The sequence below is a fragment of the Acidobacteriota bacterium genome (genome assembly GCA_018001935.1).
GTDB lineage: Bacteria > Acidobacteriota > JAAYUB01 > JAAYUB01 > JAAYUB01 > JAGNHB01.
Map to the genome: position 1 here is coordinate 1 of JAGNHB010000020.1, position 57,671 is coordinate 57,671.

General features: G+C 67.4%; 44 protein-coding genes and 1 tRNA gene (1 of these 45 running past the window's edge). 25 read left to right on the forward strand and 20 right to left on the reverse strand.

Annotated elements, in window-relative coordinates; all coding sequences use genetic code 11:
• Positions 1-185: 185 nt before the first annotated feature.
• A complete protein-coding gene (locus tag KA419_09705) occupies positions 186-722 on the forward strand; it encodes a hypothetical protein (GenBank protein ID MBP7866213.1) in 537 nt (178 codons plus the stop codon).
• A gap of 221 nt (positions 723-943) precedes the next feature.
• Positions 944-4,573, forward strand: coding sequence for a hypothetical protein (locus KA419_09710; GenBank protein MBP7866214.1), 3,630 nt, complete (start codon positions 944-946; stop codon positions 4,571-4,573).
• A 230-nt stretch (positions 4,574-4,803) separates the two neighbouring features.
• Here KA419_09710 and xseB read toward each other — a convergent pair whose 3' ends face one another.
• The 5 genes from xseB to KA419_09735 all read right to left on the reverse strand — a co-directional run bounded on the left by xseB (position 4,804) and on the right by KA419_09735 (position 8,810).
• Positions 4,804-5,106 (reverse strand): exodeoxyribonuclease VII small subunit, encoded by a 303-nt coding sequence (xseB, locus tag KA419_09715; protein ID MBP7866215.1) that lies wholly within the window; start codon positions 5,104-5,106, stop codon positions 4,804-4,806.
• Complete coding sequence (locus tag KA419_09720) at positions 5,103-5,387, reverse strand: hypothetical protein (protein MBP7866216.1); 285 nt, start codon at positions 5,385-5,387, stop codon at positions 5,103-5,105. Before KA419_09720 ends, xseB begins: the two co-directional genes overlap by 4 nt.
• Positions 5,388-5,623: 236 nt before the next feature.
• On the reverse strand, positions 5,624-6,994 hold the full coding sequence (locus KA419_09725) for an exodeoxyribonuclease VII large subunit (protein ID MBP7866217.1): 1,371 nt from the start codon (positions 6,992-6,994) through the stop codon (positions 5,624-5,626).
• Between the two features lie 15 nt (positions 6,995-7,009).
• A complete protein-coding gene (locus KA419_09730; protein ID MBP7866218.1) occupies positions 7,010-7,993 on the reverse strand; it encodes a VWA domain-containing protein in 984 nt (327 codons plus the stop codon).
• Positions 7,983-8,810 (reverse strand): hypothetical protein, encoded by an 828-nt coding sequence (locus KA419_09735; GenBank protein ID MBP7866219.1) that lies wholly within the window; start codon positions 8,808-8,810, stop codon positions 7,983-7,985. The genes KA419_09730 and KA419_09735 overlap by 11 nt, the downstream gene beginning before the upstream one ends.
• A 239-nt stretch (positions 8,811-9,049) precedes the next feature.
• Here KA419_09735 and KA419_09740 point away from each other — a divergent pair, with 239 nt between their 5' ends.
• The 4 genes from KA419_09740 (at position 9,050) to KA419_09755 (ending at position 12,066) form a co-directional block, all read left to right on the forward strand.
• The gene (locus KA419_09740; protein ID MBP7866220.1) at positions 9,050-10,345 is read left to right on the forward strand and encodes a hypothetical protein; all 1,296 of its coding nucleotides are present in this window, start codon (positions 9,050-9,052) and stop codon (positions 10,343-10,345) included.
• A 96-nt stretch (positions 10,346-10,441) separates the two neighbouring features.
• Positions 10,442-10,518: transfer RNA gene (locus KA419_09745), tRNA-Pro, on the forward strand.
• 18 nt (positions 10,519-10,536) lie between these two features.
• A complete protein-coding gene (gene surE, locus KA419_09750; GenBank protein ID MBP7866221.1) occupies positions 10,537-11,295 on the forward strand; it encodes a 5'/3'-nucleotidase SurE in 759 nt (252 codons plus the stop codon).
• 117 nt (positions 11,296-11,412) lie between these two features.
• Positions 11,413-12,066, forward strand: a complete 654-nt coding sequence (locus KA419_09755) for a DedA family protein (GenBank protein MBP7866222.1) — start codon at positions 11,413-11,415, stop codon at positions 12,064-12,066.
• A 33-nt stretch (positions 12,067-12,099) separates the two neighbouring features.
• Here KA419_09755 and KA419_09760 read toward each other — a convergent pair whose 3' ends face one another.
• Entirely contained in the window at positions 12,100-13,011 is a 912-nt protein-coding gene (locus KA419_09760) for a cation diffusion facilitator family transporter (protein ID MBP7866223.1), read from the reverse strand.
• A gap of 165 nt (positions 13,012-13,176) precedes the next feature.
• On the opposite strand from KA419_09760, the gene KA419_09765 reads away from it, so the two are divergent.
• Together KA419_09765 and KA419_09770 are read left to right on the forward strand one after the other, a co-directional pair.
• The gene (locus tag KA419_09765) at positions 13,177-13,851 is read left to right on the forward strand and encodes a hypothetical protein (protein MBP7866224.1); all 675 of its coding nucleotides are present in this window, start codon (positions 13,177-13,179) and stop codon (positions 13,849-13,851) included.
• A gap of 118 nt (positions 13,852-13,969) precedes the next feature.
• Positions 13,970-14,650, forward strand: coding sequence for a hypothetical protein (locus tag KA419_09770; protein ID MBP7866225.1), 681 nt, complete (start codon positions 13,970-13,972; stop codon positions 14,648-14,650).
• Between the two features lie 784 nt (positions 14,651-15,434).
• Here the strand turns inward: KA419_09770 and KA419_09775 are convergent.
• The 5 genes from KA419_09775 to KA419_09795 all read right to left on the reverse strand — a co-directional run bounded on the left by KA419_09775 (position 15,435) and on the right by KA419_09795 (position 25,095).
• Entirely contained in the window at positions 15,435-16,682 is a 1,248-nt protein-coding gene (locus KA419_09775) for a glycosyltransferase family 4 protein (protein ID MBP7866226.1), read from the reverse strand.
• A gap of 5 nt (positions 16,683-16,687) precedes the next feature.
• Positions 16,688-17,653, reverse strand: a complete 966-nt coding sequence (locus KA419_09780; GenBank protein MBP7866227.1) for a glycosyltransferase family 2 protein — start codon at positions 17,651-17,653, stop codon at positions 16,688-16,690.
• Positions 17,654-17,719: 66 nt separating this feature from the next.
• Positions 17,720-19,096: a type I glutamate--ammonia ligase gene (glnA, locus tag KA419_09785; GenBank protein MBP7866228.1), complete on the reverse strand. Its 1,377-nt coding sequence runs from the start codon at positions 19,094-19,096 to the stop codon at positions 17,720-17,722.
• A gap of 122 nt (positions 19,097-19,218) precedes the next feature.
• Positions 19,219-22,053 carry an OmpA family protein gene (locus tag KA419_09790; protein MBP7866229.1) on the reverse strand — a complete coding sequence of 945 codons (2,835 nt, stop codon included), beginning with the start codon at positions 22,051-22,053 and terminating at the stop codon, positions 19,219-19,221.
• Positions 22,054-23,025: 972 nt separating this feature from the next.
• Complete coding sequence (locus KA419_09795; GenBank protein ID MBP7866230.1) at positions 23,026-25,095, reverse strand: VCBS repeat-containing protein; 2,070 nt, start codon at positions 25,093-25,095, stop codon at positions 23,026-23,028.
• Positions 25,096-25,570: 475 nt separating this feature from the next.
• On the opposite strand from KA419_09795, the gene KA419_09800 reads away from it, so the two are divergent.
• On the forward strand, positions 25,571-26,608 hold the full coding sequence (locus KA419_09800) for a hypothetical protein (protein MBP7866231.1): 1,038 nt from the start codon (positions 25,571-25,573) through the stop codon (positions 26,606-26,608).
• Between the two features lie 236 nt (positions 26,609-26,844).
• Here KA419_09800 and KA419_09805 read toward each other — a convergent pair whose 3' ends face one another.
• From KA419_09805 to rpmE, 5 genes are all read right to left on the reverse strand, one after another.
• Positions 26,845-27,804 carry a RimK family alpha-L-glutamate ligase gene (locus KA419_09805; GenBank protein ID MBP7866232.1) on the reverse strand — a complete coding sequence of 320 codons (960 nt, stop codon included), beginning with the start codon at positions 27,802-27,804 and terminating at the stop codon, positions 26,845-26,847.
• 13 nt (positions 27,805-27,817) lie between these two features.
• Complete coding sequence (gene prfA, locus KA419_09810) at positions 27,818-28,891, reverse strand: peptide chain release factor 1 (protein MBP7866233.1); 1,074 nt, start codon at positions 28,889-28,891, stop codon at positions 27,818-27,820.
• 6 nt (positions 28,892-28,897) lie between these two features.
• The gene (locus tag KA419_09815) at positions 28,898-29,164 is read right to left on the reverse strand and encodes a cupin domain-containing protein (protein ID MBP7866234.1); all 267 of its coding nucleotides are present in this window, start codon (positions 29,162-29,164) and stop codon (positions 28,898-28,900) included.
• A gap of 117 nt (positions 29,165-29,281) precedes the next feature.
• A complete protein-coding gene (locus KA419_09820) occupies positions 29,282-30,355 on the reverse strand; it encodes a DUF1385 domain-containing protein (protein MBP7866235.1) in 1,074 nt (357 codons plus the stop codon).
• A 104-nt stretch (positions 30,356-30,459) separates the two neighbouring features.
• A complete protein-coding gene (gene rpmE / locus KA419_09825; GenBank protein ID MBP7866236.1) occupies positions 30,460-30,681 on the reverse strand; it encodes a 50S ribosomal protein L31 in 222 nt (73 codons plus the stop codon).
• A 177-nt stretch (positions 30,682-30,858) separates the two neighbouring features.
• Between rpmE and KA419_09830 the strand changes: the two genes are divergently transcribed.
• The 4 genes from KA419_09830 (at position 30,859) to KA419_09845 (ending at position 34,132) form a co-directional block, all read left to right on the forward strand.
• Positions 30,859-31,197: an integration host factor subunit beta gene (locus KA419_09830; GenBank protein MBP7866237.1), complete on the forward strand. Its 339-nt coding sequence runs from the start codon at positions 30,859-30,861 to the stop codon at positions 31,195-31,197.
• Positions 31,198-31,203: 6 nt separating this feature from the next.
• Entirely contained in the window at positions 31,204-31,689 is a 486-nt protein-coding gene (locus KA419_09835) for an HIT domain-containing protein (GenBank protein ID MBP7866238.1), read from the forward strand.
• Between the two features lie 399 nt (positions 31,690-32,088).
• The gene (locus KA419_09840) at positions 32,089-33,012 is read left to right on the forward strand and encodes a tetratricopeptide repeat protein (protein MBP7866239.1); all 924 of its coding nucleotides are present in this window, start codon (positions 32,089-32,091) and stop codon (positions 33,010-33,012) included.
• Positions 33,013-33,154: 142 nt separating this feature from the next.
• Positions 33,155-34,132 carry a tetratricopeptide repeat protein gene (locus tag KA419_09845; GenBank protein MBP7866240.1) on the forward strand — a complete coding sequence of 326 codons (978 nt, stop codon included), beginning with the start codon at positions 33,155-33,157 and terminating at the stop codon, positions 34,130-34,132.
• Positions 34,133-34,705: 573 nt separating this feature from the next.
• Here KA419_09845 and recN read toward each other — a convergent pair.
• Entirely contained in the window at positions 34,706-36,376 is a 1,671-nt protein-coding gene (gene recN, locus KA419_09850) for a DNA repair protein RecN (protein MBP7866241.1), read from the reverse strand.
• A gap of 613 nt (positions 36,377-36,989) precedes the next feature.
• Here recN and KA419_09855 point away from each other — a divergent pair.
• From KA419_09855 to KA419_09905, 11 genes are all read left to right on the forward strand, one after another.
• Positions 36,990-40,073, forward strand: a complete 3,084-nt coding sequence (locus KA419_09855) for a hypothetical protein (protein MBP7866242.1) — start codon at positions 36,990-36,992, stop codon at positions 40,071-40,073.
• Positions 40,074-40,192: 119 nt separating this feature from the next.
• The gene (locus KA419_09860; protein ID MBP7866243.1) at positions 40,193-40,834 is read left to right on the forward strand and encodes a response regulator transcription factor; all 642 of its coding nucleotides are present in this window, start codon (positions 40,193-40,195) and stop codon (positions 40,832-40,834) included.
• A 200-nt stretch (positions 40,835-41,034) separates the two neighbouring features.
• Positions 41,035-42,231 (forward strand): hypothetical protein, encoded by a 1,197-nt coding sequence (locus KA419_09865; GenBank protein MBP7866244.1) that lies wholly within the window; start codon positions 41,035-41,037, stop codon positions 42,229-42,231.
• Between the two features lie 264 nt (positions 42,232-42,495).
• Entirely contained in the window at positions 42,496-44,745 is a 2,250-nt protein-coding gene (locus KA419_09870) for a formylglycine-generating enzyme family protein (GenBank protein ID MBP7866245.1), read from the forward strand.
• A gap of 112 nt (positions 44,746-44,857) precedes the next feature.
• Entirely contained in the window at positions 44,858-45,574 is a 717-nt protein-coding gene (locus KA419_09875) for a MotA/TolQ/ExbB proton channel family protein (GenBank protein MBP7866246.1), read from the forward strand.
• Positions 45,575-45,592: 18 nt separating this feature from the next.
• Positions 45,593-46,018 carry a biopolymer transporter ExbD gene (locus KA419_09880; GenBank protein MBP7866247.1) on the forward strand — a complete coding sequence of 142 codons (426 nt, stop codon included), beginning with the start codon at positions 45,593-45,595 and terminating at the stop codon, positions 46,016-46,018.
• Positions 46,015-47,067, forward strand: a complete 1,053-nt coding sequence (locus tag KA419_09885) for a TonB C-terminal domain-containing protein (GenBank protein ID MBP7866248.1) — start codon at positions 46,015-46,017, stop codon at positions 47,065-47,067. The genes KA419_09880 and KA419_09885 overlap by 4 nt, the downstream gene beginning before the upstream one ends.
• A gap of 94 nt (positions 47,068-47,161) precedes the next feature.
• Positions 47,162-48,496 (forward strand): PD40 domain-containing protein, encoded by a 1,335-nt coding sequence (locus KA419_09890; GenBank protein ID MBP7866249.1) that lies wholly within the window; start codon positions 47,162-47,164, stop codon positions 48,494-48,496.
• 67 nt (positions 48,497-48,563) lie between these two features.
• Positions 48,564-49,373: a peptidoglycan-associated lipoprotein Pal gene (pal, locus tag KA419_09895; GenBank protein ID MBP7866250.1), complete on the forward strand. Its 810-nt coding sequence runs from the start codon at positions 48,564-48,566 to the stop codon at positions 49,371-49,373.
• Positions 49,374-49,382: 9 nt separating this feature from the next.
• The gene (ybgF, locus tag KA419_09900) at positions 49,383-50,234 is read left to right on the forward strand and encodes a tol-pal system protein YbgF (protein ID MBP7866251.1); all 852 of its coding nucleotides are present in this window, start codon (positions 49,383-49,385) and stop codon (positions 50,232-50,234) included.
• A gap of 13 nt (positions 50,235-50,247) precedes the next feature.
• Positions 50,248-50,697 (forward strand): single-stranded DNA-binding protein, encoded by a 450-nt coding sequence (locus tag KA419_09905; protein MBP7866252.1) that lies wholly within the window; start codon positions 50,248-50,250, stop codon positions 50,695-50,697.
• A 36-nt stretch (positions 50,698-50,733) separates the two neighbouring features.
• On the opposite strand, the gene KA419_09910 is transcribed toward KA419_09905, so the two are convergent.
• Positions 50,734-51,732, reverse strand: a complete 999-nt coding sequence (locus KA419_09910) for a sensor domain-containing diguanylate cyclase (GenBank protein MBP7866253.1) — start codon at positions 51,730-51,732, stop codon at positions 50,734-50,736.
• Positions 51,733-52,227: 495 nt separating this feature from the next.
• Between KA419_09910 and KA419_09915 the strand changes: the two genes are divergently transcribed.
• Complete coding sequence (locus KA419_09915; GenBank protein MBP7866254.1) at positions 52,228-55,434, forward strand: C10 family peptidase; 3,207 nt, start codon at positions 52,228-52,230, stop codon at positions 55,432-55,434.
• 132 nt (positions 55,435-55,566) lie between these two features.
• On the opposite strand, the gene KA419_09920 is transcribed toward KA419_09915, so the two are convergent.
• Both KA419_09920 and KA419_09925 read right to left on the reverse strand, forming a co-directional pair.
• Complete coding sequence (locus KA419_09920) at positions 55,567-56,775, reverse strand: glycosyltransferase family 2 protein (GenBank protein MBP7866255.1); 1,209 nt, start codon at positions 56,773-56,775, stop codon at positions 55,567-55,569.
• Between the two features lie 38 nt (positions 56,776-56,813).
• Positions 56,814-57,671: the 3' portion of a hypothetical protein gene (locus KA419_09925; GenBank protein ID MBP7866256.1), read on the reverse strand. Its footprint extends 33 nt past the window's final position; only the last 858 of its 891 coding nucleotides appear in the window; its start codon lies beyond the right edge, outside the window — the gene reads right to left on this strand; its stop codon occupies positions 56,814-56,816.

A 57,671-nucleotide genomic window follows, 5' to 3' on the forward strand; every position in this document is an offset into this window, starting at 1 on the left:
TTCATAATAGGTATTTTCATACGCTGAAATCGATTGAGGAGACCGTCGAGGATCTGTTCGAATCCTGGCGAGATGGTAGTGCTAATCTCAGGAGATTATGCGCAATTATATAAGTCGCCGAGTATAAATACAATCTGTTGGGATTTGGGAAAAGCAGTAATTCAACTAAACAAACGACAGGAGGAATGAATTCCACTGGTGGGAGTTATTCAGGGGGCACGGGAGGCTGGACTGGGGGAAGGCTTTCTGGCACCTCTGTTACAACAGGCAATGGCAATATAGTAAACGGAGGAGGAATAGCAACAAGCAATAACTCAAGCACAGTACCCGCAGGTACAACACCGCCTCCAGTGGTAGTCCCAAAACCTCCCAAACAATACCTTGATGTTTCCGGTTATGCCCGCAAGGAATTCAGAAAAGGATATAAGTACATTCTCGCTCCTGACTTCTTGGATAAACGTATAGCATCAAAGATTGAAATGATGATTAAGTATGAAATTGCTGATCTTCAGAATAACCGTTATGGTTATCGCACAAAAAAAGAAAAGCGAAAAGCCATGGAAAGAAGGGCCGAAGACGTATCTTGTGCGATGGGGCAGTTGTATTCTCAACTGGTCTCGGCTCTAAGCAAGCATGCGGTCCTGATCCGGGACCTTTCCCTGCTCCCGGCCGGGGCGACGGGCGGGGTCGGCTCCACCGGCGTCTATGCCGGCGGGCGGTGAGGGGCATCATGGACACGAAACATCAAACCCGAAGGATGATCCGTAACTCTGGTGAGAACCACCCCTCCCGGCGGGATCCGCTCCGGTGGTCGGCGTGCGTCCTGGCACTCTGTGCCCTGCTGGCCCTTGCCGCTGCTCCGTTGCCGGCCCAGGGCGACGCTCGTCGGGGGCGTTGGAAATCTCCTGTCACCCAGAGGGAACAGGACCTGCGCGGAACAGCTTTGTTTTCCAGCGACGGGTCCAGCCTTGCGCCATTTTCCTGTCATTACGGCACCCCCTCCCCCACGGTGGACGCCGCCGAAGGCAATCCGGCACCTTCCCTCCGGTTCACCACCACCACGTTCTACAACTACAGCTTCGCGCCTTACACCCTCCCTCACCTGAACACCGGGGAACGGTTTCGGGGCAGAATGGACTTCAAGTTCTACGGTTCCACGGGATGCGTCTTCCTCTGCCCCGGCACCTCGATCAGCGCTTCCTGCAACTACAGCCCGGTCACGGGCCCGGCTGGTGGGAAGTACCCTTTCGCGACCCCCTATTACGATGTCGCATCCGGAATCCTCAGCTGCGCTTACAAGGACGCGTCCCTGACGCTCCAGTCTCTCCAGGCGACGCTCAGTCTCACGCCCGGGACCTGGCATGCGTCGGAGTACCGACAGATTCCAAACCCTTCGGGCGGCTACGATTTCGAGGTGTGGATCGACGGCTCCCCGGTCCTCTCCGGCCGGTCTTACGAATCGGTCCTCACCGATGAACCCTTGGGTGTGGGCATCGGGGCGGCCTGTTCCGGTTCAGCCTCCAATGTCTTCTACGATAACCTTCTTGTCACCCTGGACAATCCGCCGTCCATTCAAACCCATCCGCAGAGTCAACCCATCGGAACCGGCCAGACGGCATCCCTCTCCGTCAGTGCATCCGGAACTGCCCCCCTTCATTACGCATGGTATCAGGGAGCGAGCGGGGACACCTCGACGCCGGCTCCCGGTGGCGGCGATGCGAGTTCCTACACGACGCCCGTGTTGACTTCCAGCCAGTCTTACTGGGTCCGCGTGAGCAATGAAGACGGGGTGGCCGATTCCAACACCGCGGTGGTGACGGTCAACCAACCTCCGGTGATTCCGCCCGGCCAACCCGAGGACAAGGTGGCGGCGGTGGGGCAGACGGCTACCCTATGCGTGACGGCGTCCGGCGAAGGGCCGCTGCACTACCAGTGGTACCAGGGGGCGTCCGGCAGCACCACCACGCCGGTGGGGACGGACGCGGCCTGCTTCACCACCCCCCCGCTGGGGCCGGGGACGGTGAACTACTGGGTCCGGGTGAGCAACGCCTTCGGGCACGCCGACAGCCGGACGGCGCGGGTGTCGGCGGGGGCGGCCTCCATGACCTGCACCTACGACGCCCTCAACCGCCTGACGGGGGTCACCTACAGCGACGGCACCGTCGTCACCTACGCCTACGACGCGGCCGGGAACATGACCCGGGCGAAGATCGACCCCGCGCCCCGGCCGAAGATCACCGGGCCCGCGGACGTGTGCGCCGGCGGCTCGGTGACCCTGGACGCCGGGGCGGGCTTTGCCTCGTACCTCTGGTCCACGGGCGCCGCCACGCAGTCCGTCACGGTCAGCCCGGCGGCGACCGCTTACTACACGGTGAGCGTGACGGACGGCACCGGACGGGCGGGGACCTCCCCGGCCCACACCGTGACCGTCAACCCGCTCCCGACCCCGGCTGTCACCGGCCCGGCCGCGGTGTGCGCCGGCGGGTCCGCGACCCTGGACGCCGGGGCGGGGTATGCGTCTTACGCCTGGTCCACGGGGGCGACCACGCAGACCGTCCAGGTGAGTCCGGCGACCACCACGGACTACACCGTGACGGTGACCAGCGACAAGGGGTGCACGGGGACCTCCCCCCTTCACACCGTGACGGTGAACCCGCTCCCCGCCCTGCTCATCTCGGGCCCGACGGCGGTGTGCGCCGGCGCCTCGGCCACCCTGGACGCGGGCGAGGGCTACGCCGCCTACGCCTGGTCCACGGGGGCCGCAACCCGCACGATTTCCGTGAGCCCGGCCGCCCCGGCCGGCTACACGGTGACGGTGACCACCGCCGCCGGGTGCACCGGGACCTCCCCGATCCACGTGGTGACGGTGAACCCGCTGCCCGCCCCGGTGATCACGGGCCCGGCCGCCACTTGCGCGGGCGCCCCGGTGACCCTCGATGCCGGCGCGGGCTACGCGTCCTACGCCTGGTCGACGGGCGCGACCACGCGGACCGTAACGGTTTCACCCTCCGCGACCACCGGCTACACCGTCACCGTGACCAACGGGTCCGGGTGCGTCGGGGCCTCCCCCGTCCACACCGTGACGGTGAACCCGGCGCCCGCCCCGGTGATCAGCGGCCCGACCTCGGTCTGCGCCGGGAGTTCCGTCACCCTGGACACCGGGGCGGGCTTCGCGTCCTATGCCTGGTCCACGGGGGCGACCACGCAGACCATCACCGTGAGCCCGACGACGCTGACGAGTTACACGGTCACCGTGACCAACGCCGACGGCTGCCCCGGCACCTCGCCGGAGCACCCCGTCACGGTGGACGCCCTGACCGCCCTGAGCGTCGAACCGCGCTGCCAGACCCTCGACACCGGCCAGACCGTCACCTTCACGGCGGGCGCCGCGGGGGCCGGGTTGCATTACCAGTGGTACCAGGGGGAGACCGGGGACACCGCCACGCCCGTGGGGACCGATTCCCCCGCCTGGACCACCCCGGCGCTGAGCCAGTCCACGCCGTACTGGCTGCGCGTCAGCGGCTCCTGCGGGACGGCGGATTCCCACACCTGCTGGGCGACGATCCGGCAGTCCGCCTCCACCGCCCCCTTCGACTTCAACGGGGACGGCAACAGCGACATCCTCTGGCAAGCCGACGCCGACGGCACCGTCTCCGCCTGGTACCTCGACGCCGCGGGGCTCGCGGGTACCGGCACCTTGGGCGCCATCGCCGACCCGAGCTGGCAGGTGGCCGGTGTGAGCGACTTCAACGGCGACGGCGTTTCCGACGTGCTCTGGCGGAAGACCGACACCGGCGACCTGGCCGTCTGGCTGGTGGACGGGACCGGCGGCGGCGTCCTGCGCGGCTACTCCCTGGGCAACGTGGACCCCTCCTGGAAGATCGTGGGGGTGGGCGACGCCGACCTGGACGGCCGGGCCGACATCTTCTGGCGCAACGACGCCTCGGGGATCATGTCGGTGTGGTTCACCTGCGAGGGCGCCTCCCGGGTGCCGGGCTTCGTCGGCGGCATCGGCAACCTCGACTGGCGCGTCCTGGGCGTGGACGACTTCAACGGCGACGGCAAGGCCGACATCTTCTGGCGGCACCTGCTCACCGGCGACATGTCGGTCTGGTTCGTGACGGAGACCGGTTACGCCGGGAACATGTCCCCCGGCTCCGTGGACCCGTCGTGGAAGATCGTCGGCTTCGGCGATGCCGACCTGGACGGCCGCGCGGACATCTTCTGGCGCCACAACGCCTCGGGGACGATGTCCCTGTGGTTCATCGACGAGACGGGCCTGAAGGGGACCGCCTTCGTCGGCGGCATCAGCGACCTGGACTGGGTGGTGAAGGGGATCGGCGACTTCGGCGGCGACGGCAAGGCCGACATCCTCTGGCGCTACATGCTGACCGGGGACCTCTCGGTGTGGTTCGTCACCGAGGCCGGCTACGTCGGCAACATGTCCCCCGGCGCCGTGGGCCTGGGCTGGAAGACCCTCAACCTCGTCAACTTCAACCGCGAGGGCGACGGCGCCCCCTCGAAGCCGGCGGAGGTTGAGCCGCAACCGGAACCGGAGGCGCCGATCCGGTAGAGTGCCGTCTCCATCAGCGACCGCGGGGAACGCGCAGACGCGGGGCGAAAGATCCCCCTCCCGCCGGCGGGGCTGACCCCGCTTCAGGGCCCTCGTGAAAAGCCAGGCGCCCGGGGGAGGGGAGGAAGCGGCGCTGGTCTCGGGTGGGTGGGGGGGGGAGTCTCCCCGCTTCCCGTCGCGTTCTTTCCCGAGAGTTGCCCTCGCCCCTCCGGGCAACCCGGGAAGTCGGGCTAGAACGGGACGTCGTCGTCGGCCACCAGCAGGTCGGGGGAGGGGGTGATCACGGGGGGGACGCCGCTTGCCGGGAAAGGCTCCCGGCGGACCGTGCCGTCCTTGCCTTTGAGCAGGATCTCCACCTTCTGCTCCGCCTCTTCGAGTTTTTTCCGGCAGAAGGCGGCCTCGGCCATCCCCTCCTCGAAGACCTTCAGGGATTCCTCCAGCGGCAGGTCCCCCGCCTCGAGCTGCCTGACCCGGGTTTCCAGGCTCGCCAGGGCGCTCTCGAAGTCCTTGGGCTGTTCTTTTTCTTTTTTCATGCTCTCTCTCCGAACGCAGCATTCATGTTATCCTCGGCATCCTTCCCCGCCGCCCCTGCGACCGTCGATATCGGTATCGGCATCGGCATCGGTATCGGTATCGGTATCGCAATCGCTATCGGTGTCGCAATCGCAATCGGAATCGGTATCGGTATCGCAATCGGTATCGCCGTCGCTGTCCGCGTCATCCTCGCCGCCGGTATGGCCCTGGCACTCAGGAACGCCATTGCCGTCGGTATCCCCATCCCCATCGCCATCTCCCTCGGCATCGCCCTCGCCATCGGGATCACCCCCCGGGCGGAAGGTTGCCCCGGGGCCTGCGTGGCCGGGGGGGCGGGAACGAACCTACAAGGCGTTGACGGGTTCGAAAGCGAAAGGGGGGGCGATGGCGGGGGCGGGGGCGATGGGGGTAGCAGCGATTGCGATTGCGATGGCGATTGCGATATCGATGGCGACAGCGATACCGATGGCGATAGCGATTGCGATACCGATACCGATACCGATACCGATAGGTTCGTCAAAAGCCCTCCGAGGGGGTTGATTCATTCACAACGCAGCCGAGACGGCCTTCCCCCAGGAGGACGCCGACCCGGGCGCCGGCGGGCGCCTGCCGCCACGACCGCACCGATTTCCCCTCCGCGTCGAGGCAGATGGCGTAGCCCCGGCCCAGGACGGCGCGGGGGTCCATCGCCGCGCTTCTCGCCACGGCCGCGCCCAGGGCGGCGGCGCGCTCGTCCAGGCGGCGGCGGACGGCGCTCCCCAGGCGTTCGCGGAGGTTTTCCAGCCGGAGGCGGTCCGCTTCCAGGCGACGGACGGGGTTGAGGGCGCCCAGACGGTGGGCGGCTTCCAGGACCCGCCGCCCGTGGGCGTCAACCCGGCGACGGACGTGCAGGGGAAGCCGGCCCGCCAGGTCGTCCACCCACTGGGAAAGGGCCTGCAGCCGGTGGGGGAACCCGACGAAGCCGGGGCTGCGGGCGAGCATCTCGAAGCCGTGCCGCTGCCGGGCCAGGCCTTGCCGAAGCGCGGCGGCCAGGGCCTGGCGGAAGCCCTCCACCCGGTGGCGCAGCTCCTCCGCGGCGCCGGCCACCATCTCCGCGGCGGCGGACGGGGTGGGCGCGCGAAGGTCCGCCACGAAATCGCAGATGGTGAAGTCGATCTCGTGCCCCACCGCGGAGATGACCGGGATGGCGCTGGCGAAGACGGCCCGGGCCACGGTCTCCTCGTTGAAGGGCCAGAGGTCCTCCAGGCTGCCCCCGCCGCGCCCGACGATGAGCACGTCCACGCCGCCGGCGCGGTTGAAGTGGGCGATCCCCTCGGCGATGTCCCCGGCGGCGCCCTCCCCCTGGACCTTGGCGGGCCAGACGACCACGTCGACGGTGCTGTTGCGCCGATGGAGGATCTGGAGGATGTCCCGGACGGCCGCGCCGGTGGGGGAGGTCACCACCCCCACGCGGGCGGGGAGCAGGGGGAGGGGCTTCTTGCGGGCCGGATCGAAAAGGCCCTCACGCTGGAGTTTCTCCTTCAGTCGTTCGAAGGCCGCCATCAGCCGGCCAAGGCCCGACTCGACCATCTCCTCCACGATGAGCTGGTACTCGCCCCGGGGTTCGTAGACGGAGACCCGGCCGCCGGCCACCACCTCCATCCCGTCGCGGGGGCGCATGGGGAGGTTCCGCTGGCTGCCCCGGAAGCAGACGGCTCGGACCTGCGAGCGGGCGTCCTTGAGGGTGAAGTAGAAGTGCCCGGACGACGGCGCCGTGAAATTGGAGATCTCCCCCCGGATGCGGACCCGGTGGAAGCCGTCCTCCAGGACGGCGCGGATCCGCCCGGTCAGTTCCGAGACCGACAGGACGCCTTCGACGTCATCGAGGAGGGGAAGGGGGGGCGGCACCAGGTTCTCCACCGTTCACTTGGGCGCCCGGTAGCCCTCGCGGCAGACCGCCTTGAGCTTGTCGGGCTTCCCGTCGTTGTCGATGTCGGCCGCCACCTCCACCCGGATCTTGTGAAATTTCCCGTCGGCCTTCACCCCGGTCGGCTGGAAGGCGAGGGTGTACTGGTGGCGGATCAGCAGGTTGATGATCCGGAAGATGGAGGGGTACTCCGTGACGAACTTGGGCATGAAGGCCTCCCCGCCGGTCTTCCGGGCGAAGGACTTCAGCCGGAGGTCCGCCATGTTCAGTTCCGCCCGGAACTCGTCGGAGTAGCGCATGTCGTTGACCGCCCGGGTCAGCTGGCCCATGGAGAGGGCGTAGATCACGGTGTCGGCGGCGGCGGCCCGCTCGAGCGCCTGGTTGTAGGTGGCGCGGCTGAAGGTGTCGAGACCGGTGGAGAGGAGGACCACGGCCTTCTTCCCCTGGACCTCCTTCATGCGGTCCAGGACGAAGATCACGGCGTCGGAGAGGCAGCTGTCGCGAAACCCCTTGAAGAAAATGCGGCTTCGGGCTTCCTTGACCACCTCGTTCTTGTCCTGGGTGAAGTCGACGGCGATGCGGGGCCGGTTGTCGAAGGTGACGAGGGCGCAGAAGTCGTCGGGGCGGAGGAAGCGCGCGAAATCGTCCACCGCGTCCCAGAAATCGGTTTCCAGGCTGGTGATGATGCGGCTGGATTCCATCAGGAGGACCACGCTCACCGCCGACTTGTCCGGGAAGAAGTTGGTGATCTCCTGCTCGACCCCCTCGTCGAAGAGCTTGAAATGCTCCCGGGAAAGCCCGGTGATGAGGTTCCCCTTCGGGTCGGTGACCACCACGTTCACCGACACCGCGGGGATCTCCACCGTGACCGTGGTGCCGGGGGCCGCCCTGGGGGTCTCCCCCTTGGCCGGCTTCTGCGGGGGGGCGAAGCTGCACAGGGCAGCGAGGGCAAGCGCCAGGGCCCCGATCCTACTGCGCATTGAAGTCCTCCAGGTCTTTCATGGAATGGGCGTCGCTCCCCCGGGTTTCCTCGAGGCCGCGCGCCAGGGCGATCTCGCGGATGCGATCCACCATCCGCCGCTCGGAGTCGAGGTCCGGGAAGTGGGGGGACGTGAACCGGTAGCGGTACTCGGTCTCGACCCCGGTGAGGCCGGCAGGGACGAGGCGGTCCAGGATCGTCTCGAGGGCGAGGCCGTGCTGGAGCATGTAGTATCCCGGGTGGGCCAGGACGGCCTTCCCGCCCGCGTCGATGACCCAGCGGATCACCGCCTCCACGGGGAACTTCGGCACCTGGACACTCGCGTGCACGGTGTCGCGGAACCAGGCGGAGGCCGCCTTGTAGTCGGCGAAGCGCTTGCGGGCCAGCAGGAGGCGGAGGATGTGAGGCTTCATGTAGGTCCGTCGCTGGGGGGTGAAGATGTCGTCCTCACGGAGGAAGGGGGGGCCGAGCGCCGCGTTCACCTGGAGGAGCTGTTCGCGGATCCGGGCTTCGCGTCTCACCCGGATCTCCTCCAGGCGCTGGTTCATGGCGGGGTCCGCCGGGTCCAGGCCGTACCCCAGGAGGTGAACCTCGACGTCGTCGAAGAGGCTGTCCAGTTCGATCCCGGGGACGAGTTCGATCCCCCGGGACGCGGCCTCCGCCACCAGGTCGCAACCGTAGACGGAGTAGACGCCCAGCGTGTCGTGGTCGGTGATGGAGATCCGCTCCAGGCCGAGGCGTTCGGCGGCCTCGAGGATCTCGCCGGGGTTGAGGTACCCGTCGGAGACGACGGTGTGGATGTGCAGGTCGCAGCGCATGAATATTCCCTCCGGAAGCGGGACGGCTCAGGGCTCTTCGTCGGCGCAAAATCCCTCAAACAACCGGATTATAGCCCAGGTCGGACGCGGGCGAAAGGGGAAAACCGGCCGGGGCGGGTGAACGAAACAGAAATTAATTCATCTAAAGTAAAAGGGGCGTACAATGAGAGTATGAACCCCGAGACCCGGCACGCGCCACGTGAGCCGGGACCGCCACACTACCCCGGGAGGTCAAAATCATGTATCCAGGCAAACGTTTTCTGATGTTCGTTCTCTTCTCGGCGGGGCTCCTCGCGGCATGCGGCCTGGCGGCCGCACGGCCCGAGCCCCCGACCGACAAGTCCAAAACGGTCGACCCGAAGACCCGGGAGGCCCAGAAACAGCAGTCGTCCTCGAAGCCGTCGCCGGACCAGCCGCAATCGGCCGGCAGCAAACCGTCGCCGGACTCCAGGTCCCAAGGGTATCAGCCTCCGCCGGACGGCAAATCCCGCGGCCAGCAGCCGCCGTCGTCCCGCTACCAACCCCAGGGCAACCCGCCGCCCCCGCCCCCGTCTTCCCCGCCCCGCACCTACACGCCGCCGCCGGACAGCAAATCCCGGGGCCAGCAGCCGCCGTCGTCCCGTTACCAGCCCCAGGGCAACCCGCCGCCCCCGCCTCCGCCGCCGCCGACCCGCACCTACCCGCCGTCCAAGGGTTCGAAGTCGGGGAGCGTCGAACCGCCACCGGAAAGCAAGTCCCGGGGAAACAAAAAGTCGCCTGATGACCGGACCGAGGGCCGCCGGCAACCGCCGCCTCCGCCTCCGCCGCCGGACACCCCTTACCACGGGTCGAAACCGCCCAGGCCGCCGGCCCCGCCGCAGGCCCACCAGCCGCCCACGGCCCCTCACCCGCCCGCCCCGCCCCAGGCCCACCAGCCTCCTCCGGCCCCTCGCCCGCCGGCTCCGCCGCGGCGGCCCGACTACGTCCACCAGGAAGAGTACGTCAAGCAGTACCGCCATCACCTCGACCAGCAACGGTCCTTCGAACAGCAGTACCGCCAGCAGCTCCAGAAGGAGAAGCGGATGTCCCACTACCGCTACCAGCAACGCTACGAGCAACAGCTCCAGTGGCTGGTGAACCTGGCCACCCAGGGGAAGCCCCGGCACTGGGAGAAAGACCCCTTCTACCGGACGCCCTATGACCGCCGATACCGCCGGGGCGGTCAGTACTACGAGACGAACCAGTACGGGGTCGGGTACCTTCAGGACGCCGTCCGCCGCGGCTACGAGGAAGGGTACCGGGCCGGCAGGGCCGACCGCGAGGACCGCTGGCGCTTCGACCTCGAGGGCTGTTTCGCCTACCGGGACGCCAACTACGGCTACCAGGGTTACTACATCAGCCGGGACGACTACAACTACTACTTCCGCGAGGGGTTCCGCCGGGGGTACGAGGACGGCTACTACAAGCGGTACAAGCACGGTCGCTATTCCAACGGCAAGTACGTCGTCCTGGCGAGCGTCCTGGGCCAGATCGTCACGTGGGAACTGTTGCACTGAGCGCCGAAAAAACGCTTGACGCGGGGGGGGGGTTGTGGTTAAATCGCCCGTCTTGCGAGTCGTTTTTTGAATAACGTTTTTTGAAGCTTCTTCGGTCGGGACGTAGCGCAGCCTGGTAGCGCACACGCTTGGGGTGCGTGTGGTCGGTGGTTCAAATCCACTCGTCCCGACCATTTTTTTTGTCAAACGCCATGCCCCTCATCCTGCTCACCAACGACGACGGTTACCGCGCCCCGGGAATCAAGGCCCTCCGCGGCGCCCTGCGCCCCCTCGGGCGCGTGGTGGTGGTGGCGCCTTCCGAGGAGAAGAGCGCCGTGAGCCACGGGTTGACCCTTCACTCCCCCCTGCGGATCGACAAGATCGAGGAGGGGGTCTGGGCCGTGGGCGGCACACCGGCAGACTGCGTTCTCGTCGCGATGAACAAGATCTTGAGCGACCGGCCCGACATGGTGATTTCCGGCATCAATGCCGGGGCCAACCTGGGGGATGACGTCTCGTACTCGGGGACGGTGGCGGCCGCCCGGGAAGGTTCCATGTACGGCATCCGGTCCGCGGCCTTCTCCCTGGCGTTCGCGACCCCCATGGATTTCGACGGCTGCGCCCGTTGGGCCGAACGCATCTGCGCCGCCTACCTGGCGTCCAACCTCAACGAGGGGGTCTTCCTCAACGTCAACTTCCCCTCCCGCCCGCCGAAGGGCGTGAAGGTGACCCGCCAGAGCGGGAAGTTCGCCCGCAGTTCCATCTACGAGAACGACGACCCGCGGGGGAAGAAATACTACTGGATCGGCGAGGACGAGAGTTCCTGGGACAGCTCCGACGACACGGATTTCTGGGCGGTCTCCAACGGCTACGTCTCCCTGACCCCCCTTCACCGCGACCAGACCGCCCACCGACGCATCGCCGCGGCGCGCGAGGTCTTCGGCGGGCTGGAAGCGCCCGCGGCGCCCTGACCCCGGGCCGGCCGGGCATCACCGCCAATCCCACGCACCACGCGAGCGGGGTTTCGGATGCCGCCGGGGGTGACCGGTCGGGGCCCCGCCGACATTCTGTGCTGAAAGGACCGCCCCATGGGATGGATATCCGACCTCATCGACTTCGTGCTGCACATCGACGTACACCTGAAGGCCATCATCACCGCCTACGGCACGTGGACCTACCTCATCCTGTTCCTGATCGTCTTCTGCGAGACCGGGTTGGTGGTGACCCCCTTCCTCCCCGGCGACTCGCTCCTCTTCGCCGCCGGGGCCTTCGCCTCCACCGGGGTGATCGACATCTGGCTCCTGTTCGGGATCCTCAGCGCCGCGGCCATCCTGGGGGACACCGTGAACTTCCACATCGGCAAGTACCTGGGCCCCAAGGTCCTGCACAAGCCGAACGCGAAGATCCTGAAGAAGGAGTACCTGGACCGGACCCACGCCTTCTTCGAGCGCTACGGCGGCCTCACCATCATCTACGCCCGCTTCGTCCCCATCGTCCGCACCTTCGCCCCCTTCCTGGCCGGGGTGGGCGCCATGACCTACTCCCGCTTCATCCTCTACAACGTGGTCGGCGGCATCGTCTGGGTGGCGGCCTTTACGGCGGCGGGGTTCTTCTTCGGCAACATCCCCATCGTCCAGAAGAACTTCACCCTCGTCATCCTGGTCATCATCGTCCTGTCGGTTCTGCCCATCGTCGTCGAGGCGGTTCGTCACCGCCGCTCCCGCCAGGCGGAAGGGGAGTGAGTTCCGGGAGAGGCTGCCGGGGCCCTCGAAAACTCACCGCGCCGAGGGGATCACCGTGACGTGGCTTCCCCTGATCTTGCCTTCCAGGTTGGCCCGGATGCGGTCGATCACCGCCTGGACTTCGGACAGGGTTTTCGTCCCGTCGAAACCCAGGTGGATCTCGATGTAGACGGAGGGCCCGGCGCGCCGGGAGCGGATGCGCTCGAAGGAGCAGTATTCCTCGAAGAAATCGACCAGCTCCTTCAGGATGACGATTTGCATGGACTCCTCGATGGTCTTGTCGAGGAGGTCGTCGACGGCCTGGCTCAGGACCCCGATGACCGTGTAGGAAAGGAAGACGGCGATGACCAGGGAGGCGGCGGCGTCGACGTGGTCGACCCAGGGTTGCCCCTCGAAAAGGAGCGTGACGAGCAGGGCGACGAAGGCGGACGCGTCGGAGAGGGTCTTGACGCGGAAGAGGCGCCACTGGGACTCCATGACGGGGGAATACTCCGTCCGGGCCAGGCGGTAGTTTTTCAGCCAGAGCCACCCGTTGACGCCCATGCCGGCGGCCATGAAGACGACCCCCATCCAGACGCCGAGGGGCTCGAGGGGGGCCGGCTTGAGGATCCGCATCACGGCGTTGAAGATGACCAGGCCCACCGACAGCACCATGATCAGGGCCACCACCATGCAGGCCAGGCTCTCCAGTTTTCCGGGCCCGTAATCGTAGTGCGGGTGACGGCCCCGGCCGATCTTCCGGATGACGATCCAGGAAAGGAAAGTGGCCGTCAGCTCGTTCATGCACTTGATCACGTCCGACCAGAGGGTCAGGGAACCGGAGATGATGGCCGCGGCCAGGTCGGGGAGCATGAGGACCAGGTCGATGATGAAGTTGAGGAAGACCGAGTTCTCCCGCTCCCGGTGGGAACCGTGCGGGCTCGCGAGGGGAGGGTGGGTGTCCAAGTTTCCTCCTGGTAAGGTGAGCGGTCGTCAATGGGCTCGATTATAACACGACGGGGTGCGCAGCGCACCCGGGGATTCTCGTGGCCGTCCCCGCAGGTTTACGCTTGACAAAAGTGGCGTCTCCGGGAGAAAATTTCCTTTTGCCATGATGCACAGGAGGGGAAAATGAAAAAAGCGCTGTTTCTTGTGGGTGTCGGACTGATGGCCCTCGGCCTGGCGATGGGGGCCGGGACAAAGAAGACCGCCGGCAAGAAGAAGGCCACTCCGACGAAAACGGCGGCGTCCGCTGCGGGCGCCGAGCAGCAGAAAACCAACGAACCCGAGTTGAAGAAAAATTCCGACGGGGAATACGTCTTCGAGAGCGTGCAGACCGGCGAAGCCCCCCCCGCGGCCGGCGCGGTGGACCCGAAAGCTCCGGAGGGCCCGAAGGACCTGAAGGAGAACGGGAAAGGAGCGGGTACGGATGCGGAATCGACGACGGAGAGCGGGGACGGTGAGCCGGCGGAAAAGGGGGAGGCCGGCTCGGGGAGTCCAAAGAAGGGGGAGGAGCCGAAACCCGTCGCGGTCCTGTCCCTTTCCGGTTCGGACCTTCAGAGTGGGATCGGGCCCGGGGCGAGTTCGTCGGGGCGGCGGGCCGGAGGGGGGAAATTCCCCGGTAACGGAGGCGATGTGCCCAGTGTCGAATTCCTGAAGGCTGTGACGTCGGGTGAGATTGACATTCCCGCTGAATGCCGGGAAAAGCTTCGTCAACTCGAACGTCTCCGGTTGTCGCCGAACGAGCAGCAGACCATGAGGATGAAAATCATGGCCGAGGCCGAGAACATCATGAATGCTCGCTGAGGGCGAAGGGCGATTCCGGGCGCCGGCCCGGGGAGATCCCTGCCGATCGCGGGTTTCCGCGGTCCCGGGAGAGAAAGAGGAGGGTGTTGTCCCCATGGCGAGGGAAAGGAAGAACCGTATGCTGAACCCAAACGGGGCTGCTTCGAGCCCGAGAGAAACCCAACCGGAACGTGATCCGGTCGAAAGGCCGGCGCACCCGAACGGGAACAGCGCACGGCCGCCGGCCGACACGCCGGTCCCGCTGCCCCGCCGGCCCCCTTCCCGGGAGGCGGCCAGGGGCGGCCGGGAATTTGACTTTGCCCAGGCGGGGTCGACGGTCGACCTGGACGGGCTGCCGTCCTACGTCGCCCTGGCCTGCCGAAGCGGCCAGCACGCCCAGGCCCGGTCGGTCCTGAGGGAACTGCTCGACACCACGCTCCTGGAGCGGGAGGAGAGGAGCTTCATCGTCAACCACCTCGCCCGGGTGGAAGCGTCCGCGGGAAACGTGTCCGAGTCGCTGCGGCTCTACCGGGCCGTCGCGGAGGACAGCACGCTCCCCGACGATCTCCGGGACTGCGCCGCGGCGGGGGTCCGGGAAGCGCACCAGGTCCTCTTCGAGGAAGGGGAGATGGCCTACTGGCGCATGAACTACGCCAAGGCGCGGAAGTGCTTCGAGCAGCTCCTCCGGGAGCCGGGAATCGGCCGGGCGTCCCAGGAAGCGCTCCGCTTCAACCTCGAGCTGCTCGACCGGGTGGAGGGGGACTACCGGATCATCCTGGAAGACCTCCGGATGCTCGAACCGGAGACCCCGGGAGAGTGAGGCCCGGCCGCGGGCGACGACCCCGTGCGTTTCAATGTGGCAGGCCCCGTCCGCGCCGTCTTCCGCGCCGGCTCAGCCTGTCCTTTTGGTCCTTTAGGCGCTTTAGCGGCTGCGTTCTCACCAACATGTTGTCGTTTCCGGTTGCCTTCCGAGGCCACTGTTGCCGGGCGAAGTCCCGGGAATAGCGTAGGTCCTTCAGGTCCCTCTGTCCCTTCGCGCCTGTGTTTCATTGAAGGCGGATGGGTCGCGTTGGGGACGCGCCGCTCCGGCAGCCTTCGCGGCGCGGTCAAAGCGGCGCTCCGGCAGTCTTCGCGCCGCACTCCACTCCGGAAGGGAGAAGATCGAGGGTTGCGGACCGCCGTCGCCAAGGGGGCCGGCGATCCCGGTGCGGACCGTTTGATGACTCGTGCGCCCCGGAGGCGGCGCCGGAAAAGCGCGGGACGCCGGGAGACGGTCTCGCCCTGTTTGCCGCTTGGCCTTCCGGCGCGCTGGCCGCCGAAGCGGTGCAAGAGGGCGGCGGCAAGAAGGCTTCGATGCGGTTGCGGCTTCGACTTCGGTGCCGATGGGATGGCGGTTGGGAGAGCGAAGGCGACTGCGATTGCGATTGCGACTGCGATTGCGACTGCGATACCGATACCGATACCGATAGCGATAGCGATACCGATTCCGATACCGATAGCGATACCGATAGCGATACCGATTCCGATAGCGATTCCGATAGCGACCCCGAAGGGAAGATCTCCGGACCTTCAGCCTAACAGCCTTCAGCCTAACAGCCTACAGCCTACGGCCTACGGCCTACAGCCTTCCGATACACCGCCTCCGTCTCGCGGGCGACCCTCTCCAGCGTGTAGCGGCTTTCCACCCGGAGCCGGGCCTCCCGTCCCATGGCCTCCGCCTCGGCGGGGGAGGCCGCCAGGCGGAGCATGGCCCCGGCCAGGGCGTCCACGGACCCCACCGGCACCTTGAGACCGCTCCGGCCGTCCTCCATCATCTCGGTCATCCCGCCGGAGTCGCTGACGATGACGGCCCGCCCGCACGCCATGGCTTCCAGGCAGGAGTAGGGGAAGTTCTCGAAGCGTTCCGAGGGGAAGACGCAGACCCGGCTCCGCCGGTAGTGGTGCGGCAGTTCCCGCCGATCCACGCGCCCGAGGAAAACGACCCGGTCCGCGAGCCCCTCGAGGAGGCCCTGATGTTCGGCGAACTCCATGAAGTGGAGGGCCTTGCCGCCGAGCGGGAAGGTGGGGGTGTCGTGCCCGGCCAGCACGAGGCGGGTGCCGGGGACGTCCCGGGCGACCTTCCGGAAGGCTTCCAGCAGCAGGTGAACCCCCTTTCGCTTCTCCAGGCGGCCGGTGTAGAAGAAGTCGTACTCCGCCCGCTGGCCCTCGGGGGCGGGCGAGAATTCCGCCGTGTCGATGGGGTTCGCCACCACCTCGGGCCGTCGGCCGCGCAGCCATTTCTCGGCGTGCTCGGCCATCCGTCGGCTCGGGGTGGTGAGGACCGTGGCGTGGCGGGCCTCGGATCGCTCCAGGCGGTCGCACCACCGGACCTCGCGGGTCACGGGCAGGGCGTTGAGATGGGTGTTGAGGAGCACCGGCGTGTGGATCTTCACCACCAGCGGGGCCAGGCGCCGCCGGGCGATGAAGTAGGCGTTGGCGTCGTACTCGGCCGCTTCCACCACGTCGAAGGGGTCCTCGGCGTGGACGCGGCGGAAGAGCCCCAGGGCGGCCCGGGCGAACTCGAGTTTGCGGCGGAAGTAGCGCAAGTCCCGGGTCCACGCCTGGAACGCGCGCCAGGCGGCCCGCTTGAGCCCGCTCCCCGGCGGGGCGAAGCCGATCCGGCGCACCCGGATGCCGTGTTCCGTGAAGTCCCGGGCGGCGTCGAGGCACCCGGCGACGATCTCCACCCGGTGACCGATGAGCGCCAGGCCGCGCGCCACGTTGTAGGTGTAGGTGCCGATGCCGCCCCACCCCGTGTCGGGGGGGTACTCTTCGGAGACCAGGCAGATGTGGAGGGGTTTGCCGGTGTTCACGGGGGTCAGGACTTGCCTTTGAGGATACGCTGGCGGGCCGCCGGCGTGGCCGGGTACCGCGGGTCCCCCGCGAAGCGGAAGTAGAGCGCGGCGACCATCCCCGGGAAGAAGTACAGGACCTTCCCCACGGTCTGCCAGGCGCGGCGGCGGTTCTTCCAGCGGACGGCCTCCCGGAAGTCCTTGCGCAGTTCCCCCAGCCGGTGGCGCAGGCAGCGGAACGCCACGCCGTCGCCCTTGAGGGTGAACTTGCCGAAGATGGACACGAAGCCCAGGACGTAGCCGTAGTCCATCCGTCCGGCCTGCTCCAGGGTGTTCCAGTTGTTGTGGTAGACCAGGGGCGCCGGGGAGTACAGGACCTCCACCCCCGCCCGCAGGGCCCGGTAGCTGAGGTCCGTGTCCTCGCCGCTCTTCAGGCGGGTCCCGGCCCCCATCCGGACGTTGTAGATCCCGATGGCGCGGAACAGCTCCCGCCGGAACGCCATGTTGTTGCCGTGGCCCAGGTTCTGGTGAGGGGGGACCCGTCCCCGGACCAGGCGCTCGTCGGGGTCGTCGATGAGGCAGTGGCAGAACAGGCCTTCCTTGAAGCGGTCGCCGTGGGGGAGGACCCGACCGTACACCCCCTGGACCGTCGGGTGCTCGTCGAAGAGGCGGACGATCCCGCCGACCCAGCCGGGGTCACAGAGGCAGTCGTCGTCGGTGAAAGCGATGATCGGCGCCCTGGACTCGACGATCCCGATGTTGCGGGCGCGGGAGAGCCCCCGCGTGGGGGTCGGGACGTGCCGCACCCGGGGGTCCGGAACGCCGGCCAGGAAATCGGCGACCTCCCGGCCGTCGCCCTGGTCGACAACGAGCAGTTCGTAGTCGGTGAAGCGGTTCTCCAGGATGGTCCGCACGCAGGTTTTGAGGTCTTCCGGGCGGTTCCTCGTGCACACCAGGATCGAGATCCGGGGGGTGGGGGTGTCGGTGGTCATCGGCACTCACGTGGCAAGACAGGGTGAATCCGGGCGGCGGATCGGCGTCGGTGCTCCCGGCCCTCCTCACAGGTCGAAGTAGAGCTTGTACTCGTAAGGGTTCGGCATCGTGGCGATCTCGCGGAGTTCCTGCCGCTTGACGTCGATCCAGCGGTGAATCAGGGCCTCGGAGAAGACGCCGCCGCGGAGCAGGAACGCGTGGTCCCCTTCCAGTTCGTCCAGCGCCTGGTCGAGGTCCCGCGGAAGGAAGCGGAAGCGGCCCTTCATGGACTCGTCGAACACGTTGGTGTCGATGGGGCCGAACCCTTCCTTGACGGGGTCGATCTTGTTCACGATCCCGTCGATCCCGGCCATCAGCATGGCGGCCAGGGCCAGGTAGGGGTTGGCGGTGGCGTCCGGCGGGCGGTACTCCATGCGGGTCTTCTGGGGGTCCGAGACGTAGGAGGGGATCCGGATCGCGCTGGACCGGTTGGCCATGCCGAAGGTCACGGCGACCGGGGCCTCGAAACCCGGGACCAGCCGCTTGTAGGAGTTCGTGCTGGGGTTGGTGATGGCGGAGATCGCCCCCGCGTGCTTCAGGAGGCCGCCGATGTAGTGCAGCCCGGTGGGGTTCATGTTGCCGTATTGCCCCTTGCCGTAGAACGCGTTCTTCCCCCGCTTCGTCAGGTACTGGTGGACGTGCCAGCCGCTCCCGGCCTGCCGGAAGAGGGGCTTGGGCATGAAGGTCACGTGAAGGTCGTTCATGTCCGCCAGGTTGAAGAGAATGTACTTGGTGAGGATCGCCTGGTCCGCGGTGTTGAGGAGGGTGTTGAACATCACCTCGATCTCCTGCTGCCCCCGCTCCCCCACCTCGTGGTGGTGGTACTTCACGTCGATGCCGAGGTCCATCATGGTCCGGACGGCGGTGTCCCGGAAATCGTCGAAGCGGTCCTGGGGGTTCGCCGCGTGGTAGGCGTTGTGGTGGATCTCCTCCGCGTGGTGGACGTAGTAGTAGGAGGCGCTGGTCCGGGTGTCGTACTCCACCTTGCCGAAGATGTAGAACTCGTACTCGGGCCCCCATAGGGACTTGTCGGCGATGCCCTCGGCCGCCAGCTGTTTCTCCGCGCTCTCGGCGATCCGGCGGGGGTCCTGGGAAAACCGGGTCCGGACGTCGTCGGTCAGGTGGATCTTCGTGAAGAAGCTGAGGGTGGGGATGTCGCGGAACGGGTCCACCACGGCGGTGTCGAGGTCCGGGGTGATGACCATGTCGCTGGACTCCACCTTGGAGAACCCGAAGCTCGAACCGTCGAAACCGACCCCGTCGTGAAGGATCGACGGGACGAACCGCTCCACGGGGAGCGAGATGTGGTGCAGGCGACCCCTCAGGTCCACGCACTTCAGATCGATCATCCGGATCTGTCTCTCGGCGATCAGGCTTTCGACTTCCTCAAACGTCCGCCCCATGATGTCCTCCAGGGTGTGATTTCCGCAAGAAGATCATTATATTGACGCCCAGATGAAATTCAAACGAAAAAAACGCCCGGGCCGCGGGGCCCGGGCGGAAGTGAACGGTCAGCGACCGGGGGTCAGAAGACGAAGATCCTCACCACGTCGGTGGCGAGCCCGCCGCGGCCGTCGGAGACGCGGAGGGAGAACACGTAGGTGGCGATCTCCGTGGGGGTGAAGGTGGGCATGGCCTGGTCCGCGTTGTTGAGCGTGACGGCCGGCCCGTCTACCTGGGTCCACTGGTAGGTGATGGGGTCGCCGTCCGGGTCGTAGGACCCGGACCCGTCCAGCGTGACCAGGGGCACCGGCAGCAGGAGGACCTGGTCGAGGCCGGCGTAGGCCACGGGGGGCGTGTTGACGGCCGTCACCGTGGACACCGTGACGTCGGCGTAGGCGAAGAGCCCGTGGCTGTCGGTGACCTTCAGGCGGAACGCGTAGACCCTCCCGGCTTCGGCGGTGAAGGACGGGGTGGCGGTGTCGGCGCCGGTGAGGGCGACCGAAGGCCCGAGGATCTGGGTCCACTGGAAGGTGAGGGGGTCGCCGTCCGGGTCGTAGGAGGCGCTCCCGTCGAGCTGCACCGCCCCCGGCGGGACGTTGGAGAGGTCCGGCCCGACCACGGCCACCGGGGGCCGGTTCTGGACGGTGGAGATGGAGACTTCGTCGAAGGTGAAGGCGCCCTTGGCGTCGGTGACCTTCAGCTTGAAGACGTACACCTGGTCCACGTCGGCGGTGAAGGACGGGGTGGCGGTGTTGGCGCCGCTCAGGGTGACCGCCGGGCCCATGGTCTGGGTCCACAGGAAGGTGAGGGTGTCGCCGTCCGGGTCGTAGGAGGCGCTCCCGTCGAGCTGCACCAGCCCGGCCGGGATGTTGCTGAGGTCTGGCCCGGCGTTGGCCACGGGCGGGTTGTTCTGGCGGGTGGAGATGGAGACGTCGTCGTTGCTGAAGGCGCCGTAGGGATCGGTGACCTTGAGCCGGAAGACGTAGACCTGGCCGTCCGCGGCGGTGAAGGACGGGGTGGCGGTGTCCGCGCCCGTGAGCGTGACGGCCGGGCCGGAGACCTGCGTCCACTGGAAGGTGATGACGTCGCCGTCCGGGTCGTAGGAGCCGCTGCCGTTGAGCTGGATGACGCCGGCGGCCTCGTTCACCCGGTCGCCGCCCGCGTTGGCCACGGGCGCCTTGTTCTCCCGCGTGGAGATGGAAACGTCGTCGGTGGACCACAGGCCGAACGGGTCCTGGACCTTCAGCCGGAACGAGTAGACCACGCCCACCACCGCGGTGAAGGACGGGGTGGCGGTTCCGGCGCCGGTGAGGGTCACCGCCGGGCCCTGGATCTGGGTCCACAGGTAGGTGATGGGGTCGCCGTCCGGGTCGTAGGACCCGGTGCCGTCCAGCGTGATCGTGCCGCCCTGGACGTTGACCAGGTCGCCGCCGGCGTTGGCGATGGGGGCATCGTTGCCGGTCCGGACCACCCGGGTCCGAACGTCGTAGCGCACCCGCGGGATGTCCATGGGCTCCACCGCGGTCGGCTCGACGCCGCCCGGTTTCTTCCAGAGCCCGTAGCGGACCCCGGCGACGAAGCGGGCCGAGGTCTGGCCGTCGGACACGAGGGTCTCGTTCCAGCCGGCCTCGAAGAAAACGCTCCACTTCTCGAAGACGGGTTTCACCCAGCGGATGGTCCCGCCGGGCTTGGTGTCGAGTTCGCCGCGGTCGATCCAGCCGACGTTCCCCTCGATGAAGGACTCCCAGGGGAAGGCCACCTGGAAGTTGACGCCGTACTGGTCGGCAGTCCGGAGGTAAGTTTCCAGCATGCGGTTGTGGCCGACGACCAGTTGGTCGACGACGGCTTCCCGCTTGATGGCGTGGGTCATGTAGAAGCCCACGGAGCCGTGCCGGAAGAGGTACTCGCCGATCACGGCCGCCTGGCCGAGGGTGCCGCTGTCCTCGAACATGTCCATCTGGACGCGCTTGAAGGAGGCGAAGCCGCCCAGCTGGAAGGCCCGGAACCGCTTGACGAGGCCGAAGTCCACCTGGGCCTCGACGCGGTCGGGGAAGTACATGAACTCACCCTGGCCCTGCAGGGCGGTGCTCGGCGTGACGGTGTGGAAGTAGCGGCCGGAAATGGTGCCGGTGAACTCGCCGTCCCGGGTCGCCCCGGCGTTCAGGCCGAGGAGGCTGAAGTCGTGGGTCTTGCCCTTCTCGTGCTTCCGGTGCCCTTCGTCGGCCACCTGCGGGGCGGGGGGCGGGACGGGCGCGGGCGGGGCCGGGACCGGCCGGGCCTCGATGTCCTTGAGCTTCTGGTACAGGGCGGTCAGTTCCTCCGCCATCCGGGCCTGCTGGGCCTGCAGGTCCTTCAGGCGCTCCAGGGTCTTGCCCAGTTCGTCCAGGCGGTTGATGATGCCGTCCTGCTTTTTCCCCACCTCGTCGAGGCTCCTGAGCAGCGGGTTGTCCGCCATCTCCTTGAGGATCGTGCTGATGGGGGAGAGGGCCTTGATCTCCTGGCGCCGCCCGTCCTTCATCACGTAGAGGGAGAAGACCACGCGGCGGTTCTGGAAGCGGCCCTCCGGGGTGGAATTTTCGGTTTTCGGCTCGGAGAACCCCTTGCCGGCGACCTCGATCTGCTCGGCGCGGGCCCCGTATTTCACCAGGAAGTCCCGGACGACCTGCGCGCGCTTGAGGGCGAGCGAATCGTTGTAGGCCTTGGTTCCCTGGCTGTCACAGTGCCCCTCCACCGCCAGGCGGTAGTCCGGGTGGGCGCCCAGGGCGTCCGCCAGCTGGAGCATGGACGGGAAGCCGTCGACCAGGACGGAGGAGTTGAACTCGAAGTTGACCTCCTCCCAGTCGTCCTTGTTCCAGGCCATGCTCCAGAGGCACAGGAACATTATCGTCATGATTCCGATCGCGATGCGTAATCTCATACGGCCCTCCATGAGGAAATTAAATACTTATTGCAAAATGCGTGCCAATAAAAGGGGCCTGAGCGGGCGGGGACTCGGTAAGCCGGGTTCGACGACCCCCCGGACCCTGAACGGACTCTTGAACAGGAGTCCGGGGGGAAGCCGAAAGTTGCGGATTCAAAAATTTGAAGAGAATTATCCAATGAATTGGATACTCCGTTGCCGTCTCCCGGAGTCCAGATCTGAACACCCGACCCGGATGTCCCCGAGAGCCACCACGGTACCGCGGAATACACGAAATGCACCAACCGGAAGGGGAACCACGAAATACACGGAATATACGGAAATTGAACCACGAACCACACGAACGAGGATCGACATCCTCGGATCAATACCATCGCCCTCGGGGCGATGGCTCGAAGAGAGGCTTTGCAGACTACGGATGCGATGCCGAGAGCGATTGCGATGCCGATTGCGATTGCGATACCGAGAGCGATTGCGATTGCGATTGCGATAGTGAGAGCGATTGCGATTGCGATACCGATACCGATTGCGATACCGATACCGATACCGATGGGAACCCCTCCGGACCTACAGCCTACAGCCCAACCCGGATAAACCGGAGAGAAACCACGGATGAACACGGATGGACACGGATCATCCGGACGCTCCAGAAAATAACAGGCGGTCTTTACCTCTCGCAAAGGCGCAAAGACGCCAAGCCTCGCAAAGCCGGAACCGGAAAAGGGGGATTCCTTTGCGAGGCTTTGCGTCCTGGCGTCTTTGCGAGAGACCGGATACGTCGATTCCGGACCCGGATCGGCACAAACGGGGCCTTTTAGCCCCGGGGCATGCCGGACGACGCGGCCGGGATTCCCTCCTCCGTCCCCGCACCGGGTTTCCCCGCTCTGAAAGCGGTGGGAGCCCACCGACGATTTCAAATCTTGCTCATTTTGCCAAAGATCTTACTTCGTAGGGACTACAGCCCACAGCCTAATTCACAATCACCCAGCTCACGTCCGACACCGCCGACGGGACGGTCGGCGTCGTGGAGGTCACGGCCGTCCCGTTCAGGATCCAGGCGGAGAGGTCGCCGGCGCCCGGGGTGGTGTTCCGCCACACCACGTCCGCCTTCCCGTCGCCGGAGAAGTCGCCCGCGGCCTGGATCTCCCAGGCGGTCCCCACGGTGGGGAAGGGGAGGGAACCGGTGTAGCTCGTCCCGTCCAGCACCCAGACGGAATCGACGCCCGTCGACGGGTTCCGCCAGAGGATGTCGGTCTTCCCGTCGCCGGAGAAGTCGGCCAGGGCCGCGACGGTCCAGGCGGTCCCCACGGCCGCCAGGGGCAGGGAGCCGGTGACGGTGGTCCCGCTCAGGACCCAGACCGAGTTGTCGCCCGTGCTGGAATTCCGCCAGAGCAGGTCGGGGTTCCCGTCCCCGCTGAAGTCGGCGACGCCGGCGAGGGCCCACGGCGCCCCCACGCTGGGGAAGGCGGCCTGAGCGGTGACGGCGGTCCCGCTCAGGTACCACACCGAGTTGATGCCGGCGGAGGGGTTTCGCCAGAGGATGTCGGTCCGGCCGTCGGCGTTGAAGTCGGCGGCGCCCGCGATCTCCCAGCCCGTTCCCACGGCCGGGAGCGGGAGGGGCGAGCCGGAAATCGACACGCCGTTCATCAGCCAGGCGCTGTTGTCGCCCGTGGACACGCTGCGCCAGAGGAAGTCGGTCTTGCCGTCCAGGTTGAAGTCGGGGTGAAAGCGCCGGGTGTAATACTCGTAAGCGCCGATGTCCAGGGTTGCGTCCACCGGGCGCGGTGCGGCCGTCCCGGGGGCCTGGAAGGCGTGCAGCGGCGGGTGCCAGGCCGGCGGGAAGAGCGGGTTGGGGAAGGGGAACCCCGGCGGCCCGGAGAGGCTCCCGGCGCCGTGGTCGATGAGCACGCTCCCGGCGGCGGGCCGCGGGTCGTTGGAACCGAGGCCGACAAAGCCCGGGTCCGCGCCGGTCAGGGTGCCGGTCCACTGCACCGGGATCTCGGTGGACCCCGTCTGCACCCAGTTGTTGGACCCGGCGATCAGCTCGCCGTCGCTCCAGTTGGCTTCCACCGTCCGCTTGATCTGGACGCCCGTCCCGTCGATGCGGTAGAAGACGTTGTTGTGCATCTCGATGCTCTGGATCCCGTCGAAGATCCGGAACGCCGCCGCGGAGCCGCACAGGAAGGTGTTGTTGACGAAGCGGTAGCGGCCGAAGGTCTCCCCCGTCCCGTCGCCGCCGACGCGGGTGACGAAGAAGAAGTTGTCCGACCCGGACGGTTTCGTCTTCTTCCAGAAGACGTTCCCCACCACGTCCGAGTCCTCCCGGACGGTGGGCGTGGGGTACTCCTCGGAGCCGATGAGCTCCAGCTCGTGGTAGTAGCCGCCCTCGATCCAGTTGTAGTAGATCTCGTTGCGCTCCGCCCGGGACTTGACGTTGTTACCGCCGAGCCCCTCGTGGAGGTAGCAGAACTGCATGCGGAAGACGCTCCCCGGGCGGTTCCCCTCGTCGGTGCTCATGTAGATCTGGTGCTGGGAGCTGCCGTTGCCGCAGCGGTAGACCTCGCAGTACTCCATGAGGAGCGAGCCGGAGCCGAGGTCGGCCCCGAGGATGCCGTGGGCCGGGCAGTCGTGGACCACCACGTCCCGCAGGACCAGGTCGTCGGCCTGGTGGTAGACCCCCCGGAAGCTGCCGGCCGTCACCTCGAAGCCCTCGAAGACATAGTGGTCGGCGCCCGAGGTGTAGGGCCAGGGGCTCATGAAGGTCACGGTGTTGGTCCCGCCCGAGATCACGGGGCGGTTCCCGCTCACGCGGACCCCGCGGATCGTGATGGGGTTTCCCGCCCCGCCCGCTCGTTCGAAGACCAGGTCGCCCGGGTAGGTGGCGTTGCCGTCCACCAGCACCAGGTCGCCCGGGTTGAGCAGGCCGGCCACGTCCTGGAGCGTCGTGTAGGGCCGCCCCGGCCCCACGTTGTAGGTGGCGGCCGGCGCCGCGAGGAGCGCGAGCGCCAGCAGGATGAGCGTCGTCGCGATTCGGTTCATGGATCCCTCCTTCGACCACGGCGATCGGACTTGTTGCACCGTGGGGCTTCGGCGCGGATTATGCCTCATCCGGCACCGGAAACGGAACGGAAAAATGGGGGAAGGAAACCACGAACGACCCCCACCCCACGAACGGGACCCGGGGTCAATCGAACCGTGACATCCCCACGATGACGCCCCCGCAAAAAGTCATTTTTGCCCGCGAATCACGCGAATGAACGCGAATCAGAAATCAAAGACTGATAGATATTATTCGTGTGATAAATTCGCGCCTCTTCGTTTTCTTCGCAGGAAATCTCCCTTTCGCGGCTTTTTACGGGGTCATCACTTTTTGCGGGATGTCAGAATTCAGGGCGAAGCCGCGAAACAATCAGGGGTGCCCTGTATCCCTTTTTGAACAAATCAAGGAACAGAACGTATTGGTATGCGGCTTCCCACATGGGGGCGACCGGACATCCGGAGGAGGGGTTTCCTCATGGCTTTTCAGCGGGCCCATAATGCCGTATTCATCGTGCTGGTCTTCGGTTGCACGGCCTTCTGGACGTACCGTGCCGGCGCGGTCCGCCGGGAGGCGGCGGAGGCGGCCGACCGCTACCGGGACGCCGGCCGGTCGGTCGTCACGCTGTCCCGCTGCGAGCTGTACCTGAAGGCGGCGTCGGTCCGGATTTTCGCGAAACGGACCGGCCGGATGCCGGTAAGCCTCCGGGAATGCGCGGGTGACGGCGCGAGCTTCGACGACTGGATGGCCTGGCTGTCCAAGGAGAGACGGGCGGCGTGCCGAGACCCCCTGTTGCAGGAGGAGATGTTTTTCTGGTCGGCTTCTCCTCCACGCCAGGGGGGCGGTATTCACCCCGGTCCGTTCTATCGGGACCGGCTGGGCGTGCCCGTCGGCCCGTGGGCTCTCGTGCCCTGGAGCGACTCCGCCCCGCTCCCGCCGCTTCCCCCGGGGCTGGATCCCAGCGGGTTGCCGGTCCTTTACCGGGTCGGCGGGAGCCCGCCCCGGGACCCGGCGGCGATTCGCTCGGACGACCCGCTCCCGCCGGAGATCGCGGCGTTCTTCCAGGCCCGGGGGGGCGAAGCGCCCGTCCCGCCCCAACCGTTCTCGCTCGTCTCGCTGCGCATCCGCGACCGCCTGGACCAGCAGGCCCGCCTCGATGACCGGGTGACCCGGGCGTGGCTGGAGCTGGCGGGCGGGCTGATCCTCGGCACGGCCCTGGTGCTGGCCATCCTCTACCGGTGGGGAAGTCCGCGAAAGAGGCGGATGGCGGCAGGATTGGCCATACTCGGGGCCCTGTCCGTGTTCGCGTGGCTCTGGGGGAGTACCAGGCTTTTCACCAAGGTTCACAGCTCGTTCTACACCGGGATCTCCCGCGGTGATCTGATCGCCGTCCTCGACGAGGCGGTCCGGCGGGGGGAGGTCCCGCCGGAGACGGCCGCGGCCTCCCGGCAGTACCTTCTCTCCCTCCCCGCGGATGACGCAAGCCGCGGCCTGCCGTTGCGGGTGAGGGACTGAGGCGGAGGCCGGCCAGGGGTTCCCCTATGGGACCATGATCATGATCTGGATGGGCTTGAATAGCTTGATCCATGCAGGCAGCTTCCCACCGGCTGTGTCCGGGAGAAAGGACCAAGGGACCCAAAGGACCCAAAGGACGAAAAGGACGGCCGTGAACTAAATTCTTGGCTCTTCGGGTTCGTGGTTCGTGGGGTCGTTTATGTCCTTTTGGTCCTTTAAGTCCTTTTGTCCTTTCTTCAGGGATAGAACGCTTCGAGGCGCTGGAGGAACGCGGCGTGGAAGTCTTTGCCGGCGGCGCGCAGGGCGCCGGCGATCCCCTCCCATCCGGGGTTGGCGTTGACTTCCAGGACGGCGGGGCCGTCGCGGCCGACCAGGATGTCCACCCCCGCCAGTTTCAGCGAGAGGGCGCGGGCGGCGTCCAGGGCCAGGATTTCCAGCTCCCGCTCCAGTTCGACGAACGCGACGTTCGCGCCGAGGGAGAAGTTCGAGCGGAAGTCCCCGGGCGGCGCCTCGCGGCGCATGGCCCCGACGACCTGGCCGAGGAGCACCACGGCGCGAAGGTCCCAGGGGGGTGCGCCGGCAGGCTGCAGGAAGGGCTGGGCCAGGACGATGTCGTGGCGGTCGGCGGCCCAGAGGGTCTCCACCGCGTCCCGGAGGGCAGCCTCGTCCCGGGCGAGGAGCACGTCCCGCCCCTTCGACCCCATGGAGGGCTTGACCACCCAGGGCGGGGCCCCCAGCAGCCGGGGGACGGCCCCGAGGTGCTCGGGCCGGCGGATGACGACGGTGGGGGGGACGGGGATCCCCCGGGCGGAGAGGCGCAGGAGGGAGGTCACCTTGTTGCGGCAGATCTCCAGGGGCTCCAGGTCCTGAAGGAACCGGACCCCGGCGGCGTCCAGGGCCTCCACCAGGTAGAAGTCGCCCCGGCACTGGCGCCGGAGGCTGATCTTGGGGATCACCAGGTCGGCGGCGGCCAGGGCTTCCGCCCCGGGCCCGCCGATGAGCGCCCCGGGCAGCCGGGTGAGCAGGGGGGCCTCCGCGGCGGCGTCGCCGGCCCGCCCGTCCAGGCAGACGAACACCTCCCCGTGGCGGACCACCGCGCAGGCGTGCCCCCGCGCCTCGGCGGTTCGGGCGAAGCGCTCGAGTTCCGGCGAGAGGGCTTCCTCCGTGGTGGTGGTGGTCAGCAGGGCCAGCCGCATGGCGAGGGGGCGATCATTCCCCGCCGGCAGCGCGGCGGAGCTGCTCGGCCTGGAAGTGGGTGAGCAGGGCTTCCAGGACCCCGTCGAGGTCGCCCTCCAGGATCAGGTCGAGCTGGTGGAGGGTCAGGCCGATGCGGTGGTCCGTCAGGCGGTTCTGGGGGAAATTGTAGGTGCGGATCTTCTCGCTCCGGTCGCCGGAGCCCACCTGGGTCTTGCGGTCGCGGGCGATCTCCTCGTCCCGCTTCGCCTGCTCGGCCTCGTAGAGACGGGCGAGGAGGACCTTCATGGCCCGGGCCCGGTTCTTGATCTGGCTCTTCTCGTCCTGGCAGCTCACCACGAGGCCCGTGGGGAGGTGGGTGATGCGCACCGCCGAGTAGGTGGTGTTGACGGACTGTCCGCCGGGGCCCGAGGAGCAGAAGGTGTCGATGCGGAGGTCCTTCGGGTCGACCTGGATCTCCACCTCGTCCGCCTCGGGGAGGACGGCCACGGTGACCGCGGAGGTGTGGATGCGGCCGCTGGCCTCGGTGGCGGGGACCCGCTGGACGCGGTGGACGCCGCTCTCGTGCTTGAGCCGGGAGAAGACCCGCTCCCCCTCGATCTCGGCGACGATTTCCTTGAAGCCCCCGACACCCGACTCGTGGGCGGTGACCAGGGAGAGCTTCCAGCCGCGGCGCTCGGCGTAGCGGGTGTACATCCGGAACAGGTCCGCGGCGAAGAGGGAGGCCTCGTCGCCCCCGGTGCCGGCACGGATCTCCAGGATGACGTTCTTCTCGTCGTTGGGGTCCCGGGGGAGCAGCAGGATCTTCAGGGACGCCTCTTCGTCGGCGATGCGCGCCTCCAGGGCGGCGACCTCCTCCTGGGCCATGTCCTTGAGGTCGCCTTCCTCGGCGGCCGCCAGTTCCCGGGCCCCGGCGAGCTCCCCCTGGAGCCCCTTCCACCGGCGGTACCCGGCGGCCAGCTCCTCGACGGCCTTGAGCGACTGGGCGTGCTTGCGGTACTCCCGGGGGTCGGAGGCGACGGCGGGGTCCGCCATCCGCTCTTTCAGTTCCTCGTACTGGGCCTCGATGCGGGCCAGCTTGTCGAACATGGTCCCTCACCCGAAGTTGTAGTGCTTGCGGACGCCCTCCAGGATCTTCCACCGGCAGTCCATGCCGCGGGGGAACTCCACGAAGTCGCCCTTCCCGAAGGACCAGGTCTTGCCGCAGGCGGTGACCTCGACCTTCCCCTCGAGGAAGTAGCACTGCTCGGGCTCGTCGTAGTGCCAGTCGAATTCCGAGACGTCCTTGGTCCAGGTGGGCCAGGAACGGATGTCCTTCGCCTTGAATTCGGCGTCGGTCAATTTTGTGATCTTGATGTTCATGCGTGACCTCTCAAAAGGCTGTAGGGGTTTAGGCTGTAGGCTGCAGGTCGGATCGGAGGGTCAACGCCTCCGACTGTTCGCGTGGTTCGTGTAATTCGTGGTTCATGTCGGGGGTTGTCAGGCGGCGGAGGCGGCGGCCTTTTCCGCCTTGATCTCGTCCTCGAGCGCCAGGGCGTGCTGGAGGGACTTCAGGGAGACCTCCAGCATGTCGTCGGTGGGGGGGTTGGTGGTGATCCGCTGGAGGCAGAGGCCGGGCGTCATCATGGCCTTGCACACGAAGTTCCGGGGGAAGCGCGCCGAAAGCCGGATCAGCTCGTAGGAGATCCCGGCGATCAGGGGCAGGAGGAGGACCCGGGAGAGGATCTTCCAGACCAGGGCCTCGAAGCGGAAGATGGTGAAGACGATGATGCCCACCACCATCACGAAGAGGAGGAAACTGGTCCCGCAGCGGGGGTGCAGGGTGGTGTACTTCCGGGCGTTCTCGACGGTGAGTTCTTCCTTGGCCTCCCACAGGTGGACGACCTTGTGCTCCGCGCCGTGGTACTGGAAGACCCGGTGGATGTCCTTCATCCGGGAGATGAGGAGCAGGTAGGCCAGGAAGATGGCCAGACGGATTGCGCCGTCCACCACGTTGAAGAAGAGCCAGTTCTCGTGGACCACGTCGGGCGCCGCGGCCGGGGCCGGCTTCCCGGCCGCCGGGGCGGGGGCCGCCGGCGCCGTCGCGGCGGGGGCCGGGCCGTGGGTCGCCTGGGTGACCAGGGCGCTGAGCCAGTAGGGCAGGTAGACGAACAGCGCGATGGCCAGGGCCAGGGAAAAGACCATGGTGGCCGCCAGGATGGCCTTCTCGCCCTTCTTGCCCTTCTTCTTCGCGGGCTCGGGGGCGGGGGCCCCGACGGTGACGGGGACGGTCGCCGGCGTGTCGGTTTTGGCGGGTGCGGGGGTTTCCAGGGCGGCCTCGGCGGAGAAGTTGAGGGCCCGGATGCCGAGGGCCAGGGACTGAATGAGGATGGCCGTGCCCCTCACGAAGGGGAGTTTGAGGACGGGCCAGCGGTCGGTCCACCGCGGGACCCGCTCGCGCTTGAAGACGATCTCGCCGTCGGGGCGGCGGACCGCCACGGCGAAGGTGTTGGGGGTGCGCATCATCACGCCCTCCAGGACGGCTTGGCCCCCCACCAGGATGTCCGCGTCCATCTTCGCTTTCTTCGCCATGAGCCTCGCCCCCCCCGTCCCGCTGAAAATGCGAGAGGGTTGACCGCGCCGTGCGGGTCAACCCTCCGGATGTCGTTGCCGAACCGCTAATTGGATTCTTTCGGGGTCCCGAATTTGCCGTAGCGGCGGGAGAACTTCTCCACCATCCCGGCGGTGTCCACCAGCTTCTGCTTGCCGGTGAAGAAGGGGTGGCAGTTGGAGCAGATCTCCAGCTTGATCTCGTTCTTGGTGGACCGGGTCTCGAAGGTGTTCCCGCAGGCGCAGGTCACCATGACTTTTCCGTACTTGGGGTGGATGCCTTTCTTCATCATTTGCTCCTCGTCTCGGGGCCGGCGCGTACGGCCCGAAAAAATTGAACGACCTTTTTACCACAGAGGAGGGGAGCGGGCAAGCGATTTTTTGTGGCTTTCGACGGAAAACCCGGAGAGGCGAAAGGCCCGGGGGGATGGCCTCCCGCGACTTTTTACGGGATTTTGAAAATACTGATGGACACCGATTTTCTTTTCTGGTACTCTTGCTTTGTTCAAAAGACTTTATCGGAGGAGAACATGACCAAGGCCGAGATCGTCACCAAACTGTGTCAGAAAGTCAGCATCGGGAAGAAGGACGCCGTCGTGGTCGTTCAGACCGTCCTCGACAGCATCGTGGAATCCCTTCAGCAGGGCGACAAGGTCGAGCTTCGAGGCTTCGGCAGCTTCAAGATCCGCACCCGCGGGCCCCGCAAGGGCCGCAACCCGAAGACGGGCGACTCCGTGGACGTCCCCATGAAGAAGATCCCGTACTTCAAGCCCGGCAAGGAACTCAAGGAGATCATCAACCGCTGAGTTCCCATGGATTACCTCTGGACCCCCTGGCGTTACCAGTACATCGCGGGGATCGACGGCGGTAAGGGCGGTTGTGTTTTCTGTGAACTCCCCGGTCGGGCGGATGAGGAGGTCTTCATCGTCCACCGGGGAAAGCGAAACTACATCGTTCTCAACCGGTTTCCCTACACCTCCGGCCACGCCATGGTCATCCCCTACCGGCATTTCGCGGGCTTCGGCGAACTGGAGCCCGCGGAGACCCAGGAGATGATGGACCTCGCCCGGGCCCTGCAGGGCGCCCTGGTCGATGTTTACCACCCCGAGGGCTTCAACGTCGGCTGGAACCTTGGGCGCTGCGCCGGCGCCGGGGTCGCGGATCACCTCCATCTCCACGTCGTCCCCCGCTGGGTGGGCGACACCAACCTCGTCGGGGTCCTGGGTGAGACCCGCACCCTTCCCGAGGACCTCGAAACCACCTGCCGGAAATTGAAGGAACGGTTCTCCCGCCTCTGAATCGCGGAACGAACGCGATCGCCCCCAGGCCCTTCCGTAAACCGACCGGAGAGGAAAACACGAAATACACGAAATAAACGAACGGGTTTCGGGGGGCGGACGATTTTACCACCCCTTTGCGCGTCTCCGTGGAGACTCATTTCCAACCTCTCGGATATCTGTGAGTTAAACGGGAAATACTCGCCGGGTTCCCCCGCGGCGAACCGACGTTTTTCACAGTTCCCCTTGCCTTTCGGCCGCGGTACACTCGTCAGTGAGAGAGAGCCCGTTCGGCGGCGAGGCGTGTCCGGCGACCGCCGCGGGGCGGGTCCCGCGGCAGGGGCCGCGACTTCGCACCGGGTGGGCCTGGTTTTGCAGAGAGGGTCAGCCCGGGAGTGCCCGGTGAAAGGAGGAGGAGCCATGAACGTTGCTCGAGCGAATCTCACCGCCGTCGTGTTCCGGATGACCCTGGCCCTTGCGATGGTCCCGGCAGCCTTCGCCGCCGACGCCGCACCGCCCGCCGGGGGCCCCGCCAAGCCCGGCAACTTCAGGAAAGGCCTGTCGCTGTTCGACCAGGGCTGCCGGGAGGCGGTCAGGGGCAACCTCCCCGAGGCGGACAGGCTCTTTGCCCGGGCGCTGGAAACCTGTCCGTTGCTCCCGGGGGCTCACGTGGAACGGGGGAGGATCCGGATGGCCCGGAAGGACCCCGCCGGGGCCCTCGAGCACTACCTGAAGGCGAAAGAGGCCTACCGGCTCTTCCTGGAGTGGAAGATGAACTGCACCCTGGTCGGCAAGGGCGCCCGGACCGTCCTCGGGATCCCGGACGCCCAGAATTTCTACTTCCGGCACCGGGTCTACGGCGGCAAGGGGGATTTTGCCACGCATCGCACGGGCCTTGACGCCCAGTCGCCCGCTTTCGTCGGGCAGGAAGGGTTCGCCAGGGAGAAGGGGGTCTTCAGCTTTCAGAAAAACCCCAGCGAAACCCTGCTCGGGATGGCCGCCTTCGCCAAGCTGTACCCCGACCTGCCGGAATCGAAGCTCAACCCGGAAACCATCGCCATCCCGGAAGGCGAAGCGGAGATCCCCGCGTTGTTCTACCTCTACCTGGGCGCCGCCTACCTGCACCTCGGCCGCCCGGCGGACGCCGAAAGGGAACTGATGGTGGGCATCGCGAAGGACCCGTCCGTGGCCGAACTCTACATGAACCTGTCGGTGGCCCGCCTCAAGCAGGGCGATTACCCGGGGGCCGCCAACGCGTGCCGGGCGGCGAGACAGTTGGGTTACGACCCGCCGCCGGGATACCTGTCCGACCTCCAGGCCCGGGGCGGGCCCGGGGCCGATTGACCCGCTCATCGGTGGGCGAGGACACCCGCAGGCCGGGTGACGGTTGCAGAGGTGAAATTGAAATGCCGGGAAGAGGGGCTGTCAGGCGGGAGGGAACGAATCCCGCCGGCGGAACCACGGTAAAAGCGAGGAGGAGGATCCCATGAACACGGGACTGTTGAACAAGGTGCGTTGCTGCGGTGTGATGATCCTGGCGTTGACGGTCCTGCCGGCCGTGTACGCCGCCGATACCGCCCCTGCGGGGGCGGGGCCGACCAAGCCCGGGAACTTCAAGAAAGGTCTGGCGCTGTTCAAGAGCGGCTGCCAGGAAGCGGAAAAGCGCAATTTCCCGGAAGCGGAGAAGCGATTCCGGGAGGCCCTGGAGGTCTGCCCGCTCCTGCCGGGCGCCCACGTGGAGCTGGGGAAAATCCGCATGGCCCGGAAGGACCCCGCCGGGGCGCTGGAGGAGTACCTGAAGGCGAAGGAGGCCTTCCGGCTTTTCCACGTGTGGAAGACCACGTGCACCACGGCGGGGCGAGGGCCCCGGGTGGACCAGGGGATCCCGGACGCCTACAACATCTACTTTCGGCACATCACGCTGGGGGGGAAAGGGGAATACGCCACCCTGCGGATGGGGACGGAGGCGCAGCGCTCGAACTTCGTGGGGCAGGAGGGGTTCGCCAAGGATACAACCTCGGTCTTCACCAAGAACCAGAGCGAGGCGAGACTGGGTTGGCAGGCTTTCTTCGAGCAGTACCCCACCAAGGGGGACATTACCTACGAGCAGTCCACCCTCAACGTGACGGTCCCGGAGAACGAGGTGGAGGTCCCGGCCCTCTTCTACCTCTACCTGGGGGGCGCCTACCTGTTGCTGGACCGGCCGGTCGATGCCGAGAGGGAATTGTGGGTCGGTCTGTTCAAGGACCCCTCCATGCCCGGGCTCCACGTCAACCTGTCCGTGGCCTGCTTCAGGCAGGGGAAGTACCCGGAGGCCCTCAACAGCGCTCGCGCCGCCCGGCGCCTGGGCTTCAGGCTCTCGCCCGATTACGTCAGGGACCTGGAGGCCCGGAGCGGGGGAAAGGTGGGCGATCCCGGGGAAGCGCCCTCGCCCGGATCCCAGGAGCGCCAGGCGGGGCGGTGAAAAAGGCCTGCGTGCTTGTCATGGTCACAAAATGGCACGGGACGACCCGGGTGCGATCCAAGCGGCCCGAAAGGAACGGGATGGTCGCCGCAGGGCAGGGCCGGTGATTTCCGGCGCCGCCTCCGTGGCGCCAGGGGGGAAACAAAACGGCCCGGTACCGGCGGGAGCGCCGCCTCCGGCGGGGCACCCGCCGGCTAATATCTTTTATCCCTTCGGGATAAGGGGAACACCTTCCGGTAAATTTCTTTGTCCCGAAGGGACAGCGGAAATTAGCCGGCGGGTGTTCCCCCGGCAGGGGGTGCTCCCGCCGGAAGAGGGCGGGTTTTGCGCCCCCGCGCCCCGGCGGGGCGCCGGATGGATGCCTGAGATCCCCCAGGAAAGAAAATATTGGATAAAGCGTTTTTAGCCTCAATACAGGGGTGGTCTCGGTCGGTTGAGGCCGGAGGTGGACCGCTGCCTTGCGGTTGCGGATTTGATGGGGTGCGGGCGGGGATTTGACCGCTCCCTTACGGTCGCGGCTCTGACGGGGTGTGGGAGGGAGTTGACCGCTCCCTTACGGTCGCGGCTCTGAAGTTACACTTGGTCTTCCAGCAGCTGGCGGGCGGCGTCGCGGGAGGGCTCGGTGACCGTCTCGGCGCCCAGCATCCGGGCGATCTCCTCCACCCGGTCCGCCTTCTCCAGCGGCCGGATGCGGACGACGGTGCGTTCCCCTTCCACAGCTTTCTCCAGTTGGAAGTGGTGGCCGGCGCGCGCGGCGATCTGGGGGACGTGGGTCACGCAGAAAGTCTGTTGAAGGGCGGCGATCTCCCGGAGTTTTCGGCCGAGGCGGGCGGCGGTGGCCCCCCCCACGCCGGCGTCCACCTCGTCGAAGACCAGGGCGGCGTCCCGTTCGGAGTGGAGCACCAGCTTCAGCGCCAGCGCGATGCGGGACAGCTCGCCGCCCGACGCGATCTTCCGCAGGGGGCGCGGCTCCTCACCGGGGTTGGGGCTGACCAGGAACTCGGCGTCCTCGAGCCCGGTCGGCGGCGCGGCCGCGGGGTCCGCTTCGGGGGTGAACGCCACCCTGAAGACGGTCCGGGCCATGGCGAGGTCCGCCAGGTGGGCCTGCACGCCGGACTCCACGGCGGCGGCGGCCTCCCGTCGGACCTTGCCCAGTTCGCGGGCCGCCTGGAGGTACTCCTCCCGGAGTCGGGCCTTCTCCCGGTCGATCTCCTCCCTGCGGGCGTCGGACCCCGCCAGGCGCTCCTGCTCCTCCCGGGCGGACCGGAGGTGGGTCAGGACGTCCTCCAGGCCCGGCCCGTACTTGCGCTTGAGCCGGTCGAGGACCGACAAGCGGGACTCGATCTCGTTCAGGCGCGCCTCGGAGTACTCGATGCGGTGGGCGTAGTCCCGGAGCTGGCCGGCGGCGTCCTCCACCTGGTAGAGGGCGGAGCGGAGCAGTTCGGCGGTGGGGGCGAGGCGCTCGTCCATCCCCGCGGCTTCCTCCACCCGGCGGAGGACCCGGTCCACCACGGCGGTCACGGCGTTCTCGTCCTCGAAGAGCTGCTCGTGGCCTTCCGAGGCGGTTTTCTGGAGCGTCTCGGCGTGCACGGCCACCCGGCGCTCGTCCTGGAGGGCCTGGTCCTCGCCCGGCGCGGGGGCGGCATCGGAGATCTCGCGCACCTGGTAGTCCAGGAGGTCGAGGCGCTGGAGACGCTGGTGCTCGTCTCGGACGAGGGCTTCCCGCTCGTCCGCCAGGGCCGCGAGGGCCCGCGACAGGTCCCGGACTCGCCCCAGCAGACCGGACCGGCCGTGCCGGGCGTCCAGGAGTTCCAGGTGGTACCGGGGCTGGAGGAGGAGGCGGGTGTCGTTCTGCCCGTGGATCTCCGCCAGGTGCTCCCCCACGCGCTTGAGGAACGCGGCGTTGACGGGGGAGCCGTTCACCAGGACCTTCCCGGCGCCCGCGGCGGCGATCTCCCGGCGGACGACGAGGCCTTCCGGGTCCCAGTCGATCCCTTGATCCTCGAGAAGGGCCTTCGGCGGCGCGTCGGCGGGGATGTCGAAGACACCCTCCACCAGGGCCTTGGCCTCGCCGGTCCGGATGAGGTCCGCCGAGGCGCGCTGGCCCAGCAGCAGGCCCAGGGCGTCCACCAGGATCGATTTCCCGGAGCCGGTCTCCCCGGTGATGACGTTGAGACCGGGCCCGAACTCCACCGCCAGGTTTTCCACCACGGCGATGTTGCGGATGTGCAGGTAACGGATCACGCGAAAGCCTCCCAAGCGAGTCGGCACGATCGCCGCGGGCCGCGCGGGCCCCACGCCGGGGGCCGGGGCCGCCGGGGGTGTCGCGGGCCCGGCGCGGACGGATTATACCAGCAGACCTTCGGCGCAGGGAAGGGGAGCTTTGCGGGTTTCCCTTGCCTTTGGGGCGGATTCCGTTTAGATTTCCGCTTCGTCCTGCGGCGAATGCACGGCCCCTCGCCCCGCATCGCGAACGGCCGGGGCCCGAAGCCGAGTCGGGTTAGAAGACGGCGGGACATCGGCGGTCGGGACGAAATCGACCCGGATGAGACGGGAACGAACCACGAAATCACGGAATAAACGGAAATTGAACCACGAACCAGACGAATGAAGAAGCCGGCGTTTTTCTTTGCGAGCTTTGCGCCTTTGCGAGATCGGGAGATGGATCGGCCCTCGCCAAGGCGCCAAGATCGCCAAGGAAGACCGCTTCAGCCGCAGCTTCCGTTCCCGGCCGGCGTTTCGAGAGATCGAGCTCAATACCTTGTGCGATTTGGCAACGCTTTTATTTAAGGGGACTGCGCTTTTCCCGGGACTTCGCGCGGGAAAGCGGCCTGGGAAGGCCATCGGGATTGACAAGATGCTGGCAAGAACACAGCCGCTAAAGCGCTTATTGACAACGGGCGCGGTCCTGTGGGCCGTCCTGGCCCTGTCGTCGCCGGCGCCCGGCGCCCGGCTTCCCGTAAAGACCTACACCCTTGCCGACGGGCTGTCCATGGACCAGGTGAACGTCATCCGGATGGACGCGCGCGGTTATCTCTGGTTCGGCACCAGCGAGGGGCTGTGCTGGTACGACGGGTACGGTTTCACCCGCTACACCCCCGATGACGGTCTTCCCGGCCTGTTCGTCTCCGACATCCTCGAGACGCGGTCCGGGGACCTCTGGGCCGCCGCGGGCTCCCACCTGGGCCGCTTCCGTCCCGACCCCGGCGCCGGCCGGGGCCCGCGCTTCGAGTCTTTTCCGGCGACGGACGCGGCGGGCCGGCCCCTGGGCATCCTGCGGTTCGTGGAGGGCCCCGACGGGGCGTTCTGGTGCGGGACCGGCCGGGGTCTTTTCCGGTACGGCCGGCCCGGGTCACGGGACGGGCTCCGCGAAGTCGAGGTCGGCCTCCGGCGGGACCTCTCTCACTATTGCGCCGTTCGCGACCTCCTGTTCGACCCGATGGGCAACCTCTGGATTGCGTCGGGCTCCGGCCTCATCCGGCGGGCGCCGGACGGGCGGACCACCGTCGTGGGGCCGTTCCGGGGCGCCGAGGACCGGGTCCCCCTCACCCTGGCGTGGTCGCCGGCCGGCAGCCTGTGGGTGGGCACGGCGGACGGGCTTTACGGCCTGGATTTGCCGAACGGCCCCGGGGAGGTCCGGGTCCGGCAGTTCACCCGGCGGGACGGCCTGCCCTCGGACCGGGTCCAGGCCCTGCTCTGGGTGGCCCCGGGCCGCCTCTGGGTCGGGACCTTCCTGGGCCTGGCGCGCCTGACGTTCGGCGGAGGCGGGGAGGGGCCCGAGGTCCGGGCCTACGGCGCCGCCCAGGGCCTGGCGGACCCGGAGATCGTCGCCCTGGCGGAAGACCGCGAACACAACGTCTGGGCGGGGACGGACCACGGGGGTGCGCTCCGGATCGGGCGCCTGGGCTTCGAGACCTTCGACGAGACCGACGGTCTCGACGGCCGGCGCATCATGGCCCTCACCGGGGACCGCGGCGGGAACCTGGTCCTGCAGGTCGGCGTCCAGGACCGGTTTTTCGCTGTTTTCGACGGGAGACGGTTCTCCCGCGTCCGGGTCCCGGGGGTGGAAACGTTCGGCTGGACCGGCCCTCAGTCGGTGCTCCAGGACCGTCGGGGGGGGTGGTGGCTGGCCACGGGCAGCCGCGGGGTCTGGTACTACCCTCCCTCCGCCGCGTTCGGGGGTCTCGACGGGCGAAAACCCGCCCGGACCTGGACCCGCCGGGACGGCCTGCCCAGTGACCGCGTGTACGCGATCTTCGAGGACTCCCGCGGGGGCATCTGGCTCAGCACCTACGACGAGCCGACCCGTCTCGCCTGCCTGCACCCCTCGGACGGGAAGGTGACCTGCTACGATTTCCGGGCCATGGTCACGGCCCTGGCGGAGGACGGTTCCGGCAACATCTGGGCCGGGCTCAACCATGGAGGGCTTTACCGCATCCGGGGAGGGCACGCCACCCGGTGCAAGGGGTTCCTCGGGTCCCCCTTCGGTTTCGTCCAGCAGATCCTCCGGGACCACCGCGGCCGGCTCTGGGTCACGACCTCCCGCTCCGGGGTGGTCCGGGTCGACGACCCGGCCGCCGAGACACCCGTTTTCAGGGTCATCTCCACCCGGGACGGCCTGAGCAGCGATCACACCCGCTTCGTGGCGGAAGGGCCGGGGCCGGTGTTCCACATCGGGACTACCTGCGGCGTCGATCGCCTGGACCTCCGGACGGGGGCCGTCAAGCACTTCACCACCCGGGACGGCCTGGCGGGCAACCTCCAGAACGTGGCGTTCCGGGATGCGACCGGCCATCTCTGGTTTGGCGCCCTCCTGGGGCTGACAAGGCTTGTCGAGGACGTCCCCCGTGTTCCCGTGCCGCCGGAGGTCTTCATCCGCGGCCTGCGGGTCGGCGGGGTCGCCTGGCCCCTGAACGCCTTCGGGCAGCGGGAGGTCCTCGACGTCGAAGTCCCCTCGGACGGGGACCCGGTGGCCATCGACTTCTCCGGGGTCGGGAACCTCTCCGGGGAAACGCTCCGGTACCGATACCGGCTCGACGGGATGGACCCCGGCTGGCGGAACCTCGGCGAGCAGCGGACCCTGGAACTCCCGTCCGTCCGCCCGGGGGATTACCGTTTCCTGGTCCAGGCCGTGGACGCGGACGGAACGGCCAGCCTCCGGCCCGCGGTCGTCGGGTTCCGGGTCCTCACGCCCGTGTGGCGCCGGTGGTGGTTCATCGCCCTCGCGGTGCTGGCTGCCGGGGGCCTGATCTTCGTCCCGCTCAGGGCGCGGCTCGCCCGCCGGCTGGAGATGGAGCGCGTCCGGACGCGGATCGCGACCGACCTCCACGACGATATCGGGTCCAGCCTCTCCCAGATCGCCATCCTCAGCGAGGTGGCGGTCCGGAAGCTTCCCGCCGACCCGGACGCGGCCGTCGAGACCCTGGGCCAGGTCACCGAGACCTCCCGGTCCCTGGTTGACGCCATGAGCGACATCGTCTGGGCCATCAACCCCGCCCGCGACCGTTTCAGCGACCTGATCCACCGCATGCGGCGCTTCGCCAACGACCTCTTCGGCGATGACGGGATCGAGCATCGCTTCGAGGCCCCCGCCACCGACGGCGATCTCCCCCTGGGGGCCGACGTGCGCCGCCAGGTCTTCCTGGTGTTCAAGGAGTGCCTCCACAATGTCGTGAAGCACTCCGGGGCCGAACGGGTCGAGATCGTGATCGCGCTGCGGCACCACCGGCTGGAACTGGAAGTCCGAGACGACGGCCGGGGATTCGATCCGGGAGGGAGGTCCGACGACCACGGGCACGGCCTGCGAAACCTCCGGAAACGGGCGCAGGAGGCCGGCGGGCGGCTGGAGGTCCGGAGCCGCCCCGGGGAGGGGACGACCGTCCGGCTCGCGGTCCCGACGGTCCGTGCGGGCGGGCGTCGCCGTCGGTCCGCGACTACATGATCGTGCAGTCCGTTTCCACGCCGGTGACGATAGAGTGAAAACCGGGGGCGGGACCCTGCGCGGCCCCGCCGGGGGCGGGCGCCGGAAGGGTGCCCCACACGACCGAAGGAGAAGCCGCCGTGCTCAACATCGCCATCATCGAAGACCAGAACGCCATCCGGGAAGGCCTGGGTTATCTCATTGCCAACACCCCGGGCTTCCAGTGCTGCGGGAAGTACCGGAGCATGGAGGAGGCGCTCCGGTGGCTGGAACAGGGACCCGTGGAGGTCCCCGAGGCGGTGCTGGTGGACATCGGCCTCCCCGGCATGTCCGGCATCGAGGGGATCCGGATCCTCAAGGACCGCTACCCGCGGATGCTGCTCCTGGTGCTCACCGTCTACGACGACGACGAGCGGATCTTCCAGGCCATCTGCTCCGGCGCCAGCGGTTACCTGTTGAAGAAGACCCCGCCGGCGCGCCTGATGGAGTACATCCAGGAGGCCCTCTCCGGCGGGGCGCCCATGTCCCCCGAGATCGCCCGGCGGGTGATGGAGCTGTTCCGGAAGAACCCCCCGCCCCGCAAGTCCGAGTACGAACTCTCCCCCCACGAGACGCGCCTGCTCCGGATGCTGGTGGACGGGCACTCCATCAAGTCGGCTGCCGCCGGGTTCAAGGTCACCACCCACGCCGTCAACTACCACCTGCGAAACATCTACGAGAAGCTCCACGTCCACACCCGGAGCGAAGCCGTCGCCAAGGCCCTGAAGGAGTCCCTGGTCTGACGCGCGGGCCACGCCCGCCGCCGGGGAGCGCATGCATCCTGCCGGCATCCCCTCAACGCGAGCGGGCGGCACGAATCCTTTTCACCCCCCTTGCGGGACTGCACGCCCTTGTAGTGACTCCCCCGGCCAACCTCCCCATAATCGGCGTCGTGAAGGCCACGCCTTCGCGGAAACCGAAAACACCCCAACAAGGAGGAATCATGTACCGCCGTTTCAACCCCGCCCTGAAGGCCGTCCTGGGCCTTGCCCTTCTCCTGGCCCTGGCCGGAAGCGCCCTGGGCTACTCCGACTACTACTTCCCCCAGGCCGTCAGCGGGTACGTCAGCCCCACCACCTACATGACCCGGTTCACCCTCACCAACACCAAGAACGCTCTGAACACGGTGACGATAAAGTTTTACAAGGACAACGGCACCGCCTGGAGCGTCCAGCTGGACAGCCCCGACCGCAACGACATCGACGGGACGCACTCCACCTTCACCTTCACCCTGTCCGGCCGGGAGACCGTCACCCTCAAGACCATCGCCGGCGGCAGCGGCCTGGCGGTGGGCTGGGCCCACGTGCAGGGCCAGTATCCCCTCACCACGTCGGTGGGTTTCACCACCTACCACGAGGCCGGCATCGATGCCGTCATCGACGGGGACGTGGGCGTCCCGTCCTCCCCGGCGGGCGCCGGCTTCAACATGGCGGTCACCGTGGGCTTGTTCGAGCCCCTGGTGGTCTCCAACACCGACTGCGGCCTGGCCATCGCCAACCCCAACGGCCGGACGGCCAACGTCCATCTCCTGCTCATGAACCGCACGGGCGATTCCCAGGGGACCGCGGACGTCGCCATCCCGCCGAAGGGCCACTACTCCCGCTTCGTCACGGAGATCTTCCCCACCGTGGACTTCGGCAACGCCTTCCGGGGCCACCTCTTGCTCACCAGCGACACCGACGTCGCCCCCGTGGCCCTGCGGATGTCCCACAACATCCTGTCCACCCTTCCCCTCGAGTTCGAGAACGCGGACGGTTACAGCCACTTTCAGAAACAGGAGCCCAACAACGACGCAACCCACGCGAACCTGATCCACATGCTCCCGGCCGAGCTCAACGGGTCGCTGAAGTGCCCGGCGGGGGAAGAGGTCGACTACTACCGGATCGCCCTGTCGGGGGGGAAGACCTTCGTGATCACGCCGCTGTGCAAGAACATCGGCTGCTACGACGAGCTGACGGTGGAACTGCGCTTCGCCGACGGCAACGCCCTCCTGGTCTCCCACACCGCCTCGACCTCCCGGGACCCCGAGCCCATCGTCTGGACCACCCCCGCGGGCGGCGCCGAGTACAACGTCGTGGTGCGGGGGACCCCGAGCGTCTACAGCAATTCCCAGTACCGGATTCATATCGATGCCTTCTGACGCCGGGCCGCGCCCTGTCCCTCCCCTCGGTCCGGGGGAGAGGGGCGGGGCGCGGCTCTTTTTAGGCCCCTGGAAGGGAAGGGGAGCACTCTTTTTCATCACCGGTGGGGGGAAACCCCGGGGGGTGTCCGTCCAAGTTAACGAGGAGGCCCCCGGGCCCCGCGGACCTGCCGGGCCAGCCCCGGCGGTTTTCGGGGCAGGGGGGTCGATCCGGGCAGCGCCGCGGGAGCGCGAGCCCCTGACAACCCACGGAGGTGCTGTGCTATGAAAACCGTGACCAGACAAATCGCCTTCCTCGCCCTCTTTTGCGGGGCGCTGACGGTCCCCGTCGCCGCGGGAACGGACGCGTGGTGTTCCCACGTCACGTTCGCGGGGGGCTGGAAGACGAGCCTCTCCCTTTTCAACAGCGGCAACCAGAGTGCGGCGATCGATCTCTACAAGTACGATAACTGGGGACAACAGGTAGGGGCCGTCTATCTGGCGAGCATTCCCAAGCACGCCTGGTTCACCGTCCCGTCCGCCGCCCTGAACGTGGAAGGGACCGCCCGGGTGGTCTCGTCGGACAACCTCCTGGTGAAAGCTTCTTACCAGTTCGGGGACTCGCCGAGCGTCTGCGAATTCTACCTCCAGAGCGATCAAGGCACTTCCTGGCTTTTACCCAACGCGGTCCGACCCTGGTTCGACTACACCGGGCTGGCGATGGTCAACCCCACGGACGGGACGATGGTGCTGGAACATGCGAAGGCGTGGAAAAACGGCCAGGTCATCGCCAACAACAGCATCTACGCCATCGGGTCCCACTACCGCTACGTCACCATGGCGGACCAGATTTTCCAGGGGTTGGGGTACGACGACGCGGACACCTTCACCCTCGAGACCGGGGAGACGCCCATTCCCGCGCCCATCAGCATCACCGGGAATTTCGCCGGGGACCGCCACCTCTTCTTCTCGGGGCGCCCCCTGGTGGCCGCGGCGGCCGCGAAACCGGAAGGGTTCGGGGGGGAGTGCTCCCCCGAGGCGTACTCCACCTACGTGTGGTGCCCCCACATCACCGCCGCCGGGGGCTGGAAGACGAGCCTGCAGGTCTACAACCCGGGGACCTCCACCGCGACCTTCACCTACGATCGCTACGACGAGTCCGGGAACGAGCAGGGCTCTTCCTCCAGCACGGTCTCCGCCCGGTCGTGGAAGGAAATTTCCTCCGTGAACCTCGGTTACGAGGGTTCGCTCCTGCTGAAGTCGGCGAGCACCCTGATCGTCAAGGCCTCCTACCAGTTCGGCGAAACCGCCAGCGTCTGCGAGTTCTTCCTCGACAACGAGCGAAAGGACGAATGGGTGCTTCCCAACTCCGTCCGGCCCTGGTTCTCCTACACCGGTCTGGCCCTGGTGAACCCCCTGTTCGCCGCGGTCCACGTCCAGGTCACCGGGTTGAAGAACGGGGCGACCGTGGCCACGTCGGAGTCCTTCACGATCCCGCCGTTCAGCAAGTTCGTCCGCTTGACCGACGGGATCTTCAGCGGGGTGGCCTATGCCGACATCGACACCTTGGTGGTGAATTCAGACCAGTTGATCCCGCCCCCCATCAACATCACGGGGAACACGGCGGGGGACCGGCACCTCTTCTTCACCGCCCGCCCGTGGCTGGTCAACGATTCGGGCGATCCACTTTTCAACGTCTTCGTGGGGGATTTGCGCTACGTCCGGAAGGGGAGCTTCACGCAGGGGGCGGCGCCCTTCGAGGGGTGCCAGGGGAGCGACGAAATCGCCTTCGAACACCATTTGACCCGTTCCTTCGCGGCCATGTCCCGCGAGGTGACCCGTTCCATGTGGGCGTATCTCAAATCCGCCGAGCCGACCCTGCCGGCGGACCCCAGCTACGACTTCCCGGGCAGCGACAACTCGCACCCGGTTCAGAAGGTCACCTGGAACGAGGCGGTCCTCTTCGCGAACCTGCTGTCGAAGGCGAGCGGGCTGCGGCCCTGCTACTACAAGGACTTCTTGTTCCTGATCCCCGTGAGCGCCGCCAATTACAACACGGGGGCGATCCTCTGCGACTTCAACGCCCCGGGGTTCCGCCTCCCCACCGAGGGGGAGTGGGAGTACCTGTGCCGCGCGGGCACCACCGGCGCCTTCTCGTGCGGTGCTACGGGCTACAGCCTCCTGAACTGTGCCGACCCGGTCACGCCCGGGAAGTACGCGAACCTGGAGGACCACGCCTGGTTCGCGGCCAACGCCGGCGCCACCACCCACCCGTCGGGGAGCCGCTACGCGAACGACTGGCTGATCGCGGACACCCACGGCAACGTGGCGGAGTGGTGCTGGGACGTTTACGCCCCCTACCCCGAGGGGAGCCAGTTCGGGTACTCGGGGCCCGCGAACGGCGAGGATCGCGTGGTTCGGGGGGGGAGCTTCCTGGACGAGGCGAAGCGGGTCCGGTCCGCCAACCGCGAGGCCAAGGACCCTCAGACGGACCTGGCCACCATCGGCTTCCGCCTGGTTTGCACGATCCCGTGAGCGGGCGAGGGAAACCGTCGTTCCGTCCGCCGTCGCCACAACGGGGGTGAAAAAAGAGGCAAGGGGGACTATAATGATCCGTCGGTAAACTGAACGACGGGAGACTTGCGACATGCCGATCCCCTTTGCCTCGATCCCCCCGGCGGCGTCCTCCGGCTTTTTCGAGCTGATCCGGAACTCCGGCCTGGTGGCCCAGGCCGTCTACGTGATCCTGCTGGCCTTCTCGGTGCTCTCCTGGGCCATCATCCTGCGGAAGATCGCCCTCTTCTCCCGGGTGGAGCGCGCCTCCAACCAGTTCCTCCGAGTCTTCCACGAGAGCCACACCCTGGCGGACATCCACCGCTCCAGCGGCGCCTACAAGAACAGCCCCCTGGTCGGCATCTTCCTGGCGGGGTTCAGCGAGATGAACGCCCAGATCCGGGTCCGCTCGGCCCTGGAGGACGGGGGAACCTCCGCCCACCTCATCAAGAGCATCAACTCCGTGGAGCGCGCCCTGCGCAAGTCCAGCGCCGTGGAACTGACGGCCCTGGAGCGCTCCCTGAACTGGCTGGCCACCACGGCCTCCGCCACGCCTTTCATCGGGCTCTTCGGGACGGTGGTGGGCATCATCAACGCCTTCCACGGCCTCGGGCAGGAGAAGACCACCACCATCCAGGCCGTGGCGCCCGGCATCTCCGAGGCCCTGGTGGCCACCGCCTTCGGGCTCTTCGCCGCCATCCCCGCGGTGATCTTCTTCAACCACTTTCTTTCGCGCGTCCGGCACATGGCGTCCATCATGGACGATTTTTCCACGGAACTGGTGAACTTGATCGAGCGTAATTTCACCTAACCGAAGGGAGGGTTCCTCATGGCCTTCACCTCGCCCGAAGGGCGGACCCAGTCGTCGCTGGCGGAGATCAACATCACGCCCCTGGTGGACGTGATGCTGGTGCTGCTCATCATCTTCATGGTCACGGCGCCGCTGATCCAGTCCGGTATCGAGGTGAACCTTCCCCAGACACGCAGCGCCAAGGAGATCCGGGGCGGCTCCCAGGCGGTGGTGACCGTGGAGAAGGCGGGCGGGGTTTTCGTCATGAGCCGCCCGGCCGCCTTGCACGAGGTGGCGGACCGCCTGAAGCGGGAGATGGGCTCGAGCGACGTTCCCGTCTACCTCCAGGCCGACGGGGAGGTGCCCTTCGCCCTGGTGGTGAAGGTCATGGACGCCCTGCACGCCGGAGGGTTCACGAAGATCCAGGTGGTGACCAAACCGCTTCCCCGGGGAGGCGTCAAATGAGCGCGGAAGCCCGGACCTACCGGTACGAGACCCTCGTCTACCAGGGGCGGGCGCGGCGAACCCTCGCGATCTCCCTGGCGCTGCACGGCCTGGTCTTCGCCGCGGTGGTCCTCTGGCCTTACCTGAGCACGCTCTTCGGGGGGAGGCCCCGGGCCGACGCGGTCCTCGACGCCGCGGGCGGCGGGGGCGGCGGCGGCCTCGGGGATTCCATCGGCGTCGAGTTGACCGGCGGCCTCCCCGTGGGCGACGACTTCACCAAGCCGCCCCTCAAACCCCTGGAGGCGCCGGCCTTCGTCCCGGAAGCCGCTCCGGCGGCGGCGGTGAAACCGGCCGCGGAAGCGGCGCCGGAGACCGCCAGGCCGGAACCGCCGGTCAAGGAGACCAAGGCGCCGCCCCGTCCCGACGACTTCCTGGCGAAGGAGGCGGTCAAGCCCCCGAAAACCGACACCCGGAAGCCGAAACCGGAGAAGGACAAGCCGAAAGCGCCCGCGCCCCGGCCCGTGCCCGAGAAGCTCACCCTCTCCCCCGACAACCGAACGGTCTACCCCTTCCAGCGGCTTCCCGTCGAGGGGACGGCCGAGACGGCCGAGGGCGTCCGCAAGGCGAAGGGCGGCTTCGGCGGGGATGACCTGACCAAGTCGGGGATCGGCCGCGGGGCCGGGGCCTCGGGCGGCGGGACCGGCGGGGGCAGCGGCGGCGGGTCCGGCGGGGGGACGGGCGTGTCGGTCGGCCCGGGGAACGGCCCCGGAAGCGGTCTCGGGGAGTCCTGGTACAGCCTGGTGGAGAAGCGCATCGGCCAGAACTGGCTCGCGAACCTGGGGACCGACTTCCGCGGAACCCACCACGTGTCCATCGAGATCGTCATCCGCCGGGACGGCGTCATCGAGGACTACCGGGTCCTCGAGGAGGACCTCGCGGCCTCCGAGGCCTTCGTTCGGTCGGCCAAGGGCGCCATCGAGCGCTCCCGGCGGCTGATCCCGTTCCCGGCCACCCTGAAGAACGAGCGGGTGACGGTGGTGGTCTCCTTCGACTTCCCCTTTCGAAATTGACCGGGGAGGCGTTCCGGTATAGTATTGTACGGATATCGCCGCAACCCACGGGGGTGCGGGTGTCCGCCAAATCCGCCCAAACGGAAGGTCGATAATGAAAAAGACTGGATGGTTGTTCTTGGTCCTCATCGCGGGCTTTTCCCTGTGCCCGGCCCAGGACGCCGCTTCCACGGTGGTCCTTCGCCCGCGGCCGGCGAAAGATACGGTGCTGGCCCTCCCGGATTTCCAACCGAAGGCGGGTCAGGCCGAGGCCAGCCTGTCCGGGCCCCTGAAGACGCTGAACGAAACCCTCTGGAACGACCTCGAGTACGCGGGGTTCTTCTCCCTCCTCGCCAGGTCCTACTACCCCGCCCGGCGCATCGGGGAGAAGGAGGACATGGTCTTCACCGAGTGGCAGGACGCGTCTTTCAAGGTCGACTTCGTGGTGATCGGGAACGCCCGCATCGAGGGGGGCGCCCTGGTCGTGGAGTGCCGGGTGTTCGACGCCCGGACGGAGGAGCAGGTCCTCGGCAAGCAGTTCAAGGCCCAGCCGTCCTATGCCCGGAGCATCGCCCACCTCGTCGCCGACAAGATCGTCTCCGTGCTGACCGCCGGCGCGTCCCAGGGGATCGCCTGCACCCGGGTCCTCTGCGAGCGCAAAACCCCGACAGGCAAGGAGATCGCCGTCATGGACTACGACGGCTACAACCTGGAGAACCTCACCAGCGACGGCGGCATCAACCTGACGCCGGTCTGGCACCCGGACGGCGAACGGATCTGCTTCACCTCGTTCCGCGGGGGGAACCCGCAGCTGTACATCATGTCCGTGTCGGGGAAGAACGCGGCCGCCTTCCCCATCGCCGGCGGAATGCTGACCACGCCGGCCTTCTCCCGCGGGGGGACCGAGATCGCCTTTTCCGGGCGGCTGGACAACGCCTCCGACACCGACATCTACGTCTCCGGCATCGACGGGGCGAACCCCCGGAACATCACCCACAACCCGGGCATCGACGTCAGCCCCTGCTGGAGCCCGACGGACAAGCAACTGGCCTTCATCTCCGGGCGGTCCGGCAACCCGCAGCTCTACCTCTGCGACGCCTTCGGGGCCGGGTTGGACCGCATTCTCACCGAGGGCGGATACGCCACCTCGCCCGACTGGTCCCCCGACGGCCGCTATATCGCCTTCGCGTGGAAGCCCGACCGGAACTCCAACTTCGACATCTACGTGGTGGAAACCGCCACCCGGAAGCTTTTCCAGATCACCCACGGGGCGGGGAACAACGACAACCCGACCTGGGCGCCGGACGGCCGTCACCTGGTCTTCCAGTCGGACCGGACTGGGTCGACGGAGCTGTTCACCATGCTCTACGACGGCACGCTGCTCCGTCAGATCACCCGCGGCCAGGGCTGCTCGAACCCCCACTGGTCGGGTTACCTCGGAAAAAAGTAAAAATTTTCTTCGGATTTTTTCCCGTGAAAACGTTAGTAAGGATGAGAGGACAACGCGGAGGAACATCATGAGATTTGGCAAGAGAAAAACGTTGTGCGCCGGGCTGCTCGTCGTCCTGGCCGCCCTGTGCATATCCGGCTGCCGTCAGAAGCGGCCCCTGCCGTACCCGCCCGGGTCCGGAACGGGCGCCGGCGGGGATTCGGGGGCCTCGGCAACGCCGCCCGCCCCCACGATCCGCCTGACCGCGGAGCCGGCCTCGGTGGCCTACGGGGCGAGCACAACCCTGCGCTGGGCGACCACCGATGCCGACGAGGTCGCCATCGACGACGTGGGTCGCTTCCCGGCCCAGGGGTCCGCCGTCATCAAGCCCGAGGACACCACCGAGTACCGGGCCGTGGCGACGGGCCGGGGCGGCCGGGCGGAAGCGACGGCCACCGTCGAGGTGACGGGCAAGCCCCCGGCGGTCCCCGACGACGGCACGTCCGGCCGCGGGGGGATCGACGAGCTGTCCCTCGAGGAACAGGCCGCGGAGATCTTCCGCACGGAGATCAAGGACGTCTACTTCGATTTCGACCGCCACGAGCTGCGGGATTCCGACAAGGACATCCTCCGGGCCAACGCGAAGGTCCTCCAGGAGAAGCTGCCCAAGGTGAAGATCGTCGTCGAGGGGCACTGCGACGAGCGGGGGAGCGAGGAGTACAACCTGGCGCTGGGCGACAAGCGCGCCACCTCGGTGAGGGACTTCATGGTCTCCCTGGGGGTGGAGTCCGCCCGCATCCGGACCATCTCCTACGGCAAGGAGAAGCCCTTCGACCCCGGCAAGTCCGAGGACGCGTACTCGAAGAACCGCCGGGCCCATTTTGTGCTGGTGAAGTAGGAGAAGACCATGAAGAAAGCCGTATTGACCCTCATCGTCGTGACGGGGTTTGCCCTGGCGGTCCCGGCCGCGTCCCAGGAACTGGTCCGGATCCAGGCCGACCTGCTGAACCTCCAGAACGCCGTCCGGATGCTCCAGAAGAGCGTGGACGAGAACGCCGGCGCCGCCAAGACCCTCTACGGGCAGATGACGGACTACCTCAACAAGATCACCCGGATCGTGGAGGAGACGCGGGCCGCCCAGGCCGAGCAGCTCAAGTCGGGCTCGGACAACATCGAGGACATCCTCAACGAGATCCGCACCCTCGGCGCGAAGATCGAGGACCTCGAGATCAAGGTGGCGAGCCTCTACAAGAAAGTGGACGAAAGCCAGGTCAAGATCGCCGAGTTGAAGGACGCCTTCGGCCAGCGGCTGCCCTCCACCGCCACCGGCCCGGACGGCAAGACCGTGACGCTCCCCGAGGACAAGCTTTTGGCCCTGGCCTACAGCGACTACACCCAGGGGAACTACGAACTGGCCATCCAGGGCTTCCAGGATTTCCTGAAGAACTTCCCGGAATCCGAATTCGCGGACAAGGCCCAGTACTACGTCGGCGACTCCTGTTACAACCAGAGCAAGTGGACCGAGGCCGTCACGGCGTTCAACCAGGTCCTTTCCCTCTACCCGAAGAGCGACTGGGCCGCCGCTGCGTACCTCAAGAGCGGGCTGGCCTATCAGAACGCCGGTGACAACGCGTCCGCCATCACCCAGTATCGCAGCGTCATCCTGAAATTTCCCGATTCCACCGAGGCCAATATCGCGAAGGAAAAGCTCAAGGCCCTCGGGGCCACCCCACCGGTCAGACGGAAGACCACGAAATGAAAAAGGAGGAAACATGCGAGGCTTGAACAAGGCCATGTTGATCGGGCGTCTCGGGAAGGACCCCGAGTTGCGCTACACCCAGGGCGGCCAGGCGGTGGCCCGCTTCTCGCTGGCCACGGACGACTCCTGGGTCGACAAGAACGGCGACCGGCAGTCCCGCACCGAGTGGCACAACCTCGTCGCTTGGGCCAAGCTGGCGGAAACCTGCGGGCAGTATCTCCGGAAAGGTAAGCTGATCTACGCCGAGGGCCGCATCCAGACCCGGCAGTACGAGGACAACAGCGGGAACAAGCGCTACATCACCGAGATCAACCTCAGCGACATGCAGATCCTGGAACCGAAGGCATCGGGCGCATACGAACCCGCGGGGCCCTCCCACGCCGAGCACCCGGAACCCGCCGTCGTCCGCGAAGCCCCCCCGGTCATGGACGCCCCCATCACCGACGACGACGTGCCCTTCTAGTAAAAAGACACCCCCGCGCCGCGCGGGGGTGTCTTTTTACCTTACACAATTTTTCCCCATGTACTTGGCGCCGAACATGGCGTGGTCGGCGGAGGCCATGAGGGTTTCCGGGTCGCAGGAGTCCTCGGGGCACGCGGCCAGGCCGAAGCTGGCGGAGAGCTTCACGGAGAGCCCCTTGCCGGTCAGGTAGGTCGTCTGCCGCATCCGTTCCCGGATCTCCTCGGCCTTGCGGTACCCCTCGTCCTTGGTGAAGCCGGGGAGGACCACCACGAACTCGTCCCCCCCGTAGCTCACCGCGAAGGCGGGTTCCTCGATGCAGGCATCGAGGGTCTTGGCCACTTCCTGGAGGGCCCGGGTCCCGTTGAGGTGGCCGTGGGTGTCCACCACCGACTTGAAATTGTCCATGTCCAGGAAGATCAGGGAGAGCGGCCCGCCCTTCCGGCACTGCCGCTGGAGGAACCGGTAGAGGTGGCGCGTGTTGTACAGCCCCGTGACGTGCTCCCGCAGGCTCATGTCCCGGATCTGGACGTACCGCCGCGTGTTGACCACGGCGATGGCGGCGTACTCGGCGATGATCTCGAGGAGGGACGTGGTGCGGTCCGAGAAATCGGCGGGGTTGACCACTTCGCCCACGCCCACCACCTCGCCGCCGTACATCAGGGGGACGCAGATCACGGACTCCGTTCGGAAGCCGGTCAGTTCGTCGGCGCGCTGGTCGAAAAAGGGGCACTCGCGAACGTCGGGGACCACCAGGGTCTGCTTGCGCCGGATGGCTTCGCCCGCGATCCCGACGCCGGGGTCCAGGCGGAGGTGGCGGACGCTCTCCATGGGGATCCCCACGGTGACGGCGAACTGGAGGGCGCCGGAGATCTCGTCCACCAGGAGGACGGACCAGTTGGTGGCCGGGATCGCCTCGGAGATCTTCTCCAGGACCACCTCCAAAAAACGGTCCGGGTCCAGTTCCGCCGTCAGGGCCTTGCCCAGTTCCACGCAAAGGATCAGGTCGTCACGGCTCAACGATGTGCTGGGACTCAAGTCAGCCTCCACTCGGTGCTTCCGTACCACCGGCGGTCCCCCATAAGGGCCGGCCGGGAATGAACCTGTCGCCCGAAACCTGTTCTACGTCCAAATCCGCCGCCCGTTCTCGCGGAACGACACGGTTGGTCCCGTTCCCGTCCGGGAGTGGGTTGCGGGGCAGGGCCGGGGTACGCCGTTCGTAAGACGATGACCGATCCCAACATACCACGGCTCAACCCGAGCGGCAACCGGAAATGTTCCAACGAAGGGGTTTCGAAAGGGCATGCTCTGGCTCCACTCTAACGGATTGAGCCCGGAGTGAAATGGTTCATTTGGAGGGTTGAACCCCTCTGCCCCCCCCCGCGGTTTCAGGAAGGCCGGAGGAAACCGGCCGGACCCTCGAGCCGGTGACGGGGAATGCTCTCGAATCGATCGGACCGCTTGCGTTTCGAGGAAAGACCGTTTACAATGCCGTTAATTCTGGAAGTAACGAGCCCCGAGAGGAGGAGATTCATGAAAAAGCGGATGGTGGCGGGATGGATCCTGGTGATGCTGGCCCTGGTGTCGGTATCCCTGGCGGAACGGGTGGACGGCCGGCGGGCGGTGGAGACGGCCCAGGCCTGGCTGGCGCTGTTCCCCACGGCCCAGAATACCCGGATGAGCGCGCAGATCGAAGATGTCCTGGCGTTTCCCGGCGAACGCGGTGAACCCCTCTTCTACCTGGTGAAGCTGCGCCCGGCGGGATTCATTGTCCTGTCCACCGACGACCTGGTCGAACCTGTCATCGTGTTCTCTTCCACCGGGGTGTTTGACCCGGACCCGAAAAACCCGTTGTTCGACTTCCTTTCGCGGGACATGGCCGAACGCCTGGCCTGGGTGGATTCCCTCCAGGCGGAGAGTCTCCGGAGGGGCGATCGCTTTGCCCCCAGCGGCCTCCAGCGCCTGGCCCGGGAGAAGTGGGCGGCCCTGACGGGCTTCGCACCCCAGGCCGCGATCCCCAGCGTGGACGACCCGCGGGTGTCGCCCCTGGTCGGGAGCCGGTGGAACCAGTCCACCGACGGCGGCGGCAACTGCTACAACTACTACACGCCCAGCAACTACGTCTGCGGCTGCGTGGCCACGGCCATGGCCCAGCTCATTCGCTTCCACTCCTTCCCCACGGCGGGGATCGGCGTCCACTCCTACAGCTACACGGTGGACGGCTCGTCCCAGAGCGGGAACACCCGCGGCGGCGACGACGCCGGCGGTGCGTACGCCTGGGCGAGCATGCCCCTCGACCCGCCCAGCCCCACCCCCGAGGCCCAGCGCCAGATGATCGGCCGGCTCACCTGGGACTGCGGCATCAGCGTGAACATGAGCTACACGAGCAGCGGGTCGGGCACCGACACCCTGAAGTCCGCCACCGCCCTCAAGTCGCTGTTCGGATACAGCAACGCCGTCAAGGGTTACCGCAGCGGCGGCGAACTGGTGGGCAACGGCTACAACGAGATGGCCAACCCCAACCTGGACGCGGGACTCCCCGTGCTCCTGGGGATCACCGGCACGGCCGGCGGCCACGCCATCGTCTGCGACGGGTACGGCTACAACGCCGGGACACTGTACCACCACCTCAACATGGGGTGGTCCGGGTCCGACGACGCCTGGTACGACCTGCCCAACATCGGCACCTGGGCCGGTTTCGACACGGTCTACAAGTGCGTCTACAACGTCTTCACCTCGGGGACCGGCGAGATCCTGAGCGGCCGCGTGGTGGACACCGACGGCAACCCCGTGTCGGGCGTCACCGTCTCCGCGGGCGGCTACACCGACACCACCGACAGCCGCGGGATCTACGCCCTGGTCCACATCCCGGCGGGGACCTACACGGTCACGGCGGCCAAGACCGGCTACGTCTTCCCCGACCAGGCCGGCAAGGTGGTGGGGACCTCCGTGGACAACGGGGCGGTCGGGAACCTGTGGGGGGTGAACTTCCAGCAGGCCCCCACCGTCCCCACCATCGGGCTGAGCACCACCGCGCTCGCCAACAGCAGCGCGCAGGGGGTGTCGGCGCCCTCCCAGTCCTTCGAGGTCTGGAACGCGGGGCTGGGGACCGTCAGCTACACCCTCACAGACGACGCGGCCTGGCTGAGCTGCACGCCGACCTCCGGCACCTCCACCGGGGAACACGACACCATCACCGTGAACTACGCCACCGCCAGCCTCCCCTGCGGGACCTACACGGCGGTGATCACCGTCACGGACCCCGGCGCCACCCCCACCTCCAAGCAGATCGCCGTCACCCTGACAGTGGAGTACCCGGCCCTGCTGACCGAGGGCTTCGAGAACGGCGGGGCGATCCCGGCGGGCTGGACCCAGGAAAACGTCAGCGGGACCACCAACTGGACCTTCGCCACCGGCGGCTACAGCAGCCACCCGGCCGCGGCCCACGGCGGCACCTACAACGCCCGGCTCTACTACAACAGCGCCACGGGCATCGAAACCCGCCTCGTCACCCCTTCCCTCGACCTCTCGGGCGCCTCCTCCGCCACCCTCAGCTTCTGGCACGCCCAGGCCAAGTGGGTTTCCGACCAGGACGAGCTTCGCATCTACTACCGGAACGCGGCGGGCGGCGCCTGGACCCTGATCCCCGACGCCGTCTACACGTCTGACACCCCGGCCTGGACCCAGCGCACGGTCACCCTGCCCAACCTTTCGGGGACCTACTGGGTCGCGTTCCAGGGGAAGGCCAAGTACGGGTACGGCGTCTGCGTGGACGACGTGACGATACGGGCCGCCACCGGCAGCGCCGCCGTCCCCTTCGACTTCAACCGGGACGGCCGCAGCGACATCCTCTGGCGCAACAACAGCCTGGGGACCCTGTCGGACTGGTTCATGGACCAGGCCGGCCTGCTGGGCTCGGGTTTCCTCGGCGGCATCGGCGACCTCCAGTGGGAAGTGGCCGCCACCGGCGACTTCAACAAGGACGGCTACACCGACATCCTGTGGCGGCACGCCGTGAGCGGGGCCATGTCCATCTGGTTCGTCAACGCCTCGGGGTTCGCCGGTGACCTCTCCCTCGGCTCGGTGGCCCTGTCGTGGATCATCCAGGGCGCCAACGATGTGAACGGCGACGGGATCTCAGACATCCTCTGGCGCAACACCGCCGACGGGTTCCTGTCGGTCTGGCTCATGACCCCCACCGGCGTGTCCGGGTCCACCTTCGCCGGCGGGATCTCGGACATGAGCTGGGTCGTCCTCGGCTCCGGCGACTTCAACGGTGACGGGAAGGCCGACTTCTTCTGGCGCCACCACGACACGGGGACCATGTCCATCTGGTACCAGACCGAGGCCGGGTTCGCGGGCGACGCCTCGCCCGGGACCATCCCGACCACCTGGAAGATCGTCGGCCTCGACGACGTGGACGGCGACGGGATCTCCGACATCTACTGGCGAAACGCCGCGGGCGACCTCTCCGTCTGGCTGCTGAACGCGTCCGCGGGGGTCAAGGGCACCGTCTCCCTGGGCGCCGTGGCCGACACCCAGTGGAAGGTGGCCGGGACCGGCGACTTCAACGGCGACGGGAAGGCCGACCTGTTCTGGCGCAACGCCGCCACCGGGGCCATGACCCTCTGGTTCCTGGACGGGACCGGTGTCCTCTCCACCGTTTCCCCCGGGACCGTGGACCCGGTCTGGGTCACGCTCAACCACGTGAACTTCCCCGGGAAGGCGGAAGCGGAATAGCCCGGTTCAACCCGCGGTGGAGCGGCGGGGCGCCCGGCCCCGCCGGTCTCCCCGCAGTTTCCGATTGGACCGATGGGTCGGATCCGACCGATCGGTCCGATTTTTTTTCGACGGCGCGAAATCAGCGGGGGGTCAGCGACCGGTGGAGGTGGGGGTCTTCGCCGGGGTGGAAACGTGGCCGGCGAGGTGGAGGGGGGAGCGCCGTGGGGCCTTCGCGGGTTTGCGGAAGGCGTCGCGCATGGCCCGCAGGAGAAGGCGGACCCGCTCCATCTTGTCGGGGTCGTTGTAGAGGTAGATCCCGGCCAGGCGGCCCAGGTTGAGGGCGGGCAGGGCCGTCAGCGCCAGGAGCGGGAACCAGGCGGCATAGTTTTTGCGCAGGAAGAGGATCTCGTTCCGGACCCGGTAGTAGAACGGGATGTCGATGTTCTTGAGGTAGCGGCGGCTGGGGATCCCCAGGAAGCGGCTCGGCTGGACCGCCCCCGAGCGGGACCCCTTGCTGGCCCCGACCTTGTGGAACACCTGGGCGTCGGCGACCCCGATGAGGCGGTACCCGGCGCGGCGGACCCGGCGGCAGAAATCCACGTCCTCGAACTCGAGGAAGTAGGACTCGTTCCACCCCCCGACCTGGTCGAAGACCTCCTGCTTCATCATGATGGACGCGCCGTAGAGGTGCCCCTTGATCTCCCGGGGCGCACCCTTGGGCAGCGGCAGCCGGTGGCCGTGGTAAAGGTATTTGCCGCGGAAAAGGTAGCCGGGGAGATGGACCGGGCTGAACGGCCGCGTCCCCGCGTAGGTCTGGACCTCGTCCCGGCGGTCGAAGTGCATCACGAGGCACCCGGCGCAACCGGTTCGCTCGTCCCGGCCCATTTCGGCCACCAGGTGGGACATGGCCGACGGCGCCACCGTGATGTCGTTGTTGACGGCCCACAGAAGGGTGCCGGAACCCGGGCCGGCCCAGAAGTCCCGGGCCGCGTGGGCGCCGCGGTTGATCCCGAAGGCGTACCCGCCGTTCTTCTCCAGGGGGACCAGCAGGATGTGCGCGTCCCCCGGAGGGGTCGCCCCCGGTTCCTCCGCCGGCCGGCCCCCCGGTTGCGGCTTCCCCCTGAAGAGGGCGCAGGGGACCCCTTTCTGCCGGAAGTGCCGGCCGATGGAGTCCAGGGAGGCGTCCGTGGAGTGGTTGTCCACGACCACGATGCGGAAGTGGGGGTAGGTGGATTCCAGGACGGACTCCAGGCACTCCACGGTGTCCCGCCACCGGTTCCAGTTGACCACGATCACGACAACGGTGGGCCGCGGGGTCACCGGTGCGTCGCCGCTGTCGTTTCCGTGTCTGTTTCTCATGCCTGTTCTCCCGGCGGGCGTCCGGCCCGGGTGCGGGGTCAGGGGGCTTTGGGCGCCGGGGCCGCGGTCTTCGGGGAGGCCGGGGGGCGCCAGACGACGGGGAGGTCGCCCGGGGTCCCCATCTGGATGACGATCCCGGGCTTGCTGTCGGATGCCACGGATTTGAGCAGGTAAAACCGGCTTTCGGACGGCCGGTAGACCCCCGGGGTCCACCAGCCCTTGCCGGTCCAGTCGCCGGCGACGGGGATGTCACCCTTGCCGCCGAGCGGGACGCTCACCACGGCCTCCCCGGCCGAGTTGGCGTTCCGGAGGTGAAACATGCCGTCCTTCGCGCGGAAGACCCCGATGGTGGTGGTGCCGTCCCCGTCCCAGTCCCCGACGATCGGGACGTCCCCCGGCGCCCCGAAGGGTGCGGTGATGTCGGGGACGCCCCCGGCGTTGTGGTTTCGGAGGTAGAAGACCGCGTCCTTGGGCCGGTACACGCCGACCGTCCACTTCCCGTCGCCGTCCCAGTCGCCTACGACGGGGATGTCGCCCGGGGCGCCGAAGGGGACGGTGGCGAACGGTGTCCCCGGCACGAAGCCGTGCCAGAGGTAGAAGGTGGAGGTGGACGGCCGGTAGACCCCCATTCCCCAAGCGTCGGGCCCGTCCCAGCAGCCGGTCAGCGGGATGTCGCCCGGGCCGCCCGCGGGGGCGGTGACGTCGCACGGGGTTTTCGGCGGGGCGCTGAAAAGGTGGAACGTGTTGGCGCCAGGACGGTAGAGGCCGAGCCGGGTCCCGCCCGGGGCGGAGAGGGTCTCCTCCGGGGGCGCCGGGGTTTCGGCCGGGGCGGCCGCACCCGCCGGGTCGCCCTGCCCGCAGGCCGCCAGGAACGCCAGGAAGAAACCCATGAATAT

Coding starts and splice junctions, on each gene's coding strand:
- KA419_09705 (MBP7866213.1), top strand. CDS start 186: ATGAATTCCACTGGTGGGAGTTATTCAGGGGGCACGGGAGGCTGGACT.
- xseB (MBP7866215.1), bottom strand. CDS start 5,106: ATGAAAAAAGAAAAAGAACAGCCCAAGGACTTCGAGAGCGCCCTGGCG.
- KA419_09720 (MBP7866216.1), bottom strand. CDS start 5,387: ATGGCGAGGGCGATGCCGAGGGAGATGGCGATGGGGATGGGGATACCG.
- KA419_09730 (MBP7866218.1), bottom strand. CDS start 7,993: ATGCGCAGTAGGATCGGGGCCCTGGCGCTTGCCCTCGCTGCCCTGTGC.
- KA419_09735 (MBP7866219.1), bottom strand. CDS start 8,810: ATGCGCTGCGACCTGCACATCCACACCGTCGTCTCCGACGGGTACCTC.
- KA419_09740 (MBP7866220.1), top strand. CDS start 9,050: ATGTATCCAGGCAAACGTTTTCTGATGTTCGTTCTCTTCTCGGCGGGG.
- surE (MBP7866221.1), top strand. CDS start 10,537: ATGCCCCTCATCCTGCTCACCAACGACGACGGTTACCGCGCCCCGGGA.
- KA419_09755 (MBP7866222.1), top strand. CDS start 11,413: ATGGGATGGATATCCGACCTCATCGACTTCGTGCTGCACATCGACGTA.
- KA419_09765 (MBP7866224.1), top strand. CDS start 13,177: ATGAAAAAAGCGCTGTTTCTTGTGGGTGTCGGACTGATGGCCCTCGGC.
- KA419_09770 (MBP7866225.1), top strand. CDS start 13,970: ATGCTGAACCCAAACGGGGCTGCTTCGAGCCCGAGAGAAACCCAACCG.
- KA419_09780 (MBP7866227.1), bottom strand. CDS start 17,653: ATGACCACCGACACCCCCACCCCCCGGATCTCGATCCTGGTGTGCACG.
- glnA (MBP7866228.1), bottom strand. CDS start 19,096: ATGGGGCGGACGTTTGAGGAAGTCGAAAGCCTGATCGCCGAGAGACAG.
- KA419_09790 (MBP7866229.1), bottom strand. CDS start 22,053: ATGAGATTACGCATCGCGATCGGAATCATGACGATAATGTTCCTGTGC.
- KA419_09795 (MBP7866230.1), bottom strand. CDS start 25,095: ATGAACCGAATCGCGACGACGCTCATCCTGCTGGCGCTCGCGCTCCTC.
- KA419_09800 (MBP7866231.1), top strand. CDS start 25,571: ATGGCTTTTCAGCGGGCCCATAATGCCGTATTCATCGTGCTGGTCTTC.
- KA419_09805 (MBP7866232.1), bottom strand. CDS start 27,804: ATGCGGCTGGCCCTGCTGACCACCACCACCACGGAGGAAGCCCTCTCG.
- prfA (MBP7866233.1), bottom strand. CDS start 28,891: ATGTTCGACAAGCTGGCCCGCATCGAGGCCCAGTACGAGGAACTGAAA.
- KA419_09815 (MBP7866234.1), bottom strand. CDS start 29,164: ATGAACATCAAGATCACAAAATTGACCGACGCCGAATTCAAGGCGAAG.
- KA419_09820 (MBP7866235.1), bottom strand. CDS start 30,355: ATGGACGCGGACATCCTGGTGGGGGGCCAAGCCGTCCTGGAGGGCGTG.
- rpmE (MBP7866236.1), bottom strand. CDS start 30,681: ATGAAGAAAGGCATCCACCCCAAGTACGGAAAAGTCATGGTGACCTGC.
- KA419_09830 (MBP7866237.1), top strand. CDS start 30,859: ATGGACACCGATTTTCTTTTCTGGTACTCTTGCTTTGTTCAAAAGACT.
- KA419_09835 (MBP7866238.1), top strand. CDS start 31,204: ATGGATTACCTCTGGACCCCCTGGCGTTACCAGTACATCGCGGGGATC.
- KA419_09840 (MBP7866239.1), top strand. CDS start 32,089: ATGAACGTTGCTCGAGCGAATCTCACCGCCGTCGTGTTCCGGATGACC.
- KA419_09845 (MBP7866240.1), top strand. CDS start 33,155: ATGAACACGGGACTGTTGAACAAGGTGCGTTGCTGCGGTGTGATGATC.
- KA419_09855 (MBP7866242.1), top strand. CDS start 36,990: ATGCTGGCAAGAACACAGCCGCTAAAGCGCTTATTGACAACGGGCGCG.
- KA419_09865 (MBP7866244.1), top strand. CDS start 41,035: ATGTACCGCCGTTTCAACCCCGCCCTGAAGGCCGTCCTGGGCCTTGCC.
- KA419_09870 (MBP7866245.1), top strand. CDS start 42,496: ATGAAAACCGTGACCAGACAAATCGCCTTCCTCGCCCTCTTTTGCGGG.
- KA419_09875 (MBP7866246.1), top strand. CDS start 44,858: ATGCCGATCCCCTTTGCCTCGATCCCCCCGGCGGCGTCCTCCGGCTTT.
- KA419_09880 (MBP7866247.1), top strand. CDS start 45,593: ATGGCCTTCACCTCGCCCGAAGGGCGGACCCAGTCGTCGCTGGCGGAG.
- KA419_09885 (MBP7866248.1), top strand. CDS start 46,015: ATGAGCGCGGAAGCCCGGACCTACCGGTACGAGACCCTCGTCTACCAG.
- KA419_09890 (MBP7866249.1), top strand. CDS start 47,162: ATGAAAAAGACTGGATGGTTGTTCTTGGTCCTCATCGCGGGCTTTTCC.
- pal (MBP7866250.1), top strand. CDS start 48,564: ATGAGATTTGGCAAGAGAAAAACGTTGTGCGCCGGGCTGCTCGTCGTC.
- ybgF (MBP7866251.1), top strand. CDS start 49,383: ATGAAGAAAGCCGTATTGACCCTCATCGTCGTGACGGGGTTTGCCCTG.
- KA419_09905 (MBP7866252.1), top strand. CDS start 50,248: ATGCGAGGCTTGAACAAGGCCATGTTGATCGGGCGTCTCGGGAAGGAC.
- KA419_09915 (MBP7866254.1), top strand. CDS start 52,228: ATGAAAAAGCGGATGGTGGCGGGATGGATCCTGGTGATGCTGGCCCTG.
- KA419_09920 (MBP7866255.1), bottom strand. CDS start 56,775: ATGAGAAACAGACACGGAAACGACAGCGGCGACGCACCGGTGACCCCG.